At 62.3% G+C, this 53718-nt stretch carries 64 protein-coding genes and 1 pseudogene (2 of these 65 cut by a window edge); 52 read left to right on the top strand and 13 right to left on the bottom strand.

What is annotated here, in order from left to right:
* On the bottom strand, positions 1 to 492 hold the 5' portion of the coding sequence (locus tag HMPREF3009_RS05705) for an Asp23/Gls24 family envelope stress response protein (RefSeq protein ID WP_046648480.1). The gene continues 6 nt to the left of window position 1, outside the view; the window shows 492 of its 498 coding nt (coding positions 1-492); its start codon is at positions 490 to 492; its stop codon lies beyond the left edge, outside the window.
* Between the two features lie 648 nt (positions 493 to 1140).
* On the opposite strand from HMPREF3009_RS05705, the gene rpsJ reads away from it, so the two are divergent.
* From rpsJ to rpsQ, 11 genes are read left to right on the top strand one after another with little or no spacing between them, the layout of a single operon-like run.
* Positions 1141 to 1446 (top strand): 30S ribosomal protein S10, encoded by a 306-nt coding sequence (gene rpsJ, locus HMPREF3009_RS05700; RefSeq protein WP_003848085.1) that lies wholly within the window; start codon positions 1141 to 1143, stop codon positions 1444 to 1446.
* A 35-nt stretch (positions 1447 to 1481) separates the two neighbouring features.
* A complete protein-coding gene (gene rplC, locus HMPREF3009_RS05695) occupies positions 1482 to 2138 on the top strand; it encodes a 50S ribosomal protein L3 (RefSeq protein WP_010189651.1) in 657 nt (218 codons plus the stop codon).
* A complete protein-coding gene (rplD, locus tag HMPREF3009_RS05690; RefSeq protein ID WP_010189650.1) occupies positions 2135 to 2797 on the top strand; it encodes a 50S ribosomal protein L4 in 663 nt (220 codons plus the stop codon). The genes rplC and rplD overlap by 4 nt, the downstream gene beginning before the upstream one ends.
* Positions 2797 to 3102, top strand: a complete 306-nt coding sequence (gene rplW / locus HMPREF3009_RS05685) for a 50S ribosomal protein L23 (RefSeq protein WP_042529293.1) — start codon at positions 2797 to 2799, stop codon at positions 3100 to 3102. Before rplD ends, rplW begins: the two co-directional genes overlap by 1 nt.
* 39 nt (positions 3103 to 3141) lie before the next feature.
* Positions 3142 to 3978, top strand: coding sequence for a 50S ribosomal protein L2 (rplB, locus tag HMPREF3009_RS05680; protein ID WP_010189648.1), 837 nt, complete (start codon positions 3142 to 3144; stop codon positions 3976 to 3978).
* Positions 3979 to 3991: 13 nt separating this feature from the next.
* Entirely contained in the window at positions 3992 to 4270 is a 279-nt protein-coding gene (rpsS, locus tag HMPREF3009_RS05675; protein ID WP_010189646.1) for a 30S ribosomal protein S19, read from the top strand.
* A gap of 3 nt (positions 4271 to 4273) precedes the next feature.
* On the top strand, positions 4274 to 4636 hold the full coding sequence (rplV, locus tag HMPREF3009_RS05670) for a 50S ribosomal protein L22 (RefSeq protein ID WP_010189645.1): 363 nt from the start codon (positions 4274 to 4276) through the stop codon (positions 4634 to 4636).
* Positions 4636 to 5382 carry a 30S ribosomal protein S3 gene (gene rpsC, locus HMPREF3009_RS05665; RefSeq protein WP_070680598.1) on the top strand — a complete coding sequence of 249 codons (747 nt, stop codon included), beginning with the start codon at positions 4636 to 4638 and terminating at the stop codon, positions 5380 to 5382. The genes rplV and rpsC overlap by 1 nt, the downstream gene beginning before the upstream one ends.
* Before the next feature lie 3 nt (positions 5383 to 5385).
* Complete coding sequence (gene rplP, locus HMPREF3009_RS05660; protein ID WP_010189643.1) at positions 5386 to 5802, top strand: 50S ribosomal protein L16; 417 nt, start codon at positions 5386 to 5388, stop codon at positions 5800 to 5802.
* Positions 5802 to 6032, top strand: a complete 231-nt coding sequence (gene rpmC, locus HMPREF3009_RS05655) for a 50S ribosomal protein L29 (RefSeq protein WP_010189642.1) — start codon at positions 5802 to 5804, stop codon at positions 6030 to 6032. Before rplP ends, rpmC begins: the two co-directional genes overlap by 1 nt.
* Positions 6033 to 6034: 2 nt before the next feature.
* Complete coding sequence (rpsQ, locus tag HMPREF3009_RS05650) at positions 6035 to 6316, top strand: 30S ribosomal protein S17 (protein ID WP_010189641.1); 282 nt, start codon at positions 6035 to 6037, stop codon at positions 6314 to 6316.
* A 91-nt stretch (positions 6317 to 6407) separates the two neighbouring features.
* Here rpsQ and HMPREF3009_RS05645 read toward each other — a convergent pair whose 3' ends face one another.
* Positions 6408 to 6800, bottom strand: coding sequence for a hypothetical protein (locus HMPREF3009_RS05645; protein WP_070680595.1), 393 nt, complete (start codon positions 6798 to 6800; stop codon positions 6408 to 6410).
* Complete coding sequence (locus HMPREF3009_RS05640; RefSeq protein WP_070680622.1) at positions 6797 to 7672, bottom strand: carbohydrate kinase family protein; 876 nt, start codon at positions 7670 to 7672, stop codon at positions 6797 to 6799. The genes HMPREF3009_RS05645 and HMPREF3009_RS05640 overlap by 4 nt, the downstream gene beginning before the upstream one ends.
* 21 nt (positions 7673 to 7693) lie before the next feature.
* Here HMPREF3009_RS05640 and HMPREF3009_RS05635 point away from each other — a divergent pair, with 21 nt between their 5' ends.
* From HMPREF3009_RS05635 to HMPREF3009_RS05610, 6 genes are all read left to right on the top strand, one after another.
* Positions 7694 to 8992 carry a glycoside hydrolase family 32 protein gene (locus tag HMPREF3009_RS05635; RefSeq protein WP_070680592.1) on the top strand — a complete coding sequence of 433 codons (1299 nt, stop codon included), beginning with the start codon at positions 7694 to 7696 and terminating at the stop codon, positions 8990 to 8992.
* A gap of 109 nt (positions 8993 to 9101) precedes the next feature.
* Complete coding sequence (locus HMPREF3009_RS05630; RefSeq protein ID WP_070680590.1) at positions 9102 to 11105, top strand: sucrose-specific PTS transporter subunit IIBC; 2004 nt, start codon at positions 9102 to 9104, stop codon at positions 11103 to 11105.
* 411 nt (positions 11106 to 11516) lie between these two features.
* Complete coding sequence (gene rplN / locus HMPREF3009_RS05625) at positions 11517 to 11885, top strand: 50S ribosomal protein L14 (protein ID WP_046648472.1); 369 nt, start codon at positions 11517 to 11519, stop codon at positions 11883 to 11885.
* A gap of 4 nt (positions 11886 to 11889) precedes the next feature.
* Positions 11890 to 12204, top strand: a complete 315-nt coding sequence (rplX, locus tag HMPREF3009_RS05620; protein ID WP_005527724.1) for a 50S ribosomal protein L24 — start codon at positions 11890 to 11892, stop codon at positions 12202 to 12204.
* Between the two features lies 1 nt (position 12205).
* On the top strand, positions 12206 to 12757 hold the full coding sequence (gene rplE, locus HMPREF3009_RS05615; protein ID WP_046648471.1) for a 50S ribosomal protein L5: 552 nt from the start codon (positions 12206 to 12208) through the stop codon (positions 12755 to 12757).
* A 211-nt stretch (positions 12758 to 12968) separates the two neighbouring features.
* The gene (locus tag HMPREF3009_RS05610) at positions 12969 to 13754 is read left to right on the top strand and encodes a formate/nitrite transporter family protein (protein WP_070511317.1); all 786 of its coding nucleotides are present in this window, start codon (positions 12969 to 12971) and stop codon (positions 13752 to 13754) included.
* On the opposite strand, the gene fdhD is transcribed toward HMPREF3009_RS05610, so the two are convergent.
* Both fdhD and HMPREF3009_RS05600 read right to left on the bottom strand, forming a co-directional pair.
* Positions 13723 to 14574, bottom strand: a complete 852-nt coding sequence (fdhD, locus tag HMPREF3009_RS05605; protein ID WP_070680587.1) for a formate dehydrogenase accessory sulfurtransferase FdhD — start codon at positions 14572 to 14574, stop codon at positions 13723 to 13725. The genes HMPREF3009_RS05610 and fdhD overlap by 32 nt on opposite strands.
* Complete coding sequence (locus tag HMPREF3009_RS05600; protein ID WP_070680584.1) at positions 14571 to 14819, bottom strand: DUF6457 domain-containing protein; 249 nt, start codon at positions 14817 to 14819, stop codon at positions 14571 to 14573. The genes fdhD and HMPREF3009_RS05600 overlap by 4 nt, the downstream gene beginning before the upstream one ends.
* A 311-nt stretch (positions 14820 to 15130) precedes the next feature.
* Here HMPREF3009_RS05600 and rpsH point away from each other — a divergent pair, with 311 nt between their 5' ends.
* From rpsH to rplO, 6 genes are read left to right on the top strand one after another with little or no spacing between them, the layout of a single operon-like run.
* The gene (gene rpsH / locus HMPREF3009_RS05595) at positions 15131 to 15514 is read left to right on the top strand and encodes a 30S ribosomal protein S8 (protein WP_049157329.1); all 384 of its coding nucleotides are present in this window, start codon (positions 15131 to 15133) and stop codon (positions 15512 to 15514) included.
* 14 nt (positions 15515 to 15528) lie between these two features.
* On the top strand, positions 15529 to 16065 hold the full coding sequence (rplF, locus tag HMPREF3009_RS05590; protein ID WP_049157327.1) for a 50S ribosomal protein L6: 537 nt from the start codon (positions 15529 to 15531) through the stop codon (positions 16063 to 16065).
* 3 nt (positions 16066 to 16068) lie between these two features.
* The gene (rplR, locus tag HMPREF3009_RS05585; protein ID WP_046648465.1) at positions 16069 to 16470 is read left to right on the top strand and encodes a 50S ribosomal protein L18; all 402 of its coding nucleotides are present in this window, start codon (positions 16069 to 16071) and stop codon (positions 16468 to 16470) included.
* 40 nt (positions 16471 to 16510) lie between these two features.
* Positions 16511 to 17137, top strand: coding sequence for a 30S ribosomal protein S5 (gene rpsE / locus HMPREF3009_RS05580; RefSeq protein WP_046648464.1), 627 nt, complete (start codon positions 16511 to 16513; stop codon positions 17135 to 17137).
* 3 nt (positions 17138 to 17140) lie between these two features.
* Positions 17141 to 17326 carry a 50S ribosomal protein L30 gene (rpmD, locus tag HMPREF3009_RS05575; protein WP_010189565.1) on the top strand — a complete coding sequence of 62 codons (186 nt, stop codon included), beginning with the start codon at positions 17141 to 17143 and terminating at the stop codon, positions 17324 to 17326.
* Positions 17327 to 17329: 3 nt separating this feature from the next.
* On the top strand, positions 17330 to 17779 hold the full coding sequence (rplO, locus tag HMPREF3009_RS05570) for a 50S ribosomal protein L15 (RefSeq protein ID WP_049157326.1): 450 nt from the start codon (positions 17330 to 17332) through the stop codon (positions 17777 to 17779).
* 414 nt (positions 17780 to 18193) lie between these two features.
* On the opposite strand, the gene HMPREF3009_RS05565 is transcribed toward rplO, so the two are convergent.
* Both HMPREF3009_RS05565 and HMPREF3009_RS05560 read right to left on the bottom strand, forming a co-directional pair.
* A complete protein-coding gene (locus HMPREF3009_RS05565; protein WP_070680581.1) occupies positions 18194 to 19675 on the bottom strand; it encodes an FAD-binding oxidoreductase in 1482 nt (493 codons plus the stop codon).
* Positions 19676 to 19691: 16 nt separating this feature from the next.
* Positions 19692 to 20999, bottom strand: a complete 1308-nt coding sequence (locus HMPREF3009_RS05560; RefSeq protein ID WP_070680576.1) for a class I SAM-dependent methyltransferase — start codon at positions 20997 to 20999, stop codon at positions 19692 to 19694.
* A gap of 381 nt (positions 21000 to 21380) precedes the next feature.
* On the opposite strand from HMPREF3009_RS05560, the gene secY reads away from it, so the two are divergent.
* The 12 genes from secY to eccB all read left to right on the top strand — a co-directional run bounded on the left by secY (position 21381) and on the right by eccB (position 30981).
* Complete coding sequence (secY, locus tag HMPREF3009_RS05555) at positions 21381 to 22706, top strand: preprotein translocase subunit SecY (RefSeq protein WP_046648460.1); 1326 nt, start codon at positions 21381 to 21383, stop codon at positions 22704 to 22706.
* Positions 22706 to 23251 (top strand): adenylate kinase, encoded by a 546-nt coding sequence (locus HMPREF3009_RS05550; RefSeq protein ID WP_046648459.1) that lies wholly within the window; start codon positions 22706 to 22708, stop codon positions 23249 to 23251. Before secY ends, HMPREF3009_RS05550 begins: the two co-directional genes overlap by 1 nt.
* 15 nt (positions 23252 to 23266) lie before the next feature.
* On the top strand, positions 23267 to 24061 hold the full coding sequence (map, locus tag HMPREF3009_RS05545; RefSeq protein WP_049156995.1) for a type I methionyl aminopeptidase: 795 nt from the start codon (positions 23267 to 23269) through the stop codon (positions 24059 to 24061).
* A gap of 51 nt (positions 24062 to 24112) precedes the next feature.
* Entirely contained in the window at positions 24113 to 24904 is a 792-nt protein-coding gene (locus HMPREF3009_RS05540) for a L,D-transpeptidase (protein ID WP_070511331.1), read from the top strand.
* Between the two features lie 226 nt (positions 24905 to 25130).
* On the top strand, positions 25131 to 25349 hold the full coding sequence (gene infA, locus HMPREF3009_RS05535; protein WP_003854422.1) for a translation initiation factor IF-1: 219 nt from the start codon (positions 25131 to 25133) through the stop codon (positions 25347 to 25349).
* A 187-nt stretch (positions 25350 to 25536) separates the two neighbouring features.
* Positions 25537 to 25905: a 30S ribosomal protein S13 gene (gene rpsM, locus HMPREF3009_RS05530; RefSeq protein ID WP_039673764.1), complete on the top strand. Its 369-nt coding sequence runs from the start codon at positions 25537 to 25539 to the stop codon at positions 25903 to 25905.
* Positions 25906 to 25908: 3 nt separating this feature from the next.
* Positions 25909 to 26313, top strand: coding sequence for a 30S ribosomal protein S11 (gene rpsK, locus HMPREF3009_RS05525; RefSeq protein WP_010189540.1), 405 nt, complete (start codon positions 25909 to 25911; stop codon positions 26311 to 26313).
* Between the two features lie 21 nt (positions 26314 to 26334).
* A complete protein-coding gene (gene rpsD / locus HMPREF3009_RS05520; protein ID WP_010189536.1) occupies positions 26335 to 26940 on the top strand; it encodes a 30S ribosomal protein S4 in 606 nt (201 codons plus the stop codon).
* 69 nt (positions 26941 to 27009) lie between these two features.
* Positions 27010 to 28020, top strand: coding sequence for a DNA-directed RNA polymerase subunit alpha (locus HMPREF3009_RS05515; protein WP_010189530.1), 1011 nt, complete (start codon positions 27010 to 27012; stop codon positions 28018 to 28020).
* A gap of 79 nt (positions 28021 to 28099) precedes the next feature.
* Positions 28100 to 28588 (top strand): 50S ribosomal protein L17, encoded by a 489-nt coding sequence (rplQ, locus tag HMPREF3009_RS05510; protein ID WP_070680573.1) that lies wholly within the window; start codon positions 28100 to 28102, stop codon positions 28586 to 28588.
* Between the two features lie 219 nt (positions 28589 to 28807).
* Entirely contained in the window at positions 28808 to 29668 is an 861-nt protein-coding gene (gene truA, locus HMPREF3009_RS05505) for a tRNA pseudouridine(38-40) synthase TruA (protein WP_070680571.1), read from the top strand.
* Between the two features lie 53 nt (positions 29669 to 29721).
* Positions 29722 to 30981, top strand: a complete 1260-nt coding sequence (eccB, locus tag HMPREF3009_RS05500; RefSeq protein WP_070680569.1) for a type VII secretion protein EccB — start codon at positions 29722 to 29724, stop codon at positions 30979 to 30981.
* Positions 30982 to 31165: 184 nt separating this feature from the next.
* Here eccB and HMPREF3009_RS13040 read toward each other — a convergent pair.
* Both HMPREF3009_RS13040 and eccD read right to left on the bottom strand, forming a co-directional pair.
* A pseudogene (locus HMPREF3009_RS13040) lies at positions 31166 to 32134 on the bottom strand (S8 family serine peptidase); the annotation flags it as partial.
* Positions 32131 to 33462: a type VII secretion integral membrane protein EccD gene (gene eccD, locus HMPREF3009_RS05495; RefSeq protein ID WP_070680566.1), complete on the bottom strand. Its 1332-nt coding sequence runs from the start codon at positions 33460 to 33462 to the stop codon at positions 32131 to 32133. The pseudogene HMPREF3009_RS13040 and the gene eccD, both read right to left, overlap by 4 nt.
* Before the next feature lie 129 nt (positions 33463 to 33591).
* Here eccD and eccCa point away from each other — a divergent pair, with 129 nt between their 5' ends.
* From eccCa to HMPREF3009_RS05455, 8 genes are all read left to right on the top strand, one after another.
* Positions 33592 to 37314: a type VII secretion protein EccCa gene (eccCa, locus tag HMPREF3009_RS05490; RefSeq protein ID WP_232760980.1), complete on the top strand. Its 3723-nt coding sequence runs from the start codon at positions 33592 to 33594 to the stop codon at positions 37312 to 37314.
* On the top strand, positions 37311 to 38423 hold the full coding sequence (locus tag HMPREF3009_RS05485; RefSeq protein ID WP_070680560.1) for a type VII secretion-associated protein: 1113 nt from the start codon (positions 37311 to 37313) through the stop codon (positions 38421 to 38423). Before eccCa ends, HMPREF3009_RS05485 begins: the two co-directional genes overlap by 4 nt.
* 177 nt (positions 38424 to 38600) lie before the next feature.
* On the top strand, positions 38601 to 38918 hold the full coding sequence (locus tag HMPREF3009_RS05480) for a WXG100 family type VII secretion target (RefSeq protein WP_046648440.1): 318 nt from the start codon (positions 38601 to 38603) through the stop codon (positions 38916 to 38918).
* Positions 38919 to 38989: 71 nt separating this feature from the next.
* Complete coding sequence (locus HMPREF3009_RS05475) at positions 38990 to 39277, top strand: WXG100 family type VII secretion target (protein WP_046648439.1); 288 nt, start codon at positions 38990 to 38992, stop codon at positions 39275 to 39277.
* Between the two features lie 437 nt (positions 39278 to 39714).
* A complete protein-coding gene (gene rplM / locus HMPREF3009_RS05470; RefSeq protein ID WP_010189505.1) occupies positions 39715 to 40158 on the top strand; it encodes a 50S ribosomal protein L13 in 444 nt (147 codons plus the stop codon).
* Positions 40158 to 40694: a 30S ribosomal protein S9 gene (gene rpsI / locus HMPREF3009_RS05465; protein WP_046648438.1), complete on the top strand. Its 537-nt coding sequence runs from the start codon at positions 40158 to 40160 to the stop codon at positions 40692 to 40694. Before rplM ends, rpsI begins: the two co-directional genes overlap by 1 nt.
* A 108-nt stretch (positions 40695 to 40802) precedes the next feature.
* On the top strand, positions 40803 to 42221 hold the full coding sequence (locus tag HMPREF3009_RS05460; RefSeq protein ID WP_046648437.1) for a hypothetical protein: 1419 nt from the start codon (positions 40803 to 40805) through the stop codon (positions 42219 to 42221).
* A 9-nt stretch (positions 42222 to 42230) separates the two neighbouring features.
* Complete coding sequence (locus tag HMPREF3009_RS05455; protein WP_128081854.1) at positions 42231 to 42899, top strand: hypothetical protein; 669 nt, start codon at positions 42231 to 42233, stop codon at positions 42897 to 42899.
* Here the strand turns inward: HMPREF3009_RS05455 and HMPREF3009_RS05450 are convergent.
* The 3 genes from HMPREF3009_RS05450 to HMPREF3009_RS05440 are packed head-to-tail and all read right to left on the bottom strand — an operon-like array spanning position 42896 to position 44627.
* Positions 42896 to 43576, bottom strand: a complete 681-nt coding sequence (locus HMPREF3009_RS05450) for a hypothetical protein (RefSeq protein WP_046648435.1) — start codon at positions 43574 to 43576, stop codon at positions 42896 to 42898. The two genes, HMPREF3009_RS05455 and HMPREF3009_RS05450, sit on opposite strands and share 4 nt — an antisense overlap.
* On the bottom strand, positions 43573 to 44127 hold the full coding sequence (locus tag HMPREF3009_RS05445; RefSeq protein ID WP_070680556.1) for a hypothetical protein: 555 nt from the start codon (positions 44125 to 44127) through the stop codon (positions 43573 to 43575). Before HMPREF3009_RS05445 ends, HMPREF3009_RS05450 begins: the two co-directional genes overlap by 4 nt.
* Positions 44124 to 44627: a hypothetical protein gene (locus HMPREF3009_RS05440; protein ID WP_070680553.1), complete on the bottom strand. Its 504-nt coding sequence runs from the start codon at positions 44625 to 44627 to the stop codon at positions 44124 to 44126. Before HMPREF3009_RS05440 ends, HMPREF3009_RS05445 begins: the two co-directional genes overlap by 4 nt.
* Before the next feature lie 199 nt (positions 44628 to 44826).
* Between HMPREF3009_RS05440 and glmM the strand changes: the two genes are divergently transcribed.
* From glmM to HMPREF3009_RS05415, 5 genes are all read left to right on the top strand, one after another.
* Positions 44827 to 46170, top strand: a complete 1344-nt coding sequence (gene glmM / locus HMPREF3009_RS05435) for a phosphoglucosamine mutase (protein ID WP_049157018.1) — start codon at positions 44827 to 44829, stop codon at positions 46168 to 46170.
* A gap of 140 nt (positions 46171 to 46310) precedes the next feature.
* Complete coding sequence (locus tag HMPREF3009_RS05430) at positions 46311 to 46622, top strand: hypothetical protein (protein ID WP_053089098.1); 312 nt, start codon at positions 46311 to 46313, stop codon at positions 46620 to 46622.
* Positions 46622 to 48349 carry a zinc metalloprotease gene (locus HMPREF3009_RS05425; protein ID WP_070680551.1) on the top strand — a complete coding sequence of 576 codons (1728 nt, stop codon included), beginning with the start codon at positions 46622 to 46624 and terminating at the stop codon, positions 48347 to 48349. Before HMPREF3009_RS05430 ends, HMPREF3009_RS05425 begins: the two co-directional genes overlap by 1 nt.
* The gene (locus tag HMPREF3009_RS05420) at positions 48349 to 48621 is read left to right on the top strand and encodes a hypothetical protein (RefSeq protein ID WP_046648430.1); all 273 of its coding nucleotides are present in this window, start codon (positions 48349 to 48351) and stop codon (positions 48619 to 48621) included. The genes HMPREF3009_RS05425 and HMPREF3009_RS05420 overlap by 1 nt, the downstream gene beginning before the upstream one ends.
* A 98-nt stretch (positions 48622 to 48719) precedes the next feature.
* Entirely contained in the window at positions 48720 to 48944 is a 225-nt protein-coding gene (locus HMPREF3009_RS05415; protein WP_046648429.1) for a hypothetical protein, read from the top strand.
* Positions 48945 to 48999: 55 nt separating this feature from the next.
* On the opposite strand, the gene HMPREF3009_RS05410 is transcribed toward HMPREF3009_RS05415, so the two are convergent.
* Complete coding sequence (locus HMPREF3009_RS05410; protein WP_070511351.1) at positions 49000 to 49833, bottom strand: dienelactone hydrolase family protein; 834 nt, start codon at positions 49831 to 49833, stop codon at positions 49000 to 49002.
* A gap of 121 nt (positions 49834 to 49954) precedes the next feature.
* On the opposite strand from HMPREF3009_RS05410, the gene glmS reads away from it, so the two are divergent.
* The 4 genes in view from glmS to HMPREF3009_RS05390 are tightly spaced (at most 31 nt apart) and all read left to right on the top strand, a layout consistent with a single transcriptional unit that may run on beyond the window.
* Entirely contained in the window at positions 49955 to 51826 is a 1872-nt protein-coding gene (glmS, locus tag HMPREF3009_RS05405; protein WP_070680549.1) for a glutamine--fructose-6-phosphate transaminase (isomerizing), read from the top strand.
* A gap of 31 nt (positions 51827 to 51857) precedes the next feature.
* Positions 51858 to 52958: an alanine racemase gene (alr, locus tag HMPREF3009_RS05400; RefSeq protein WP_175973961.1), complete on the top strand. Its 1101-nt coding sequence runs from the start codon at positions 51858 to 51860 to the stop codon at positions 52956 to 52958.
* Positions 52948 to 53412: a tRNA (adenosine(37)-N6)-threonylcarbamoyltransferase complex ATPase subunit type 1 TsaE gene (gene tsaE / locus HMPREF3009_RS05395; RefSeq protein WP_046648424.1), complete on the top strand. Its 465-nt coding sequence runs from the start codon at positions 52948 to 52950 to the stop codon at positions 53410 to 53412. The genes alr and tsaE overlap by 11 nt, the downstream gene beginning before the upstream one ends.
* A 1-nt stretch (position 53413) precedes the next feature.
* A protein-coding gene (locus tag HMPREF3009_RS05390; protein ID WP_070511356.1) for an aspartate:alanine exchanger family transporter crosses the window boundary here: on the top strand, positions 53414 to 53718 show its beginning. It continues 1288 nt past the right edge of the window; only the first 305 of its 1593 coding nucleotides appear in the window; it begins with the start codon at positions 53414 to 53416; its stop codon lies off the right edge, out of view.

Here is a 53718-nt window from a genome sequence, read left to right as displayed (position 1 = left end):
CTGGCCCTGGGTAACTGCCGGGGCCGTTTCGGCGGACTCGTCTTCTTCGCGCGGCAGCTTGACGTCGTGGACGACGACGTCGACGCGATCGACGGACAGACCGGTCATGCGCTCGACCGCATTCATGATGTTGCGGCGAATAGCCTCGGCAAGCTCGTGGATGGCCACGCCGTACTCGGCGATGATAGCGATATCAATGGAGGCGGTGCCGTTGTTCACCTCGACGGAAACACCCTGGCGTACGTCCTCGGAAGCACCGAAGGATTCACGGATGGAGCCCATCATGCGGGCGCCACCGCCGCCGAGCGCGGCGACGCCGGAGACCTCGCGGGCAGCGATGCCGGCGATCTTGGACACAACGACATCATCGATGCGGGTGGTGCCGAAATCGGTCTCCAGGTTCTTGTTGCGCTCCGGGGCAGGGGCCGGGGTGGCGTCGTTAGCCGGGGCGGTCTGCTCGGCGACGTCCTTGGGGGTGGTGTTCTCAGCCATGGTGGATCCCTCTCACTGTGTAGTTGATGTAGGTCTGTATCTACGCCACGAGCTTAACCTCGAACGCGGTCCGCGGGGCGGCGGAGAGTCAATCCTTGGCCAAAACGTGATGTTACCCACTGTTTCCGCAGGAGTTTGGAAAACGCGAGGTTACGTGCTTAAATACAGGGGTTGCTTTAACACAGCGGCGTAGCCGCAGGCTTCAGCCTGTAGGGCGTCGTTGCTGGTAAGGCGAACATGACACCTTTGTTGTGGAGTTCTTCTGGAACTACACGCGAAGGTCATCCGATCGGGCTAGGTCCGCGCTTGAGCAGAGACAATCCCGAGAAGATGGACCGGAGAAGGGGCATGGCAAATAAACAGCGGCAGTATATGAATAAGACTTTGGTTGCGGATCATTGAGATCTAACGCCCCAGTCTTCTTCCTATTTACTTTGACTACGGGTCTTGTACCCCGTCACGAGCACTGCACTCTGGGCTTTTGCCTTAAGTCACTCTCGTGGTCGTCATGACAGTCAGACAACTGGCGTTGAGCCATGGCTTCCAGCCCGGACAACGTTATAGAGAAATCGAGAAGCAATTTCCCACCGCTTCACGCCCCGGATAGGCCGGGAATGTGAAAGTGGGGAAGCGAGGAAGAGGATAAGCGTGGCGGGACAAAAAATCCGCATTCGGCTGAAGGCCTACGACCACGAGGCCATCGACGCTTCTGCTAAGAAGATCGTCGAGACCGTTACCCGTACGGGTGCTCGTGTTGTCGGCCCGGTGCCGCTCCCAACCGAGAAGAACGTATACGCCGTTATTCGTTCTCCGCACAAGTACAAGGACTCTCGCGAGCACTTCGAGATGCGCACTCACAAGCGCCTCATCGACATTCTCGACCCGACCCCGAAGACCGTTGACGCCCTTATGCGCATCGACCTTCCGGCAAGCGTCGACGTGAATATCCAGTAAGCGATCGACACAACGTATTTGGTGGAGAACAAACAATGAGTGAAAACGAGATCAAGGGAATTCTGGGCACCAAGCTCGGCATGACCCAGGTCTTCGACGAGGAGAACCGCGTTGTGCCGGTGACCGTCGTCGAGGCTGGCCCGTGCGTGGTTACCCAGATCCGTACGAAAGAAACCGATGGCTACAACGCCATCCAGATTGCCTTCGGCGAGAAGGACCCGCGCAAGGTCAACAAGCCTGCAACCGGTCACTTCAAGAAGGCTGGCGTGACCCCGCGCCGTTACGTCGCTGAGATCCGCATGGACGATACCTCCGCATACGAGGTCGGCCAGGAGGTCAAGGTGGATATCTTCGAGGGCGTGTCCTTCGTCGACGTCACCGGCACCACCAAGGGTCACGGCTACGCTGGCGCCATGAAGCGCCACGGCTTCGCAGGCCAGGGCGCTGCCCACGGTAACCAGGCTGCTCACCGCCGCGTTGGTGGCATTGGTGGCGCTTCGTTCCCGGGCCGCGTCTTCAAGGGTAAGCGCATGGCTGGCCGCATGGGCCAGGACCGCGTGACCACCCAGAACCTGAAGATTCAGAAGATTGATGCCGAGTCCAACCTGCTGCTCATCAAGGGTGCTATCCCGGGTGCGCGCGGTGGCCTCGTCACCGTTAAGACCGCAGTGAAGGGCGGTGCACACGCATGAGCAACCTCAAGCTAGACGTCCAGACCGCTGACGGTAAGACCAACGGCACCGTTGAGTTGCCGGCCGAGCTCTTTGACACCGAGGCATCCATTGCTCTGATGCACCAGGTTGTCAACGCACAGCTCGCTGCCGCTCGTCAGGGTACCCACAAGACCAAGACTCGCGGCGAGGTCCGCGGCGGTGGTCGCAAGCCGTTCCGCCAGAAGGGCACCGGCCGCGCCCGTCAGGGCTCCATCCGTGCTCCGCACTACACCGGCGGTGGCACCGTGCATGGCCCGGTTCCGCGCGACTACTCCCAGCGCACCCCGAAGCGCATGATCAAGGCTGCTCTCTACGGCGCACTGTCCGACCGTGCACGTAACGAGCGCATCCACGTCATCGAGGAGCTCGTCCCGGGTCAGACCCCGTCCACCAAGCAGGCCAAGGCTTTCATCGAGCGCCTCACCGACCGCAAGAATGTTCTTCTGGTCATCGGCCGCGAGGACATCAATGCTCGCCGCAGCGCCAACAACCTGCCGAACGTCCAGATCTTGGACGCCGGCCAGCTGAACACCTACGACGTTCTCTACTCGGACGACGTTGTGTTCTCCGTTGAGGCTCTGCACACCTTCGTCGAGCGCGCTACCGGCGCCGCCGAGGAAGCTAAGGAGGAGAAGTAATGGCTAAGCTCGCTAACCCGCGCGACGTCATCATCGCACCGGTTGTGTCCGAGAAGTCCTACGGCCTGATGGAGCAGAACGTCTACACGTTCTACGTCTCCACGGACTCCAACAAGACCCAGATTAAAGATGCCGTCGAGCAGATCTTCGGCGTGAAGGTTGCTTCCGTGAACACCGTGAACCGTGCAGGTAAGCGCAAGCGCACCCGCACCGGCTTCGGTCAGCGTAAGTCCACCAAGCGCGCCTACGTGACGCTCCGTGAAGGCAGCGACTCCATCGACGTCTTCGGCGGTTCTGCTAGCTAGCAGAACGGCTTAAAGAGCCGATAAGGAAAAGGAAGAATTATGGCTATTCGTAAGTACAAGCCGACAACTCCGGGTCGCCGCGCATCCTCCGTGTCCGAGTTCGAGGAAATCACTCGCTCGACCCCGGAGAAGTCCCTGCTGCGCCCGCTGAGCAAGACTGGTGGTCGTAACAACTACGGCCGCATCACCACCCGCCACATCGGCGGTGGCCACAAGCGCCGTTACCGTCTCATCGACTTCCGTCGTACCGACAAGGACGGCATCCCTGCAAAGGTCGCTCACATCGAGTACGACCCGAACCGTACCGCTAACATCGCCCTCCTGCACTACGCAGACGGCGAGAAGCGCTACATCATCGCCCCGAAGGGCTTGAAGCAGGGCACCATCGTTGAGGCTGGTCCGAACGCAGATATCAAGGTTGGCAACAACCTGCCGCTGCGCAACATCCCGACCGGTACCACCATCCACGCTGTGGAGCTCAAGCCGGGCGCTGGCGCTAAGCTGGCTCGCTCCGCTGGTGCCTCCATCCAGCTGCTGGGTAAGGAAGGCAAGTACGCCATCCTGCGTATGCCGTCCTCCGAGATCCGTCGCGTCGACATCCGTTGCCGCGCCACCGTCGGTGAGGTTGGCAACGCCGACCAGATGAACATCCGTTGGGGCAAGGCCGGCCGTATGCGTTGGAAGGGCGTCCGCCCGACCGTCCGCGGTGTCGTTATGAACCCGGTCGACCACCCGCACGGTGGTGGTGAGGGTAAGACCTCGGGTGGTCGCCACCCGGTGTCGCCGTGGGGCCACAAGGAAGGCCGCACCCGCAACCCGAACCGTTACTCGAACAACATGATCGTGCGCCGTCGTCGCCCGAACAAGAAGCGCTAAGAGGAGGTAAACAATGCCACGCAGCCTTAAGAAGGGCCCGTTCGTCGATGAGCACCTCCTCAACAAGGTTGATGCTCAGAACGAGGCCGGCACCAAGCAGGTCATCAAGACCTGGTCTCGCCGCTCCACCATCCTGCCCGACTTCATCGGTCACACCTTCGCCGTCCACGACGGTCGTAAGCATGTCCCGGTGTTCGTCGAGGACTCCATGGTTGGTCACAAGCTCGGTGAGTTCGCACCCACCAAGACCTTTAAGGGTCACGTTAAGGACGACAAGAAGGGACGTCGATAAGCGATGAGTGACACCATCACCTCCGCATCCGCAACGGCTCGCTACGTCCGCGTTACCCCGATGAAGGCACGCCGCGTCATCGACCTGGTCCGCGGTAAGTCCGTAGCCGAGGCACTTGCAATCCTGAAGTACGCTCCGCAGGGCGCCGCTGAGCCGGTTGCCAAGGTTGTTGCATCCGCAGCTGCCAACGCTGAGAACAACTTCGGTCTGGATCCGCGCACCCTGGTCATCTCCGAGGCATACGCCAACGAGGGTCCGACCATGCGTCGTTTCCAGCCGCGCGCACAGGGCCGCGCATTCATGATTCGTAAGCGCACCAGCCACATCACCGTGGTTGTCGAGAGCCAGAAGGAAGGGGCCAAGTAATGGGCCAGAAGATCCATCCTCACGGCCTACGTTTGGGCATCACTTCCGACTGGAAGACCCACTGGTACGCCGATAAGGACTACGCAAATTACGTAGCCGAAGACATCAAGATCCGCGAGTACCTGGAGAAGGGCCTCGACCGCGCCGGCATCGCCGACGTCGTCATCGAGCGCACTCGCGACCGCGTCCGCGTGGACATCCACACCGCCCGCCCGGGCATCGTGATTGGCCGCCGCGGTGCTGAGGCTGACCGCATCCGCCGCGAGCTGGAGAAGCTCACCGGCAAGATGGTCGCCCTCAACATTCTCGAGGTCAAGCAGGTCGACGCCAACGCAACCCTGGTTGCGCAGTCCATCGCTGAGCAGCTGGTGAACCGCGTGGCTTTCCGCCGCGCAATGCGCAAGGCCATCCAGTCCGCTATGCGCCAGCCGCAGGTTAAGGGTATTAAGATCCTCCTGGCTGGTCGTCTGGGCGGCGCTGAGATGTCCCGCACCGAGCGCTACCACGAGGGTCGCGTTCCGCTGCACACCCTTCGCGCCGAGATCGACTACGGCACCGCAGAGGCCCACACCACCTTCGGCCGCATTGGCATCAAGGTGTGGATCTACAAGGGTGACGTTGTCGGTGGCGTCCGCGAGTCCGAACTGAACGCTCCGGCGCAGGGCCGTGGCCGCGGCGACCGCAACGGTCGTCCGCGTCGTGGTGGCCAGCGTCGCCAGCGCGCACAGCAGAAGCAGGAGGGCTAATCCATGCTGATTCCTAAGCGCGTCAAGTACCGTCGTCAGCACCGCCCGACCCGCTCGGGTGTGTCCAAGGGCGGTAACCGCATCAACTTCGGTGACTACGCCATCCAGGCTCTCGAGCCGGCGTACATCACCAACCGCCAGATTGAGGCCGCACGTATTGCCATCAACCGCCACGTCAAGCGTGGTGGCAAGGTGTGGATCAACATCTTCCCGGACCGTCCGTTGACCCAGAAGCCGCTCGGCGTGCGTATGGGTTCCGGTAAGGGTCCCGTCGAGAAGTGGGTTGCCAACGTTAAGCCGGGCCGCATCCTCTTCGAGATGACCTACCCGAACGAGGCTACTGCCATCGAGGCTCTGCGCCGCGCTGGCCAGAAGCTTCCGTGCAAGGTCCGCATCATCAAGAAGGAGGACCAGTTCTAATGGCTACCGGTACCCCCGCCCACGAGTTCCGTGAGCTCGACAACGCTGAGCTGGAGAACCGCCTGAAGGATGCGAAGGAAGAGCTCTTCAACCTTCGTTTCCAGAAGGCCACCGGCCAGCTGACCAACAACCGCCGCATCGGCACGGTTAAGCGCGACATTGCCCGCATCTACACCGTTCTGCGCGAGCGCGAGCTGGGCCTGTCCGTTGCTCCGGGAGCTGAGGCTTAATCATGAGTGAGGCAAACGTGAACACTAAGAAGGAAAAGGGCGCTCGCAAGACCCGCACCGGCATCGTTGTCTCCGACAAGATGAATAAGACCATCGTTGTCGAGCTCGAAGACCGCAAGCAGCACGCCCTCTACGGCAAGATCATGCGCACTAACAAGAAGGTTAAGGCGCACGACGAGAACGAGACCGCCGGCATCGGCGACCGCGTTCTCATCGCCGAGACTCGCCCGCTGTCCAAGGACAAGCACTTCCGTCTCGTCGAGATCGTGGAGAAGGCTAAGTAAAATCTAGCCCTCTTCTACGTGAATAGCCCCCACGGTTATCGTGGGGGCTATTTTTGATCCTGCACGGCGCTCTTCTCCGAGACCAGATCCTCTAGCGCTCGCCGCGGTGTGTGAGCGCAATGGCAAGGCAAAACGCACTGAGCACCGCGCCGACCGCGAGAAGGAACGTGCCGATGCGGTAGGGCGTAGTGCTGGTCACGTCGATGGTGTTAAAGATCTGAACCCAGACCAACCAGCCTGCGATGAGCGTGCCCGCCCCGAGGGCGGTGAGCGCGCGCAGGCCGCGGGTGGGGCGTTGGGTGGGGGAGAAGGCGTGGTAGGAGGCGTCGATAAGCGCTAGCACGGCAAGGATGACCGATGTCCAGGCCGCGACGGGCACCGGGAGCAGGGCCGAGGTGCCGAAGAATACCGGCAGGAGGAAACATATCGCGACGAGAACGAGGAGAACCGCGTTCAACACCGCCGCGCGCAGGGGATAGTTCACAGCCGCGCCTCTACTTCGGTGCGTGTGGGCGGCTGGGCGCCGGTGCGTGAGACCGTGATCGCAGCGGCAGCCGCCGCAAACTGCAGGATCTCGCGCCAGTCTTCGGCGCTGAGCTCGGCTGCAGTCCCGTCCCGTTCAGCCAGAAGCGTCAGGAGTGCAGCCATCACCGTGTCGCCCGCGCCGATGGTGTCCGCCACCTCGACGTTCACCGGCGGGACCTCCAATGACACCGACGCCGTGCGTACGCTCAGCCCGTCCGCCCCGCGCGTGGTGACCACCACCGGTACCTGCTCCAGTGCCCCAGCCCCAAGGAAATCAACCTCTTCTTCACTGAGCTTCAGCAGCGTGACGTGGGGAAGCAGACTCAGCAGGAACTCGCGGTGCTCCGCAGTGGCGAAGAAGGGCCGGATATTCGGGTCCAGCGCCACCTTCGTCCCGCGCGCAGCCAAGTCCTTGAGAAGCGCGGCATAGCGCGAGGCGCCCGGCTCCAGCGCTAGGGAGACGGTGCCGAAGCAGGCCCAGGGGACGTCGGCAAGCGCGGGCTCTACGAAGCGGTCGGCAGTACCCTCCGTGTAAAAGGAATAGGTGGCCGAGCCGTCGTCGGCGATGTTGCACACCGCCAGCGTGGTGGGTTCATCACCGCGCTGCACGAGGGAGGTGTCCACGCCCTCCTCGGTGAGACGTTCCACCAGCGCACAGCCGAATGCATCCTTCGATAGACGGGACTGAAAACCCACGTCAGCGCCCAAACGCCCGGCTGCCACCGCCACGTTGAAGGGGCCGCCACCCAACGCCGGTTGGAGATCAGCCAGCTGCCCGCGGCCACGCGGCACAAGATCAACGAGGCCTTCGCCACACACCATAATGTCCATAGAGCCCATACTATCGAGGGCATGAACTACCGTCCGCTTTTTCATCTCTCCCCGCCCTCCGGCCGCTTGAATGACCCGAACGGAATCTTCCTCGATGGCGATACGCTGCACGTCTACTACCAGCACGACCCGTGCTTCCCACACGCTAAGAAACAAACGGGGTGGGGGCACGCAGTAGCATCGCTGAGCGCCGCGCAACCGTGGCGGCACTACCCGGACGCGCTGTTTCCCATCCGTGAGCATGACGCCCACGGCTGCTACTCGGGCGGCGCAGTGGTCGACGGCCAAGATATTTGGCTGTTCTATACCGGCAACCTCAAGCGCGATGGCGTACGGATTCCCTCGCAGAACCGCGTGCGCGCGGTAGAGCCTTCAGGCCCGGCAGGTGGTTTCTACGAACACGACCCGGCCAACCCACTCATCAATGGGCCCGCGGAGGGGTTCACGGGACACTACCGGGATCCCCAGATCACCCGTGATGATGCGGGCTGGCGCATGGTGCTCGGCGCGCAAGCGGAGGATGAAACGGGGCACGTGGTGCTCTACCGCTCCACGGACTTGGCGCACTGGTCCTTTGAAGGCGCGCTCACGTTCGATACCAGCCAGGCCGAGCCGGGCCTGAGCCCTGACCTCGTGCCGGGCGGCTACATGTGGGAATGCCCCAACCTTCTGACGCTGCGTGACCGCGCTACGGGCGAGGACAAGGACGTCCTGGTCATCTGCCCGCAAGGTCTCGAGCCGGTGCTTGCCGACGGCTCCACGCACTACGCTTCCTCCGACCAGTGCGGCTACCTCGTGGGCCGACTCGATGGCACGGTCTTCCACGTGGAGCGTGGTTTCAGTGAGCTGGACTATGGCCACCAGTTCTACGCGCCACAGGTGGTGGAGAAGGACGGCGAAGCCATCATGCTGGGGTGGATGGGCTTGCCGGCGCAGGATGACACCCCGACTGTGAAAGAAGGGTGGGTCCACACGCTCACTCTGCCGCGGCGCGTGTGGTTGGAGGATGGCTGGCTGCGCCAGGCTCCGGTCTGGGAGCTGCCGGAAAGCGACTCGGTTGCAACGCTTCAGGCAGGCGAGGGCACGTACGCGCTTGTCGACGACTCCGGGGCCGAAGCCTTCCGCGTCACCTACGGCGGGGGAGAACTCTGCTTGGCTTGCGGCGGTGATGAGCGCGTCGTGCCGTGTCCGGCTGGTTCCCTGGAACTCATCGCGGATGGCTGCGCGGTGGAGGTCTTTGCGGGCGATGGGCGGATTGCGGGGGCGTCGGCGGTTTTTGGTGCCAGCGGCGCTCGCTGGAAGGGCTGGGAAGCCCGATAGGGTGTGAATCTTCCTATATTTGTGCCCGAATGCTTGGCTTTCTGTGGGGTGGCGTGTCTAATGGAAGGTGACACTACATAATTCATCTCACTCTAGGAGGCACGGCGGCATGGATCACTCACAAGTCGCGGAGCGAATCCTGAAAGCCATCGGCGGCGAAGACAACATCGTGGCGCTCGCGCACTGCGCCACCCGCCTGCGCATGGTGCTCAAAGACAGCAAGAAGGTCGACAAGGCTGCGCTGGAAAACGATCCGGACCTCAAGGGCATCTTTGAGGCCGGCGGTATGTTCCAGGTCATCGTTGGCCCGGGCGATGTCAACATCGTCTTCGACCAGCTCAACAAGATAACCACCCAGGACATCGCGGTCTCCACGGACAAGCTCAAGGACATTGCCGCCGATTCCGGCAACTGGTTCTCCCGCGCGGTGAAGGTCCTCGCGGATATCTTCGTGCCGCTCATCCCGATTCTGGTCGGTGGCGGTCTGCTCATGGCGCTCAATAACGTGCTCACCGTCAACGGCCTCTTCGGTGAGCAGTCCGTTATTGAGATGTTCCCGGCTATGGCCGATGTTGCCGGGCTTATCAACCTCTTGGCCTCCGCGCCGTTTGCGTTCTTGCCTATTTTGGTGGGCTTTACCGCCACCAAGCGTTTTGGCGGCAACGAGTTCCTCGGCGCCGGCATGGCTATGGCGATGGTGATGCCGGACTTGGTCAACGGTTACCAGGTAGCCGCGACCATCGAAGCAGGGGAGATGCCCTATTGGAACATCTTCGGCCTCGACGTGGCCCAAGCCGGCTACCAAGGTTCCATCCTGCCCATTCTGGTCATCGCCTGGATTCTTGCCACGATTGAGAAGTTCCTGCACAAGCACCTCAAGGGCACGGTGGACTTCCTGCTTACCCCGCTGCTGACGTTGCTGGTGACGGGCTTCATCACCTTTATTGCGGTGGGTCCGGTGCTGCGCACCGCTGGCGACATGCTCGGTGCTGGCCTGAATGACCTCTACACGTTCGCCGGCCCGGTGGGCGGCTTCATCTTTGGTCTGTTCTACTCGCCGATTGTCATCACGGGTCTGCACCAGTCCTTCCCGCCGATCGAGACCATGCTGTGGAACGAGGGCGGCTCCTTCATCTTTGCGGTGGCTTCCGTGGCCAACATTGCCCAGGGTGGCGTGGCCCTGGCGGTCTACTTCCTGACCCGCTCTGAGAAGCTCAAGGGCCTGTCTGGTGCCTCGGGCGTATCCGCACTCTTCGGCATTACCGAGCCCGCCATCTTCGGTGTGAACCTGCGACTGCGCTGGCCGTTCTACATCGGTATGGGCGCGTCCGCGATTGCTGCGACGCTCATTGCGCTTTTCGACGTCAAAGCCACCGCCCTCGGCGCCGCCGGCTTCATCGGCTTCGTGTCCATGCGCCCCGAGGACTACACGCAGTTCTTCATCTGCGCCTTTACCTCTTTGCTCCTTTCCTTCGGCGTGGCCTTTGCCTATGGCCGTTACCTGATTGCCAAGAACGGTTCCATCGACCCGGATGAGACCGGTGCTGCCACTGGTGCCGGCGGCGCTGTGCCTGCTGCCACCGCGGACCCGAACGCCTATCGCGTGGCCTCCCCGCTGGCTGGTACTGCTATCGCTTTGGAGTCGGTCTCGGATCCGATGTTCGCGGCGGGCAAGCTGGGCGCTGGCGCGGCCGTCGAACCCTCCGAGGGGCGCCTTGTCTCCCCGATCGACGGCAAGGTCACCGTCACCTTCCCCTCCAAACACGCGTATGCCGTGCGCGGCAAGGACGCCGACGGCAACAACGTGGACATCCTCATGCACATCGGCTTCGATACCGTGAACCTGAAGGGCGAACACTTCACCTCGCACGTCTCCAAGGGCGATGAGGTGAAGGCTGGTGACCTGCTGTGCGAGTTCGATATCGAGGCCATCAAGGCCGCCGACTACCCGGTGACCACGCCGGTCGTCGTGTCTAACTCGAAGAAGACGGGTCCGGTCCTCCCGGCCTATGCCACGGGCGAGGAGATCTCCTTCGGCGATGAGCTTCTGACGGTGGACCCGAAGCCGGAACCGGCTGATGCTGCAACTGCCGCATCAGCCTCCAAGGCCTAGGGGTGCTTCAGTGGACAAGGCCTAGGGGCCCGTCCGCCGCTTCCATAAGTGCAGACCTGGAAGTGCAGACACGCTGGTCGTCGCCAAGCACTGCGCGTGCGCTTCACGACGCCACGCAGCACCTCTGCACTTTGAGGTCTGCACATTTGGGTTTGAGGGGATGAGAAGTGTCGTAGGTCGGGTAAGTGGTGCAGCGCGCGATTTGGGGAAACGGCGGCGAGCATGCTTGAATGTATGGGTTGCATATGGCCGGTCGGTGCAGCGCGATGCGTTTCCGAATCGCCGCACCGAGACCCTTCGACCGCTGTGAACAGCGAGTTCGTCGCACAGCCTGTGCCACGTAAGCAAGTAGACCAGGTGTGTCAAGGACGGAAATCTTGACGCACGTTAATCCAGGTCAGGAGACCCATAGTGATTCAGCAAGAATCGCGTCTGCGCGTCGCCGACAACTCCGGTGCACGAGAGATCCTCGTCATCCGCGTTCTCGGCGGCTCCGTTCGACGTTTCGCTGGCATTGGTGACATTGTCGTCGCCACTGTCAAGGAAGCCATCCCGGGTGGCAACGTAAAGGAAGGCGATGTCGTCAAGGCCGTCATCGTCCGTGCCAAGAAGGAGACCCGTCGTCCGGACGGCTCCTACATCGCATTCGATGAAAACGCCGCAGTTATTCTCAAGGGTGACAACGAGCCGCGCGGTACCCGCATCTTCGGCCCGGTTGCTCGCGAACTTCGTGACAAGCGCTTCATGAAGATCGTTTCTCTCGCACCGGAGGTGATCTAATCTTATGAAGATTCATAAGGGCGATATGGTGATTGTTATTTCGGGCCCGGACAAGGGCGCGAAGGGCAAGGTCATCGAGGCATACCCGAAGCGCGACAAGGTCCTCGTTGAGGGCGTCAACCGCGTTAAGAAGCACGTTGCTAACTCCGCTACCGAGCGTGGCGCCGAGTCCGGCGGAATCGTTACCCAGGAAGCTCCGATCCACGTGTCCAACGTTGCGATCGTTGACTCCGAGGGCAACCCGACCCGCGTGGGCTACCGTTTCGACGAAAACGGCAAGAAGGTCCGCATCGCACGTAGCAACGGGAAGGACATCTAACATGAGCGAGAACTACACTCCGCGTCTGAAGACCCGCTACCGCGAGGAAATCAAGAAGGCTCTGAACGAAGAGTTCAAGTACGACAATGTGATGCAGATTCCGGGCGTCACCAAGGTCGTTGTCAACATGGGTGTGGGCGACGCTGCCCGCGACTCCAAGATGATCAACGGTGCTCTCGAGGACCTTACCGCTATCACCGGCCAGAAGCCGCAGGTACGCCGCGCTAAGAAGTCCATCGCTAACTTCAAGCTCCGTGAGGGCATGCCCATCGGTGCACGCGTTACCCTGCGCGGCGACCGTATGTGGGAGTTCCTGGACCGCCTGCTGACCATCGCGCTGCCGCGTATTCGCGACTTCCGCGGTCTCTCCGACCAGCAGTTCGACGGCCACGGCAACTACACCTTCGGCCTCACCGAGCAGACCATGTTCTACGAGATCGACATCGACAAGGTGGACCGCCCGCGTGGTATGGACATCACCGTCGTGACCTCCGCTACCAACGACGAGGAGGGCCGCAAGCTCCTGCGCGAGCTCGGCTTCCCGTTCAAGTAACGTAGCGAATTCTTCCGCCTAATACATAGGTGAAGAGCATCCCCGGTACTCCGTAAGGAGGCCGGGGATTTTTGCGCTTGCATGCCTTTTGGGTCAGGACGGAGATATTGCGTTCTAGGGGCAAGGCAGAGTCATCGCTTCCTATGAGGTTCGAACAAGCGGGGAGTAAACTACTGGCGTCTGCGAACTAACGATTCCCCTGAGGTGAATGATGTCCCTGAATGATGCTTCGGCAGCCGCGGTAAAGAAAAAGGTTGCGTTGCTCGACGAGTCCTTTGGCCGGTTCGCTGTGCGCTCCACCCTGGCGGGTGTGTACCTCGCCATCGGTACGGCGTTTGCTGCGGTGATGGGGATGGGAGTCGAGAAGCATGTGGAAGGCCTGGGCTCGCTGGTCTTTGCCTGCCTGTTCGGCTTGGGCCTTTTTGCCATCGTCCTTCTTGGCGCGGAGCTGGCTACCGGCAACATGATGTACATGGTCTATGGTGCCGTGACTAAGCAGGTGGGTTGGGGCAAGGGCCTGTGGCTGCTCGTGGTGACGACGCTGTTCAACCTGGTTGGTGCCGCCTTGTTCGCTGCGGCCATGGGAATGTCCGCCAAGCTGGGCGGAATCGATCCGAACCATCTCATTGCCAACCTCGCGATGGGCAAGCTCATCAAGGGCCCCGGCGGACTGCTGGTGGAGGCCATGCTGGCCAACTTCGTGGTCAACATGGCTATCGTCGGCGCGGTCTTTGCCAAGGATGTGGTGTCCAAGTTCTTCGTCATCGTGCCGATCATCGCCTGCTTTGTGGGCCTGGGCCTGGAGCACGTTATCGCCAACTTCTGCCTGATGACCTTGACCTTCTTCTGTGCGAGCCCGCTGCCTGAGGGGTTTACTCTCGGTGCGGTGCTGGCCAACTGGTCCATCGTGTGGGTGGGAAACCTTATTGGCGGCGGCTTCCTGATTGGCGGCGTGTATGCCTGGCTTAACTCTGGCCCGGAAGCGTACCGCGATTAAGTTCGCCCGAGTAGAGGTTGAAGCGGTCGCCGCGCGCGAAGCCAACCAGCGCCATGCCGGTCTCCCGGGCGGTTTCCACGGCTAGGGAGGAAGCGGCGGAGACCGCAACGAGCATGCCGAAGCCGGCCATGGCAGCTTTGTTGACCAGCTCGAAGCTCGCACGCGAGCTCATCACCAGGATGAGGTCGGAGGCGGGGAGCATGCCTTCCATGAGCAGGTGGCCAATGACCTTGTCGGCCGCGTTGTGGCGGCCCACGTCCTCGCGGACGACGACGGGCTCGCCGTCGAGAGTAAAGGCCCCAGCGGCGTGAATGCCGCCGGTCTTGCGGAACTGTTTCTGCTCCCGCTTGAGGGCCTCGGGCAGCTTGGCGACGATCCCCGGATCCACCGGCACCCGCGGAATCTCGTAGCGGCTCTGCTTCATCAGCGCCTCGATGGAGGAGGTGCCGCACACCCCGCAGGCGGATGTGGTGGTGGTCAGGCGCAGATCAGCCAGCGTGATGGCGTGCGGGTTAGCCAGCTCCACATCGAGCAGATTATAGGGGTTGCGCCCGTCCACCGAGGCGCCAGCGCAATAGCGGGCCTCCCGGACATCGCTGACCTTCTCGATGTGTCCTTCGGAATGAAGAAAACCATGCGCTAGCTCGACGTCGTGTCCCGGCGTGCGCATCGTCGTCGTCAGCGTCTGCCCGCCCACGCGGATCTCCAGCGGCTCTTCGCCGGCGACGGTATCGCCGCGGGTATCGATCTGGGTGACCTGCCCGTTCTCATCGAGGCGCACCTTGGTTACGGCAAAGGTGGCGTTGATGCGCCCGCTCATCGGTTAAGGGCCCCCTTCAATGTGGCGATGTGAGCGCGGGCCTCCTCTGTGTCCTTAGACGCTAGGCCCACCAGGTAGGCCGTTAGGGGAGCGGCTGGCCGGGATTGGGTATGCGCGACGTCCTTAGTCAGATCGAGGAGTTCTCTGACCAAGGCGGTGGCGTCGGCCGAGGAGACGTCGACAAGCTCGGCAGCCTCCTCAAGCCACTGGTGTGCCGTGCGGATGGGGTCTTGTTCTTCACTCATGACTTCCCATGCTAACGCGTTTTGGAAAACAGCATGTCAGCGGGTAGAGTAAGCCGACGGACTTGCATTTTCCCACTCCTGCGCCGCGAAAACAGCGCAGGAGGTGCGGAAACGTGCCAAGCCGGAAGAATTGAACATATCTACTTTGTTGTAGGCCCCTCGCCGTAGATAGCGGACCGTTGTCTGTATCAAAGGGTGGCGAGCGCCTCGCGGTATTGACCGCGGGGAGCGTGAGTAGCCCGAAATCACACGGAAAACGCTTTGGTGAGCTTTTACGGGAACCGCAACGAGAAAGGTTACAGGTCACTCATATGACTATGACTGATCCTATTGCCGACATGCTGTCGCGCGTGCGCAACGCATCTAATGCGCACCACGACGTCGTGTCGATGCCGACCTCCAAGATCAAGGCCAACATCGCTGAGATCTTGAAGCAGGAAGGCTACATCGCTGACTACTCCGTCGAGGGCCACGAGCTGACCCTCGAGCTTAAGTACAACAACCGTGAGCGTTCCCTCTCGGGTCTGCGTCGCGTGTCTAAGCCGGGTCTGCGTGTGTACGCAAAGTCCACCGAACTGCCGCAGGTTCTGGGCGGCCTGGGCGTGGCCATCATTTCCACGTCTCAGGGTCTGCTTACCGACCGTCAGGCTCAGGAGAAGGGTGTAGGCGGAGAAGTTCTCGCCTACGTCTGGTAAGGGAGGATTGACACATGTCTCGTATCGGTCTAGCACCTATCGCCGTCCCGAAGGGCGTCGAGATCACCATCAACGGCCAGGTTGTCAACGTTAAGGGTTCCAAGGGCACCCTCGAGGTTGAGCTGCCGGAGCCGATCACCGCAGCCGTCGAGGACGATGAGATCAAGGTCTCCCGTCCGGATGACGACCGCAAGAACCGCGCCCTGCACGGTCTATCCCGCTCCCTGGTCAACAACGCCGTTGTTGGCGTGACCGAGGGCTACACCAAGAAGATGGAAATCTTCGGTGTCGGTTACCGTGTCCAGCAGAAGGGCAAGGACCTGGAGTTTTCTCTGGGCTACTCCCACCCGATCCTCATCGAGGCTCCGGAGGGCATCACCTTCGCTGTGGATGGCGCAACCAAGCTCTCCGTATCTGGTATTGACAAGCAACTGGTTGGACAGGTCGCCGCGTACATCCGCCGCCTGCGTAAGGACGATCCTTACAAGGGCAAGGGTATTCGCTACGACGGCGAGCAGGTCCGCCGCAAGGTCGGAAAGACGGGTAAGTAAGCAATGGCTAACACTGAAAACGCAAAGCGCACCCCGGTTGGCAAGGACATTTCCTCGCGTCGTCGTGAAGCACGCGCGCGCCGCCACTTCCGCATCCGTAAGACCCTCCGCGGCACCCCTGAGGCACCGCGTCTGGTCGTTCACCGCTCCTCCCGCCACATGCACGTCCAGGTCATCGACGACCTGGCCGGCCACACCCTGGCTGCAGCTTCCTCCATGGAAGCCGACGTGCGTGCACTCGAGGGCGATAAGAAGGCCAAGGCTGCCAAGGTAGGCCAGCTCATCGCTGAGCGCGCCAAGGCTGCTGGCATCGAGCAGGTCGTCTTCGACCGTGCAGGCTACAAGTACCACGGCCGCGTTGCTGCGCTGGCCGACGCCGCTCGCGAAGGTGGTCTGCAGTTCTAATGATTAAGGCATACGGAAACATCAACGGAAGGAACGCCTAATGTCGGACCGTGAACAGCGTGACGGCGGACGCTCCGCCGAGAACAACAACGACCGCAAGGGTCGCAACAACGGCCGTCGTAACGACCGCCGCAACCAGCAGGACAACGAGCGCGATAAGTACATCGAGCGCGTTGTGACCATCAACCGCGTCGCTAAGACCGTTAAGGGTGGCCGCAACATGTCCTTCACCGCTCTCGTCGTCGTTGGCGACGGCCAGGGCATGGTGGGCGTCGGCTACGGCAAGGCCAAGGAAGTCCCGGCCGCAATCCAGAAGGGTGCAGAAGAGGCTCGCAAGAACTTCTTCCGCGTTCCGATGATTGCTGGCACCATTACCCACCCGGTTGAGGGTCGCGACGCAGCTGGCATCGTCATGATGAAGCCGGCCGCTCCGGGTACCGGTGTCATCGCCGGCGGTGCTGCTCGTCCGGTGCTTGAGTGCGCTGGCGTGCAGGACATTCTGTCGAAGTCCCTGGGCTCCGACAACGCTCTCAACGTCGTCCGCGCTACCGTGGACGGCCTCAAGCAGCTGGTTCGTCCGGAGGAAGTTGCCGCACGTCGTGGCAAGTCCCTCGAGGACGTCGCACCGGCCCAGATGCTGCGCAAGCGCGCAGGTCAGGAGGCATAAGCAATGGCTCTGAAGATTACTCAGGTAAAGGGCCTTGTGGGCACCAAGCCGAACCACCGCGCAAACATGGAGTCGCTTGGTCTCAAGCGCATCGGTCACTCTGTAGTTAAGCAGGACACCCCGATCATCCGCGGTATGGTTCACAAGGTGCGTCACCTGGTCACCGTCGAAGAAGTGGCAGGGGAGTAAACTATGGCTGATATCATCAAGCTCCACGACCTGCGCCCGGCCGCAGGATCCAACAAGCCCAAGACCCGCGTCGGCCGCGGTGAGGCATCCAAGGGTAAGACCGCTGGTCGCGGTACCAAGGGCACCGGAGCTCGTAAGCAGGTACCAGCTGCTTTCGAGGGTGGCCAGATGCCGATCCACATGCGTCTGCCGAAGCTCAAGGGCTTCAAGAACCCGAACCACGTTGAGTACCAGGTAGTCAACGTTGCAGACCTCGCAGAGGCTTTCGCTAACGGTGGCGACGTCACCGTTGCGGACATCGTCGCTGCTGGCCTGGTTCGCAAGAACCAGCCGGTCAAGGTTCTGGGCAACGGCGACATCAACGTTAAGTTGAACGTCACCGCTGACAAGTTCTCCAAGTCTGCTGTCGAGAAGATCGAGGCTGCTGGCGGCACCGCCACCGCAACCAAGTAATTCTCTTACAGGCTCTGTGAGAGCCACTGCCCTCCCGGGCGCCACCTTTCGGTGGCCTTCGGGAGGGCTTCTGGCGTTTTTGGTCCTGGCCTAGGACACAAAGGGTATTAGTACCATTTGAAAGGCACCTTATGGCTTCAGTGTTATGCGATGACCTGGGGATTTACCCAGCGAGCCCCGCAAAAGGCATTAGTACCTTTTGAGGGGAACCTTATGGTCCAGATGTTATGCGATGACCAGGGCTTTGGCTGCGGGAGGCCCGCAAAAGGCATCTCTCAAAAGGTATTAATGCCTTTTGAGAGGAACCTTATGGTGAGAAACTTATGCGGGCCTAGTTGGTTGCATAAGGCGCGGCGGTGATGCTGAGGCACAGTATGCCGTGGTGATGCTGAGGCACAGCGTGCGGTGGGGCCGTTAGGCGTCGTTGACCGTCTTCTCGTAGAGGCCCGGGAAGCGATCATCAGGGTCGGTCACGGCCTTGATGCGCTCCGGCAGGTCGCCGCCGTAGAGCTCGGCAAATTCTTCGGGGGAGTAGAAGGCCTCTGAGTACAGGGATTTATGTCCGCCGAGTTCGCTGACCTTGGCCTCGATGAGGCGGTTAAAGGCGCCATTGCCAGGGGCCGAGGGATCGACGTGATTGCCCTCCACGCCGGACCAAAAACCGACGTTGATCCAGGTCTGTCCTGGGCGCAGGGGGTATAACGGCCACGGGGCCGGGGAATCGGCGGCAAGCGAGCCGGTGCCGATGAGGTCCTCCACGCCCTCGCGCAGCCGAATCGGACAGAGCCACACCGGTTGGATATCGGAGGCTTGGAAGAACCAATCCAAGAATTTCGGCAGATTGTCCGGTGTGACCTCGATGTCCTGGACCACGCGCTCGCCGCGGGGCAGACCCTTCGGCTTCTTGATGAACTTGTATTCCAGCTCGTACTTGCGGTCTAGGCGCACGAGCTTCCAGTAGAAGGAACTACGACGCAGCTGTCGCGGCCACACCTTGCGCACGCGCGGATTCTGCGCGCCGAACGCGCGGGAGCACCAGAACCAATCCGTATCCCAGCGCCAGATGTAGTCGCGCACCGTGAGGCGGTCGCGGCGGATCCCGCTCTGGTGCTGGAGGCTGCGATAAAAGATTTTCTCCCGCGTGTAATCCGAGGTTGGCCCTTCCTCATCCGTAAAACGAGCCATGACGAGGTATGACTCCTCCGGTGAGAAGACCACGCCATCGAGGCCGTGGACCTCGACGTCGTCGTAGGTGCGGGTGCGGGAGACGTCGTCAAGCGCGTGCGTGAGTGAGTTGAGGTCGTTGAAGCGCACCTGACGCAGCTCCACGTAAGGCTTGACCGCGCGCAGCTCAATCTTGAGGCGCACCGCATAGCCTAGAGAGCCGTAGGAGTTGGGGAAGAGGCGGAAGAGATCGACGTTCTCCTCGCGCGAGCACGTCACAATATCCCCGGTGCCGGTCAGGATATCCATCTCCAGGACGGATTCGTGGGGAAGGCCGTCGCGGAAGCTCGTGGACTCGACTCCCATGCCCGTCACCGCACCGCCGAGCGTAATGGTCTTGAGCTGCGGCACCACGAAGGGCATGAGCCCGTGCGGCAAGGTGGCGTCGACAAGGTCCTCGTAGGTGCACATGCCCTGGACCTCGGCGGTCTGCACAATCGGATCGACCTCAATGCCCCCACCCAGGCCGGACACATCGAGGCCCGCCTGCTGCTCGCTGCGCCCGCGGAAGAGGTTCGAGGTCTTCTTCGCCAAACGTACGCGCTTATCCTTCGGCACCGCGTGGAAGCTACGCAGGAGCTTGTCGACGCCCTCCTCATGCGCCTTCCAGCCCACCGGCGGGACTTCGATTGCGTCGACGCTGCGATGATTGCGGATGAGATCGATCAACATAGAACTCCTTCAAGATTTAGAAGCGCGAATCTTCCCACCAGCGGCGCTCGGGCACGCCGGCGCGGGAGCCAGCATCGCCCAGTTTGACGCCCAAGAAGTGGTACAGGTTGATGATGTTGTGCTCAAAGCCCCACTCGGAGCCGGCCATGTAGATGGCCCACAGGCGGGCAGTGGGAAGGCCCACCAGCGAGCAGGCCTCCTCCCAAGTCTCCTTGAGGTTCTCGCACCAATCATGCAGCGTGCGCATGTAGTCGAAGCGAAGGGATTCCGTGTGGACAACTTCGAATCCGGCATCCTGCATGCACTTGGTGATGGTGCCGGAGCCGGAGAGCTCGCCGTCGGGGAAGATATAGCGGTCGATGAACCCACCCTTCGGCGTTTTATGGTTATCCGGGTAGGTGATGCAGTGGTTGAGCATCACACCACCTGGCTTGAGCTTTCCGTGGAGGAAGCTGAAGAAGCTGGGATAGTTCTTGACACCGATATGCTCGAGCAGCCCGATGGCGGAGATGGCGTCGAAGCCTTCCTCGGTGACGTCGCGGTAATCCAGGAAGCGGATCTCCGCGAGATCTTCTAGGCCCTCCTCCTTGATCTTGGCCTGGCCCCACTCTGCCTGTTCCTTGGAGAGGGTGACTCCCAAGGACTTCACGCCGCGCTTGGCCGCGTAGCGCACCATGCCGCCCCAGCCGCAGCCGACGTCCAAGTGGCGGTCGCCTTCCTTGAGCCGCAGCTTGTCGAAGATGAGGCGGTACTTGTTTTCCTGGGCCTCGTCGAGCGTGGCGTCAGGGGAGGGGTAGTAGGCGCAGGTGTACGTCATCGAGTCGCCGAGGAAGAGCTCGTAGAAGTCGTTGCCCACGTCATAGTGATCGGAGATGACTTCTGCGTCGCGCTCCTTGGAGTGTTTGGACAGCCCCTCATGGAGCTTGCGGCGCAGCCACGAGGCACGCTCGACATCCGGGACCGGCTGGATTTGAAAAGCGCCCATCGAAGCCAAGGAACGCGCGACGCGGGCAAGGGTTTTCGCGTCCGGGCGGGAGAACTTGTCATACATTGCGTGCAAGGCGTCGAAGATGCCGTAGGGGTGTGCCGGGTGTTCCCCCTCGACGGTGATTCCGTCGGTGACGTAGGCGCGGGCGAAGCCTACATCGCCCGGGTGTGTGGCGATGTAGGCCAGACCCTGCAGGTTATTAATTTTGACGGTGAACTGCGCGTCGGCTGGGCCGGTTGCGGAACCGTCGAAAGCTTGCCAGCGGAAGGGGTTGGGGCTGGGAACGAAGGTATCGATGATCTCAGCCACGGTCATTGGGGAGAATCGCTTACTCATAAAACTACATACTACTTTCGGATTAAGGTTAGGCAGATAGAAGACGGCCATACTCTGTGGCGCCCCGGGGCGCCGCTTGAGAGGTCGAAAAGACGTAGAAATGTTGTAAGGACATTGCCTTAGGGCAACGCGGTCCATGGTAGGCCTCATGCGTCGATGGCGCTAAGGGGGAAACTAATCCGAGAAGGATAAGCCTGGTTTTCGCGGGGCCAATGTGGCGAAAGGGGGCGGGGCTGGTAGGGTAATGGGGTCAAAACTGTCCAAGCGTTCCTATGAAGGACCTTAAGAAGGTTCTTAACTTTTGGGAACAGATGAGATCCACCCCCGTGCGCGGCGAATTCGAACCGCACAGCAAGCGCGGTAGGCCAGGAGGATTGAGTAGTGTCCGCCATTTTGCAGGCTTTCAAAGATGCCGACCTGCGGAAGAAAATCATCTTCACGCTCGTGATGATTATTCTCTACCGCGTTGGCGCGCAGATCCCGTCGCCGGGCGTTGATTACGCCACCATCGCCGGTCGCCTTCGTGACCTTACGGAGGAGTCCGGAAACCTGTACTCGGTGATCAACCTGTTCTCCGGTGGTGCGCTGCTGCAGCTGTCGATCTTCGCCATCGGCATCATGCCGTACATTACGGCGTCCATTATCGTGCAGCTGCTCACCGTGGTTATTCCGCACTTCGAGCAGTTGAAGAAGGAGGGTCAGTCCGGTCAGGCGAAGATGACGCAATACACGCGTTACCTCACCCTTGCGCTGGCCCTGCTGCAGTCCGCGGGCATCGTGGCCTTGGCGGACCGCGAGCAGCTCCTGGGCCAGGGCGTGCGCGTCTTGGCGGAGGACCGCAACTTCTTCACCCTCGTCGTGCTCGTTATCACCATGACTTCTGGTGCAATCCTGGTGATGTGGATGGGTGAGCTGATTACGGAGAAGGGAATCGGCAACGGCATGTCGCTGCTGATTTTCGCCGGTATTGCTACCCGCCTTCCTACCGACGGCGTCAACATCTTCCAGAACAATGGTGGTCTGGTCTTCGCCATGGTTCTCACGGGCCTCATCGTTCTCGTCGCGGGCATTACCTTCATCGAGCAGGGTCAGCGCCGTATCCCGGTGCAGTACGCAAAGCGCATGGTGGGCCGCCGCCAGTACGGTGGCTCTTCCACCTACCTGCCGCTCAAGGTCAACCAGGCCGGCGTTATCCCGGTCATCTTCGCCTCCTCGCTGATCTACATGCCGGTGCTCATCACCCAGATCGTCAACTCCGGCTCCCCGGGTGTCTCCGATAACTGGTGGCAGCGCAACGTCATTGCTCACCTGCAAGCACCGAGCTCCTGGCAGTACATCGTCCTCTACTTTGTGCTCACCATCTTCTTCTCCTACTTCTACGTATCGGTTCAGTACGACCCTGCGGAACAAGCCGACAACATGAAGAAGTATGGTGGATTCATCCCGGGTATCCGCCCGGGCCGACCGACCGCCGAGTACCTAGGCTTCGTGATGAACCGCCTGCTGTTCGTCGGTTCGATCTACCTGGCGCTCATCGCTGTTCTGCCGAATATCCTCTTGGACCTCGGCGTGGGCACTGCAGGTGCCAGCGGCACCTCCGCCTTCGGTGGTACCGCCATCCTCATTATGGTCTCGGTTGCCTTGACTACGGTCAAGCAAATCGAGTCCCAGCTTCTACAATCCAACTACGAAGGACTGCTTAAGTAATGCGTTACGTACTCCTTGGCCCTCCCGGTGCCGGCAAGGGCACCCAAGCCGCCCTCCTCAGCGAGAAGCTCGGCGTTCCGCACATCTCCACCGGTGACCTCTTCCGCGCCAACATTGGTGAGGGCACCCCGCTTGGTGTAGAAGCCAAGTCCTACATCGATGCCGGCAAGCTGGTGCCGACTGACGTCACCGCCCGCATGGTAGAGGACCGCCTTAACCAGGATGACGCCAAGGAAGGTTTCCTCCTTGACGGCTTCCCGCGCACCGTGGAGCAGGCCGACATCCTGGCGAAGCTCCTTGACGACAAGGGCCTCAAGCTGGATGGCGTGTTGAACTTTGAGGTGTCCGAGGACGTCGTCGTCGAGCGCATGCTCGCCCGCGGTCGTGCAGACGACACCGAGGAGACCATCCGCACCCGCCTGGGCGTGTACCGCGAGGAGACCTTCCCGCTTATTGAGCACTACGGCGATGCCATCATCTCCGTGAAGGCTGAGGGTTCCGTTGAGGAGATCAACGAGCGCACCCTGAAGGCCATGGGCAAGTAATCTGCCTTTTAAGCCATGGCTTTTCGACGACGCACTAAAACCATCCCCGCCCGCACCCCAGGCGAGCTCGATGCCATGCAGGCGGCCGGCGAGATCGTCGGCCGCGCCCTGCAGGCGGTACGCGCTGCCGCAGCGGTGGGCGTGAGCACTCTGGAACTCGATGAGGTGGCCGAGCAGACCATCCGCGATGCCGGTGCCGTGCCCACCTTCAAAGGCTACGGCGGGTTCCCGGGTTCCATCTGCGCTTCCGTCAACGACGTCATCGTCCACGGCATCCCCAGCAAGGAAATGCTGCTGGCTGAGGGGGACCTTGTTTCCATCGACTGCGGTGCCACTCTCGACGGCTGGGTGGGGGATAGTGCGTGGACGTTTGGCGTCGGTAAGCCCAGCGCCGAAGCGCAGGCGCTGAGCGACGCCACCGAATGGGTCCTCCACGAGGGCCTCAAGGCGATGGTTCCGGGCAACCGGCTGACCGACGTCTCCGCTGCCCTCGAGCAGGCGACTTACCGCGCCGAGGATAAATTCGGCGTCGAGCTCTTTATCGTCGATGGCTACGGCGGCCACGGCATCGGCCGAGAGATGCACGAGGAGCCCTACCTGGCCAACGAAGGCAAGGCAGGGCGCGGTCCCCTCATCCAGGAAGGTTCCGTGTTGGCCATCGAGCCGATGCTGACCCTGGGTACTGAGGACAGCGAGGTCTTAGAGGATGACTGGACCGTGGTAACCCTCGATGGCTCGTGGTCGGCGCACTGGGAGCACACCGTCGCGGCGACGGAGAATGGTCCCCGAATCCTGACCCCGCGCTACTAAAACACGTCTTTCGGGTAGGAAATCATGGTCGGAAGGTTTATACTTCTTGCCATGTCTAAAATTCGCTCCCGCGCTGGTGCTCGCTCCCTACGCCGAGCCACCGCAATCGGCCTTCTGACCGCTACTCTCTCGGTCGCCCCGGCCGCACATGCACAGACGGTCCCCTCTATTGATTCCCTGTCCTCCAACGTCCAGTCCCAGCTTGATGAGTTCGCTGGCCAGACCCGTGAGAACGCGTGGGCTAGCCGCAACCAAATGCTGGAAGCGCTGCAGAATGTTAACCCGCAGGCAGTCGATGCTCTTCGCCCAGTAATCGATGGCGCTATTGAGCTCGTCTTCCCGGGCCTCATCGAGCAGAAGAACGCGGAGATTCGCGCTGCTCGTGAAGCTGAGGAGCGCGCCCACGCTGAGCAGATTGCTCGCGAGAAGGCCGCCGCTGAGGAAGCCGCGCGCAAGGCTGAGGCTGAGCGTCAGGCGCAGCGCTTCGATGTTGGCCCGTGCCCGGCAGATGCGCGTATCTGCGTGGACCGCGATGGCCGCCGTACCTGGCTGCAGGACGGCAACGGCAACGTCACCTACGTTGCGCAGGGCATGTCCACCGGTAAGCCGGGTGAGGAAACCCCGGCCGGCACGTACTACATCAACCGTAAGGTGAAGGACGAGATCTCGTGGGAATTCGGTAACGCACCGATGCCTTACGCAATGTACTTCACGAACAACGGCCACGCCTTCCACGAGGGCTCCCCGGCCTACCAGTCCAATGGCTGCGTGCGCCTGACCCACCAGGATGCCGTGCGCTACTGGAATGATGTGCCGATGGGCTCCAAGGTCTTCATCTACTAGGACGTAGCGGTGGGCAAGCCACCGCTAGACACCATTTGCCTCCCGCGCTTTAGTGCGACGGGAGGTTTCTGTATTTGGAAAACCCGTTCTCGCAGCGTATGCTTTAGTGCTGGTGTCTGTACGCAGCCGGATTGGCTGCTGAGGACACCAGGCAGTAGACACCAAACATGCAGGTGGAGGCGTCGCCAAGCGTGGCGAAAAGAACTCCATCAGAAAAGTAGAGGTTATGGCTAAGGAAGGCGCAATCGAGGTTGAGGGTCGCATCGTCGAACCCCTGCCCAACGCAATGTTCCGCGTCGAGCTCGACAACGGGCACAAGGTTCTTGCCCACATCTCGGGCAAGATGCGTCAGCACTACATCCGCATCCTCCCAGAGGATCGCGTTGTTGTGGAGCTGTCTCCTTATGACCTGACCCGCGGACGCATCGTCTACCGCTACAAGTAAAGACTGTAAGCCTCCTCACCCACGGGACGCGCCCTTCGTGCGTCCTTTTTACCTCAGGCTGCGATGGCCTGAGCCCACGCTGCTAAGCATGCCCACAGTTTCCCCGGCACGGCCCGGGTCGAAGCGTATGCGTGGCGGGGGACGGATGAGGAGAAAACCATCGTAACAACCCGAAAGGACTAGCCATATGGCACGTCTAGCTGGTGTTGACCTCCCGCGCAACAAGCGCATGGAGGTTGCTCTCACCTACATCTACGGCATCGGGCCTTCCCGTGCCAAGGAACTGCTGGAAAAGACCGGCATTTCTCCCGACCTGCGCACCGACAACCTCGACGACGATCAGCTGTCGGCGCTGCGTGACGTCATTGAAGCTACCTGGAAGGTCGAGGGTGACCTCCGCCGCCAGGTTCAGGCTGACATTCGTCGCAAGATTGAAATCGGTTGCTACCAGGGCATCCGCCACCGCCGTGGTCTGCCCGTTCGTGGTCAGCGCACCAAGACCAACGCTCGTACGCGCAAGGGTCCGAAGAAGACGATCGCAGGAAAGAAGAAGTAAAACATGCCACCCAAGACTCGTTCCGGCGCGCGCCGTGGTGGTCGTCGCGTCGTAAAGAAGAACGTGGCCGCTGGCCACGCATACATCAAGTCCACCTTCAACAACACCATCGTGTCCATCACGGACCCGCACGGTGCTGTCATCTCCTGGGCATCCTCCGGCCACGTCGGCTTCAAGGGTTCCCGTAAGTCCACCCCGTTCGCAGCGCAGATGGCTGCTGAGAACGCGGCCCGCAAGGCCATGGACCACGGTATGAAGAAGGTTGACGTTTTCGTCAAGGGTCCGGGCTCCGGCCGCGAGACCGCCATCCGTTCCCTGCAGGCTGCAGGCCTCGAGGTTTCCTCGATCACGGATGCCACCCCACAGCCGCACAACGGCTGCCGTCCGACCAAGCGCCGCAAGGTTTAAGGGAAAGGAAGAGGTAAGAAAATGGCTCGTTATACTGGCCCCGCTACCCGCGTATCCCGCCGTCTGCGCGTCGACCTGGTCGGCGGCGACATGGCATTTGAGCGTCGCCCGTACCCTCCGGGACAGGCTGGCCGCAACCGCATCAAGGAATCTGAGTACCTGCTGCAGCTCCAGGAGAAGCAGAAGGCCAAGTACACCTACGGTGTGCTGGAGCGTCAGTTCCGCCGCTACTACGCCGAGGCTAACCGCCTTCCGGGCAAGACCGGTGACAACCTCGTCGTTTTGCTCGAGTCCCGTCTCGACAACGTGATCTACCGCGCAGGTCTGGCCAACACCCGCCGCCAGGCTCGCCAGCTTGTCTCCCACGGTCACTTCACCGTGAACGGCAAGAAGATCAACGTTCCTTCCTTCCGCGTTACGCAGTACGACATCATCGATGTTCGTGAGCGTTCCCAGAAGATGGAATGGTTCGAAGAGGCTCAGGACCGCCTGGTTGACGCCAACGTTCCGGCGTGGCTGCAGGTCGTTCCGGACACCCTGCGCATCCTCGTGCACCAGCTGCCCGAGCGCGCTCAGATCGACGTTCCGCTGCAGGAGCAGCTCATCGTCGAGCTTTACTCGAAGTAATCCTTCGACACTTTCATCTTTACCCCTTCTACCGGCGTCAAATAGCGGGCGCCGACAAGGAGAAACTCCATGCTTATTTCCCAGCGTCCTCAGCTCACCGAGGAATTCATCGACTCGTCTCGCTCCAAGTTCGTTATCGAGCCGCTCGAGCCGGGCTTCGGTTACACCCTCGGTAACTCGCTTCGTCGCACGCTGCTTTCGTCCATCCCGGGCGCGGCAGTAACCTCCATCAAGATTGACGGTGTGCTCCACGAGTTCACCACCATCAATGGTGTGAAGGAAGACGTTTCCGAAATCATCCTTAACGTCAAGGGTCTGGTTCTGTCTTCCGACTCCGACGAGCCGGTGGTCATGTACCTGAGCAAGGAAGGCCCGGGTGAGGTCACTGCAGGCGATATCCAGCCGCCGGCCGGCGTGGAGATCCACAACTCGGATCTGCACATCGCATCGCTGAATGAGTCCGCCAAGCTGGAGATGGAACTCGTCGTCGAGCGCGGCCGTGGCTACGTCCCGGCTGCCGCCACCTCGGGAGAAATCGGCCGCATTCCGGTCGACCAGATTTACTCCCCGGTGCTGAAGGTCTCTTACAAGGTCGAAGCTACTCGTGTTGAGCAGCGCACAGACTTTGACAAGCTGATCATCGACGTCGAGACTAAGAACTCGATTTCCGCACGCGACGCCCTGGCTTCCGCCGGCGGCACCCTGGTCGAGCTCTTCGGCCTGGCTCGCGAGCTGAACACCGCTGCTGAGGGCATTGAGATTGGCCCGTCCCCGCAGGAGACGGAGTACATCGCCGCCTACAGCATGCCGATCGAGGATCTGAACTTCTCCGTCCGCTCCTACAACTGCCTGAAGCGTCAGGAGATCCACACCGTCGGTGAGCTCGCTGAGTGCACCGAATCGGACCTGCTGGATATCCGCAACTTCGGTCAGAAGTCGATCAACGAGGTAAAGATCAAGCTGGCTAACTTGGGCTTGGCCCTCAAGGACACCCCTGAGGACTTCGACCCGACCCAGCTCGAAGGCTACGACGCAGAGACCGGCGACTTCAAGGACCCGGCTTCCGACGATTCCGAGTAAAGAATTCCACTGAATCGTGACGGCGCGGCTTTTTGCGCCCCGTCGCGCGCTCAATTAATCCGCACACGAGGAGTACATAATGCCTACCCCCAAGAAGGGTCCGCGTCTCGGCGGCTCCGCCAGCCAGCAGAAGCACCTGCTGAGCAACATGGCAGCGAGCCTGTTCGAGCACGGCGCAATCAAGACCACCGACGCTAAGGCGAAGCTGCTTCGTCCTTACGCCGAGAAGATCATCACCAAGGCGAAGGCCGGCACCGTTGCTGACCGTCGCGCAGTTCTCAAGCTCATCCCGCACAAGGATGTTGTTGCCTACCTCTTCGACGAGCTGGCACCGAAGTTTGAGAACCGTGAGGGTGGCTACACCCGCATCATCAAGCTGGACAACCGCTCCGGCGACAACGCCCCGATGTCCCAGATCTCCCTCGTTCTCGAGGAGACCGTGACCTCTGAGGCTAACCGCGCTACCCGCGCTGCTGCTTCCAAGCAGGCCGAGGAAGCTAAGGCTGAAGAGGCTGAGGTTGAGTCCGCTGAGGCTACCGAGGCTGAGGAGACCACCGAGGAGAAGTAATTCTTCTGAGGTCTAGGCAAGGCCCGCGCTCACCACTGTGGTGGGGTGCGGGCCTTTGTCGTTTTCTACGGGCCACGCGCAGAGAGGGGAGCCGTGTTGGGGGTGTACCGTTTTAACAAATAAGGGTCCAAAAATTCCACTTTTCAGGCCACTATTTGTTAAAACGGACCACGGACGCAGTCCCCACGGCACGTCGAGCGCACGGTATCATCAACCCCCATGAGTGAAAGCGTTCGTCTGCGATTGGACTTGGCCTATGACGGCACTGACTTCCACGGGTGGGCCCGGCAGAAGGACGGCCTTCGCACGGTGCAGCAGACCATCGAGGAGAAGCTGGCTATGGTCTTGCGCCACCCGGTGGAGCTCACGGTGGCTGGGCGCACCGACGCGGGCGTGCATGCCAGCGGTCAGGTGGCGCACTTTGACACCACCCACGCCGCACTAAGTCAGCGCAGCATCGATGGCGATCCCGCCAAACTGGTCCGGCGCTTGGCCAAGCTGCTGCCGGTCGACGTCCGCGTGCACGCCTGCACCGAGGTGTCGCACGATTTCGACGCACGTTTTTCCGCCCTGCGCCGCCATTACGTCTACCGCATCACCACTCATCCGCGCGGCGCGCTGCCGACCCGCGCTCGGGACACCGCAACGTGGCTCAAGCCGGTGGACCTGGACCTAATGCAGGCCGCCGCCGATCAGTTGGTGGGTCTCAACGATTTCGTGGCCTTCTGCAAGGCCAAGCCACACGCCACGACCATCCGCGAGTTGCTCGCCTTCGAGTGGAAGGACGTCTCAACGCCCGCAGAACCGAAGCTTTATGAGGCACACGTTAGCGCCGATGCCTTCTGTTGGTCCATGGTGCGCTGCCTCGTGGGATGCTGCCTGCGAGTGGGCGAAGGTTCCCGCGATGTGGAGTTCGCGGCCCAGATGCTTCAGGAAACCAGCAGGTCCTCCCAGATTCCCCTCGCCCCGGCCGCGGGGCTGAGCCTGGTTGGCGTGGACTATCCCGACGCAGACCAATTGGCTGCACGCGCGAAGATGACTCGCAGCCGTCGCGCTGCGGAAAACACGGAGTTGGGTTAATCTAGACCCCACTGCACCAGGGAGGGGGGTGCACTGATTCGGGGAGGATTCTCATGGCACGCGCGTTGCCTACTACCAAGGCCCAGGTATCGGGCCACAAGTTCTTGTTGCGCCGGCTCGAGCATGGCCTCGTTTTCGGCGATATCAGGATGATCCATGATCCGCTGAAACGGCGCCGGCGCGCTCTGCTCGGTGGAGTAGCCGCAGTCGCATTCCTTAGCCTCGGTTCGGGGCTCATTGCGTGGATGCAACCGGATCCGCAACCCGGGGATGCGCCCGTGGTCCGCTCTGCGGAGGGACAGCTTTTAGCTCTGGTCAATGGCACCTACCACCCGGTGGCTAACCTGGCGTCGGCCCGGCTCATTGCCAACGAAGCGGTGGAGCCACATGCGGCCGGGGATAGCTTTCTAGACCAGATAAGCTTAGGCACCCCGCTGGGGATTGCGGATGCCCCGAACCTCCTTGCCGCTGCGACAGGGGAGGAGCCAAGCTGGTCAGCCTGCTTGGAGGAATCCACCGAAGGGGAGAACTGGCAGTCCAGCAGTCGCGTCGGCACCGTGACCGTGGTGGCGCACCACGCCGTTCCCGGGTTCGACGAAGAGCATGCCGCCGTGGCGGAATCCGAGGGCACGCAGTGGTTGCTCACCGGCCAAGGGCGCGTCGTGTTGCCCGAGGCCACGAGCACGCAAGGCAGGGTACTGCGCCGCGCCTTGGGGATGACCGCGGAGACGGCGGTGTGGAGCGTGCCCGCGGAGTTACTCAATGCCTTCGCCGAACTGGAGCCGCTGAGTTTCCCAGCCGCGCCACCAGAGATTCTGGATACCGGCGAACAGCTGTGGGCGCGAACGGAGCAGGGCGTTTTCGCCATCACTCCCACCCAGGCGGAGATGCTCGTCGGCATGGGCGCGCAGCGTTTGCCGGCACAGTCGCAGGAGGTAGCCGCGCTTGGCGACGTCCCACCGACCTTCAACCTCCCGGCTACCCGCATGGACTTCCTGTCTCCTGAGCAGGGCTGGTTGTGCGCGACGCACCAGCATGGAGCCGGTATGACGCGCCCGGTGTCAGCCACCGTGGACTTGCCGGGTGATTCGGCGGCGCAGCGTTTCGCCGGTCTGCGGGCGGGCGTGGGCGTAGACAGCGGGCATGGTTATCACGTGGTCTCTGCCACCGGCAGGCGCCACGAGCTGGCTAGCGCCGGGGAGCTAAACGCGCTGGGCCTGGGGGAACCGGAGCAGGTGCCGTGGGAGATTCTGCGTCTGCTGCCGGAAGGTTCTGCCTTGAGCCGCGCGGAGGCCTTAAAGAATGAGCACTGATAACAGCCACGAGGACGAGGAACCCCAGGGCCCCGAGGAGTAGGCGCACCATAGGCCAGCCTTGGGCGGCCGGTGCTGTCAGTGGTGTCACCGCAAAGGAACGCTCCTCGCGGGTTTCGGCCGCAGGACGAAAGGTCACCGCGGTGAGGGGATCGACCACCCCGTGGCCGGGCTCGGCGGAATCGATGACGCGTTGGCGCAGCTGCGCCGGGGACTCGTCGGGGTAGCGCTGCACCAGCAGAGCGAGCGTTCCGCTGACCAGGGGCGCGGCGAAAGACGTGCCTTGAAAGAGGGTATCCCCCTTGGCACTGGCCCAGCCGCCGCCGGGTTCCAAGGCGAGTGGTACGTTGCCCTCTGCGCTGAGAGGTGCAGCGATGGAGTAATCCGCAAGGTCGTACGGGGTGGCTAGGGCGCCAACCGCGAGGACAGTATCCGCCACGGCGGGGAAGACCACATCACCTTGTTCACAGCCACCGGATGTCGCGTTTCCCGACGCCGCCACCACCACCGCCCCAGCGTCCTCCGCGCGCTGCAGCGCTGCGTCCAAGCCCGATCGATCCACCCGTGAGGCGGCATCCGGCGGGACGCAGGACACGACGGAGACGTTGATGACCTGAGCTCCCGCGTTCACGGCATCCTCGATGGCAGCAGCCAGGCTGGCCAGCGTTCCGGAACCGTGGTCTTCCTCCGCTGAACCATCGGCCCCTGCCGAGTTATCCGGCGCCGGTTGCCTGAAATGCGAACTGGTTTGCCGGATGGCGTAGATTTCCGCATCCGGGGCCACGCCGAGCTCTCTTCCTGCGATGACCCCGGCCACCACCGTGCCGTGCAGGTCACAGTCTCGCAGCGGGTCGGGCTCGTCTGGGGTTACGAAGTCCGCTCCCGGTGTCACGCGCAGCTGGGGGTGCGCGGCCACTCCGGTGTCGATGACCGCGACCTTCACCCCGGCACCCGTGGCAAAAGAATGCAGCCGCGCGCGATAGTCCGAGTATTGCGCGGAAGGCTGCGGCCCTGCCGCGGCGAGGGTAGCCTCCGCGCACGCGGTGTCTGGCTCGCGGGCAGCAGCTACCGGCCCGGGCAACACACAGGACCCCCACGCCAGACCAGCGCCAAGAGCAGCGCTGGCGGCGCCGATTCTAATTAGAGCTATCATGAGCCCAGCCCCCTAATGAACTCGAAGAGCCCAGCCAGGTGTGCGGCGAGCGGCAAACACGCGGCCAGTGCGAGGGCTTCGGCGCGCTCGAACCACACGATGGTGGTCGGCTCAATCTGCCGTAGTTTGCCTGCCCACACCGGTACTGACAGCATGGCCACAACGATGAGCACCGCGATGACGCTGAGCACCCATGTTTCCGTGGTTGGCGCAGAAAGCCGCTGCCACTCGCGCAGCGGCACAGCCACCGCGGAACACGCAGCGGCGAGGCCATAGATTCCCAGTGCCCACGCAGCAATGGGCCGGGCATGGCGTGCTGCATGCACGATGACCCCGCCAGCGATACTTACACACAGCGCTTGGGAGGCCCCCTGGGTTGCCGCCGCGTTGGCGTTTAATGCGATGAGGAGCAGGGCAGGGATGCCCGCCACCGCGCAGCCCACCGCGATGCCCTCGTAGGCCTGCCCGGCGCGCCGGGCAGCGAGCGCGTTATCGGTGGGTACCTCGTCCGAGATGCTTAAGTCTTGCCCGGCGGTGGGAAGCTGCGGCACGCGCAAACCCGCCAGCCGCGTGGTCAGCAGGGGAGCGCCCGCCAACAGGCCCACGGTGGCTGCGAGGAGCGGGGCGGGGCCGAGGAGACCGACGAGCACGAGCAGGCACCACGTCGCGGCAGTAGCCCGGTCCCGCAGCCCGCCGATGCGTACCAGGTGGGAGAGCACCGCCGTCGCACCGACGGCGGTCGCGGCCCCCACGACGGGTGCCGCCGACACCGCGGTACCTGCAGGTCCAGCGACAAATGCTGCGCCAGTGGCTAACCCGCCCGCCAGCCCCGCGGCGACGTGCGCGGTGGCGAGCAGAGATCCTCGCCGCGTCCATACCGCAAGAACGAGGGCGAGGAGTGCAGTGGCGGCGCAGCCGACCGTGGGGGACAGTGTTGCGGCAAGGAGCCCACCGCCGGCGATAAGGCCCGCCACACCCCACAGCCCAGCCAGGCCAGAAAGCTGCGTGGCGGAGACATCGGCGGCTAATGCTTCCGCGGCGTCGCGCACGATGGGTGCCGGCGCCGGTGCATCCGGGCTAAGCACCAGCACGGAGCCTTCTTCTACGCTGGTGCGATCCAGTGGCGTGGTCATCGATATGGTCTTGCCCGCCGCGGTAGTGGCGCGCCACAGGATGGGTGCTGGGGGAACGTCGACAAGCACGAGCAGCTCCCCCAGCACCTCCCCGAGGCTGGAAGAAAGCGGCAGTGAGATATCCGCTTCTTTGCGGGTCTGGCCTGCGTGGATACGGACGGTGACGCGGACAGAATGCGCGAGTGCGCGAGTCATGGAAAATACCTCCCCCGAGAAAAATTTCTGGGCAACCCCTTGCCCATTGCCTCACATTGTGGCTTACTGGTGGCACGCTGTCCACCGCTTAAGGAGGCGGTGGAGTACTTCGGGGGGAAGGACTTTGACATGCGCGTACCTACACGCGTCGTTGACACCGGGCTGTCGTCATATCGGGAACCAGCGCCACCACTGCCGCAAGGCAGCATTGATGCCGAGGCCGTGCCGGAGGCGGCCCGTGCCCAGCCCGTTCCGTTGGTTCGCCTGCTTATGCCGCTGGTCATGATCGCGGCCATGGTGGGCATGGTGGCGCTCATGGTTCTCGGCGCGGGTGATGCGCGCCGGATAAGCCCCATGAGCCTCATGTTCCCGCTCATGATGCTGGCCAGCATGGCCATGATGTTCAACCCGCAGGGAGGCGGGCAGGATCCGGACGAAACTCGCCGGACGTACCTGCGTCACCTCAAGGCGCTGCGGGAGGAAGCGCTAGAGCGCGGGGCGGCGCAACGTGCGCACGAGGAACACCGCAACCCTGACCCCGAACAGCTTGGCGCGCTGATTCCCACCCCGCGGCTGTGGGAGCGGACGGCAGATGCCCCGGATGCCCTGGAAGTGCGGGTGGGGACGGGGCCGATGGCACTGTGCACGCCGATCAATGTTCCAGATTCGGGTGCCGCAGAAGACCTCGACCCAGTGTGTGCGGTGAGCCTGCGCCAGACCGTGCGCGCGGTGGGAACGCTGGCGGATATGCCGGTGGTCATCCAGCTCCAAGCCTTCCCTATCGTGGGGCTGGCCGGTGCGGATGCGCACGGTATGGCCCGCGCGCTGCTGTTGCACCTGGCGGTACTGCATGGCCCGGAAACCGTGGGCATTGAGTACCACGGGGAGAGCTGGGAGTGGCTGAAGTGGCTGCCGCACTCGAGGGATCCGGAGAGCGCTCAGTTTCGTATCCGCGTCGTGGAGGAGGACCACCGGCATAGTGGTGTACTCGACAAAGAGGGAGCGTCGGAAGACGCCCCGACGACCACCATCGCCGTGGGTGTCACACCTCATTCGCCGCTGGGCCGCCGTGCGGAGGACGAAGGCATTTACCTGCGGGCGGAAGGCGCGCTGTCCGTGGTCACCGCCGCGGGGGAGGAGAAGCTGGGTAGCTGCGCGCTTGTCGACGTTTCCACGGCCCTCCTCCACGCCCGCACGCTTGCGCCCTATCACCGCCCCTTCGGCGGCGATGCTACGGCAACGCCACGGCACGGTCGCGATGCGGACCTCCCTGTGCTGCTGGGCTACCGGGACGTGGATGCGCTGCAGGCCTCCGGCATGTGGCAAGGCCGCAGCCCGGTCGAACGCCTGCGCGTGCCCATCGGTGTGGACGAGTCCGGGCAGGCGGTGGTGCTCGACCTGAAGGAGTCGGCGCAGGGCGGCATGGGCCCGCATGGGCTGTGCATCGGTGCTACGGGCAGCGGAAAATCGGAGCTGCTCAGGACACTCGTCGTGGCCTTAGCCGCCACGCATAGCCCGGAGGAGCTCAACCTCGTGCTCGTGGACTTCAAAGGTGGGGCGACCTTTCTCGGCTGCGAGGAGCTGCCGCACACCTCCGCCGTGATTACCAACCTGGAGGAGGAATCTACCCTGGTGGAGCGCATGTACGATGCCATCTCCGGGGAGATGAACCGCCGCCAGGAGCTGCTGCGCAAGGCCGGCAACTTTGCCAATGTGGGCGAGTTCAATGCTTCCGCTGCCGCGGTGGCGGAGCACGGGCCGCTGCCGGCGCTGGTCATCGTGGTGGACGAGTTCTCGGAACTGTTGGGCCAGCACCCGGACTTCGCGGAGCTCTTCGTCGCAGTAGGAAGGCTCGGCCGCTCACTGCACGTGCACCTGCTGCTGGCATCCCAGCGCCTGGAAGAAGGGCGCCTACGGGGATTGGATTCGCACCTGTCCTACCGCATTGGCCTGAAGACATTCTCCGCCGGGGAGTCCCGCCAGGTCCTCGGTGTGCCCGACGCCTACCACCTCCCCGCCCAGCCGGGAGCCGGCTACCTCAAGACGGATGCCGATGCCCCCACACGTTTCCAGGCCTCCTATGTGTCCGGCCCGGTGACGCGCCGGGTAGCGCTAGAAGATGATGCTTCCGCACAGCACACGGCGCGCCTAGAGCTTTTCACCGGGCACCGCGTGGTGGAGGAGAACCTAGACTTCGCAGTACTCGTGGACTCCTCGAGCACCCTCCTTGACACCGTGGTGGGGGCTGCCCGGGACGAAGCCGCCGGGCGCGGTCAATCAGCGCGGCGAATCTGGCTGCCGCCCTTGCCCGCCGTGGTGGAGCTGTCCAGTGTCGCCGCTGTGCAGGCAGAACCGCCCGGCGCGGGCGGCGGGCTGTGCGCCGAGGTGGGGCTTATCGACCGCCCCTACCACCAGCGCCAAGACCCACTCACCGTGGACTTCACGACGGGTGGCGGGCACCTGGCCCTGTGCGGTGGGCCGCAGTCGGGCAAGTCAATGGCGCTGCGCAGTATCGCCTCCGGAATGGCACTGCGGCACTCGCCGGACCAGGTGCGCTTTTATGTCATCGACTTGGGCGGCGGGCAACTGCAGGTCCTGGAGCGGCTGCCCCACGTGGCCGGGGTGGCCGGCCGCGAGGAACCGGAGAAGGTACGGCGCATCGTCGACGAAGTCGCTGGCCTCGTGCGTCGCCCGGAATCCCGCCACACCTTCCTGATTGTGGATGGCTGGCACCACATTGGCACCTCTGGGGCGGATTTTGAAGATCTCGCCGAGCCGATTACCCAGCTGGTCGCAGATGGTGCGTCTTCCCACGTTCACGTCCTGATCGCGGCGGCGCGGTGGACCAGCCTGCGGCCGTCAATCCGGGACCTTATCGCGGCGCGCCTCGAGCTGCGTCTGGGTGAAGCCATGGATTCCCTCATTGACCGCAAAGCACAACAAAAACTCCCGGCAGCGCCCGGTCGGGGCATCACGCTGGCGGGGGAGAACCTGCTCTTCGCTGCGACGTCCCCGCAGGATATCGCTCATATCTGCGGAGTGCATGCGGACGCCCAGCCGGTCCCGCCGTTGAAGATGCTGCCCGCCCTGCTCACCGAGCTTCCACAACCGGCCGGCAGCCCACCGGCCGGGGTGGCTTGGGGAATTGGCGGGCCGGACCTGGACCTTCTGACGTGGGATCCGACCACGCAGCCCCACCTCGTGTGCATTGGTTCTCAAGGTTCCGGTAAGTCGCAGTTCCTCAGCGTGATTCTCGCCGGTATCAGCCAACTGAACCGGGAGGAAGCCCGCCTCGTGGTTATCGATGAGCGCCGGGCACATTTGGGGACGCTGGATGAGGAGATGGTGGCGGTCTACGGGGCGTCGGCAAGCGCGGCCACCCAGGCCATCCTCGATACCGTCCGCACCTTAGAGCAGCGCCTCCCCGGCCCCGAGGTCACTCCCGCGCAGTTGGCCGCGCGGAGCTGGTGGGAGGGGCCGGATATTTACCTTGTCATCGATGATCTCGACTTGGTCAGCGACATTGCCCTGGCACCACTTGTGGAGATTCTCCCGCACGCCCGCGATGTGGGCCTGCACCTAGTGCTCGCGCGCAAATCAGGAGGAATCGGGCGCGCGCTGTTTGGGCAGTTCCTCTCGGCAGTGCGCGACCTGCAGCCAGCACTGCTGCTTCTCGACGCCGACCGCGACGAAGGCGCCATCTTCGGCATCAAACCAGTAGCGCTGCCGCCCGGCCGCGGCCAATGGGTCGTGCGTGGGGCACCCCAAGGCCTGGCACAGGTGTATGTGCCGGACACCGACACACCAGAAGAACCACCACACACCACATCCAGCAAGGGAGATAACCAATGACCGCGACTCATGCACTGCGCACACCGTCGACTACGCCAGAGACCACACTCGTTATCACGGTGCTCGACGCCGCCACGATCTATGAGGGGCCGGAGACGATCTACCGCTACGACTTACCCGGCACTGGTATCGCCGAAGGCTGGGCGCTCGACGCCGTCCTTGACCAGGCAGAAAAGGTCTGCGGGGCGGAGTGGCCGGAGGTAAGCGCCGAGGTGGTAGCGGATCCATCCGGTACGGACATCACTGACGAGGCAGTGAGCATCCTGCGCCGCCAACTGACCGGCGCGGGCGCGACGGTAGTGGAAACAGAACCATCGCCGCCCGTGGTGGAACAAACACCGACTCTTACAAGGGCGGTTGTGGACGGGCACGACGAGGGCCATGCAGACACCGTGACAGCTGAGCGGCCGCGAGCCACGCGCGCGCGACGCTCCCATCGCGCGACACCACACCGCCTTTCTGCGCTCGTGGGGGGCATCGACCCCTTCTATATCGCCATTGCGGTCATGGTGCTCGTCGTGGCCGGGGTGTCCTGGTGGGCCGTGGGACGCAAAGACGCAGCCTTAGCAGCCGCGACACCACACCAGACGGCGGTAAGTACTTCCAGTGCTGCCCATTCGCCGGGTACGGCCCCGACCCAGAGCTCGGACGCGCCGACTGAGGAGGGCGGGACGCAAGGCTCGCCCGGGGATACCGGCAGTGCGCGGCTGCGTCCGGGCCAACAAGCCATCGACGTGGAAGGGATGTCCTTGGTCTTGCCACAGGGTTTTCGTACCAGCGTGGAAGATGGGCTCGTTACCGCGGCCGGTGAGGATCCCAACCTGCGGATCCTTGTCGCTGCAGATCCGCTTTTCAACGTGCCCGTTGACGTCCTTTTTGCGGAGATCAAGGAGCAGATCGAATCCGATCCCGCCCTCCGTGATCCGGTAGAGGAGTCCGGGCGGCTGACCTATACCGAAGACCCCGGCGATGGCTCGCGGGTGACCTGGATGATGTGGGAGGACAAAGGCCACCAGATGTCCGTGGGCTGCCACACCAAGTTCGAGCCCAACGTGGTGCAGAAGGCAGCGTGCCGAATGGCGGCGGAATCGCTGGTTAAGAAGGACTAAGCAGCGGCAAGCCAGAAAAATTAAAAACTTTGAAACCGGTGGGAACCGATGCGCCACTAACTCAGTCCAATAAGGGTGAGAAGGACACAGGGGGCTTCTCGGGGGGAAAGAAACACACATCAGGCCCCGTAGTAAAAGGGCATGCCCCAGGTAGGGAACAAAGAAAGGGAGAGAACAATGACTCAAACGTTCCGCACAGAAGCCGACGTAATGGTGGCCACCGCCGGCCGCGTCGACTCCACCAATGACGAGGTACAGGGTGAGCTCACCCGTCTGCAGGGAGTTGTGGACTCCGTCCGCGCCAGCTGGGCAGGCCGCGCGCAGGTTTCCTTTGACAACCTGATGCAGCGCTACAACTCCTCCGCACAGCAGCTGCGTGAGGCACTGACCGCCATCAGCGACAACATCAGGGACAATGCCCGAAACTTTGATTCGGTTGAGGCAGATAACGCCCAGTCCTTCGACAACGTCGGCGGCGCGGGCCTGGCCCTTTAAACAGAGCCGCAGCCTCCTATAGCCGTACGCACTGAACCACACACGAGCACACAGAAGATAAGGAACACGCAATGTCTGGAATTAAGTATCAGTTTGGCGCCATCGCTGGTGCCGCCGCCGACATCAACTCCACCTCCGGCCGCATCAACGGGCTCCTCGGTGACCTTAAGGCCACCCTGCAGCCGATGGTATCGACATGGGAGGGAGAAAGCGCCGCCGCATATAACGCGGCGCAGGCCAAGTGGGATAAAGCTGCCGCCGAGCTCAACACGGTGCTAGCGACCATCTCCACCACGGTGTCCCAGGGCAATGACAATATGAGTGACGTCAACCGCCGCGCCGCCGCTAGCTGGGGCTAAACCGTCTCGACTGCGGGTCTTTCGCTAGGAGTATGGGCGCAGTCTTCCATCACCATTCACAACCATGAGCGGTGGGTGGCGTGGAGGAAGGCGTGAAGGGCTAGGAGAGGGGGTGCAGTCAATGGAAGGGCTGGACGCACCACCTCACAGTCAGCACTTTCTGCCCACCTAGTGAAAGGCGCCGGTATCGCTTCTCATCAACGTTTCTGTCTCTACCCCCACCCCGAAGTATCTGGGGATGGAGGCGTTGGTGAGGGGCGATATCGGCGTTTTGGGTTTTCAAACAGCCTCATACTAAAGTGAAACACCTATGTGTCCGCACCCGCGTCTACGTGGGTGCGCGCGTGCTGCAGGTCTCCACCGGCCGCTGTATGTACCGCGTAGGGGCTTACATAGCGTTGGCCGGCAGTTCCGAGACAGACTTTCAAGGAGTCATTTTGTCTACTTTCCACCCGAAGAGCGGTGACATCACCCGCAAGTGGTACGTCATCGACGCTACCGACGTGGTTCTGGGCAAGCTTGCTTCCACCGTGGCTGACATGCTGCGCGGTAAGCACAAGCCCCAGTACGCACCGAACGTTGATTGCGGCGACCACATCATCATCCTGAATGCGGACAAGATCCACATTTCTTCCAACAAGCGCGAGCGCGAGATGCGCTACCGCCACTCCGGTTACCCGGGCGGCCTGAAGTCCATGACCCTTGGTCAGTCCCTGGACGCCAACCCGGTCCGCGTTATCGAGGAAGCTGTGAAGGGCATGATGCCGCACAACAAGCTTTCCAACGCCTCCATCAAGAAGCTGCACGTTTTCGTGGGCGAGGAGCACCCGTACGCCGGCCAGAAGCCGGAAACCTTTGAGTTTAAGCAGGTGGCACAGTAATGACCGAGCAGAACATCGACAACAATGTAGCCGACGCTGCCGACATCGCTGCAGCAACCGCCGCTACCGAGGAGTTCACCAACACCATCGGTGATTCCCTGGCAACCGACACCGAGGCTGAGGTTGAGACCGCTGCCCCGGCTATCCACGAGGGCCCGATTCAGACCGTTGGCCGCCGTAAGCGCGCCATCGCTCGTGTCCGCCTCGTCGCTGGTTCCGGCAACATCTCTGTCAACGGCCGTGCCTTTGACGAGTACTTCCCGAACAAGCTGCACCAGCAGGACATCCTGCAGCCGCTGACCATCCTCGAGCGCGAGGGCCAGTTTGACCTCAAGGTCACCGTCACCGGTGGTGGCCCGACCGGCCAGGCCGGCGCCCTGCGTCTGGCTATCGCCCGCGCACTGAACATCTACAACCCGGCTGACCGCCAGGCCCTGAAGAAGGCTGGCCTGCTCACCCGTGATGCTCGTGCCGTGGAGCGTAAGAAGGCTGGTCTGCACAAGGCACGTCGTGCCCCGCAGTACTCCAAGCGTTAATCTTCGCGCATACTGCATTTTCGAAAGCCGCTGCTTCCCTTTCGTGGGAGGGGGCGGCTTTCCCCGTTCGGCCAGCGCACTGGTGTGATTCTCCTTATACTAAGCGGCGTGAAAGTCATTCTTGAGAGCGCGCGGGACGCACTATCGGTCCCCTTGGACGCAGCAAAGTTGCTGTGGCGGTACCTGCCGCAGCTGATCACGGTGATTTGCCTGTCGCTGGCAGTGCGCGCGGCGGTGCTGTGGTTGGCGGTGGTCATTTCTGAGTATTCGCCGTTGGCCGCCACGCTCATCTTCCCCTTTGCGCCGCTTTCTGTGATGACCGGCGTCATCGTGTGCTTTTGGATCATGCAGCCGTCCATGGAGTTCTTTGGCGGCGAGACCCGCTTTAGCAAACTGGATAAGACCACGCTGCTGACCGTCGGTGGCCTCCTCATCCCGTTCCTCACCGTGTATTCCTCCCACGGCCTGTTGCGGGATGACGCGCGGACCTTTGTCTACGACTCCGTGACCATCGAGGTGGCCACCAGCTTTCTCGATTATGATTTCGGGCGCTCGTTCATAAACTCCGGATGGCTATTTGCAGGGTTTCTCATTTCTATCGTGGTGCTGCGCAAACTCATTGGTGCGCTGCAGTTGGGGGAGCGCGCCTTTGGCGTGGCCACTGCGGCCGCGTACCTGGAGGTGCTGTGGATGGCCACGGCGTCGCTAAGCATCACCAGCAATTTTGAGAAGGTCCGTGTGTGGATTCTTAGCCGGCAAGGCATTGGCCCCGTATGGGACTCTATTGTCACGGCGAAGGATTGGATTGTCGCCCACACCTGGGTCATTGGTGCGGTGATTGGGTGGCTGTGGAATAACGCGGCGCAAATCGGCAACTTTATCGTCGTGCCCTTCGCATGGCTGACCCTCGGCGCGGTGGTCTACAACACGAGCCTGACCAGAGAGAAGGACAGTTCTGAGCCGGACACGTCAGGCGAGGAGGACGCGGTACCGCCCCTGCAGACGGTAGCCGATGCCCCCATCGAAGGTCCCGCCGAACGAGGAAAGCTCTCCCCGCATGCCGAGCAGAAGATGTGGGCCGATTATGGGCGTCGCTATTCGGAAGCAGCCTTCCGAACGACGCGAGACATGCTGGACAACGCCGCGCAGCCACTCGTCGGCCCCTTCCGTAATGCGTGGCGCAATTTCAAGACGCTGGCAGTCGCCGGTGCGGTCCCCATGCTGACCTTCTGCCTCGTCTTCGTCTTGGCTTCGGGCGCTGAGCTGGGCGTAGTCTATGCCCTGCGTGCCATCATCAAACCGCTGGCGCTGGGGACCATCACCATTGGGCTTGAGCCTTATGCGCTGGTTTTTGCCCGAGCCGTGTACTTCCTCGTTGCGCTCCCGCTGGTGGTAGCCGCGCTGGACCGCTTCCTCAACGCTGAGTACGCCGAGGCGGAGGACGCAGATGAGAGCACCGACGAAAACCAAGGCGAAGAGCCGGACGCTGAATCTGCCGTCCCAGCGAGCCAGGCGGGAGAGAAGTAGGTGGAATCGGTGACACAGACTACTGAGCACACTCAAGCCGGTGACGTGGATCGCGCAGAAGCCACGACCGATCCTGATACCCACATCAGCGCGCGCAAGCTCAACATTCTCACCCTGGTTGTCGCGGTGGTGTTGATTGCTGGCGGGATTATGGTTGAGCAGATCAACAGGCGCGGGTCCAGCGAGGAGCTGGCGCGTCCGGACCTGCGGGAGGACCACATCGTGAACCTGCGCCCTGAGACCGCGGACGTCTTGCCGGAGGCCTTCATTGAGAAGATCGCCCTGTGTACCGAAGCACCGCTGCAATCCGAGAATGCTCTGCTAGAAGGAGCCCACGGCTATTCCTGCAAGCCGTGGCTTACCAAGGAGCAGGACGCTGAGGGGCTCATGACATTCCATAGTCCGCGGGACATTGTCATTGGGGAGGAGGCCGAAGAGATGTACAGAGCCTTGCCCGATTATCACGATGATGCCTTCCAGACGTCGACCCGTACTGTTCGCGAGGCGAATGGTTCCGCCCCGGAAGTCCTCGTCAACGAATGGGGCAAGGATGGATTCGGCGGTGGCGACATTTTCGTCTACTACCCAGAAGAGAAGGTAATGGTGTCGTGGCCGTGGAACAAGACCGATCCGGGCGCGGAGGACGTTGAGGCGGTTGTCCGCGCAGAAGGCTTCTAAGCGCCTGTGCGCAGGCGCACCTCATAAGGGGCGCCCCAGGTGACGAATAATTCGGAAGGCTCGAAATCGGCGTTGGTGACGAAGTAGTACGTCATCTCCCATTCAGCCGGCCGCGCGCTGGGCTCGGGGAGGATATTGGCATCTAGTTCGAAAGGATTGATGGCCATCGGCCCCGCAGCCCCTTCGGGTTCACAGAGGTTGGGGAAGGCGGCGGGCATATCGGTCGGCACGTCCTGCGGGGACAACACGAGGCGGACAGGTTGCTCGATCCCTTGGCCGTCACGGAGCCCGACCTCGCATCCTTCAAGTGGGCTTTCCGGATCCGCATGCCAGTCCACGGTGGCCTTGTAGAGTGCGGTGTCCCCGGGGAGCGCAGGGGGATCCATGAGGTTCTTGTCGGCATAAAGGGAGCCGAATTCGGAGGGGTCTGCCTTGTCGATGGCGGCCAGGGTGACCGTCGCCGAGCGCTGGGCGGTGTCCTGGTCTAGCTGATAATCAAAGCTGAACTCGGCGGGCTCTTGCTTGGTGGCCTCGACGGTCGAATGGACCGACAGCGGGCGGTAGCCGTGCACCATGACGGAGGAGGAGGCCGCCACCATGATCGCGAGCGCCGGAAGAGTTGCTGCCCACCACCACGCCTTCGAGGCCTTCTTCGATGCTGTGTCTTGGGACGTCATGCTTTAACCTCCACGGCTGTGTGAAGTTCCTTGCCCATGGGGACCGGTTGTTGGTGGAAGTCGCCGAGGAGATTCTCCACCTCTAGCGCCAGCGTGGCGGGGCCCAGCGAATCCTCTGGGAGTACAAAGAGACTGGTACATGTCATGGGGAGGGAGACGACCTCGGCGTCGCATTGCGGTGTGGTCGTGCGGAAAACACGGCCCTCGGAGTCTTCTAATTTCAGGCTCAGGGGGTAGGAGTGAGTGCGCTCCAGCGTGAAATCGACGGCTACTTCATACAGCTCATTGAGCTCCTCGCCCTCGGGCAGAGTGCCGGTGAATTCCGCGTAGTCGCCGGACGCCAGTGGGCGAGTGTGGACGTCTACCTGGCTAATGCGGGTGTGCCCGGGTACTTCGTCGGTGTACTCAAAGTGGGAGAATTCCACCTCGCGCGGATCGGGCAGCTGGTCACTAATGAAGATGCCCAGGGAGGTGATCGCTGCGGCCACGGCGATCATGGGGACCTTCTTGCGGTTGAGCAGGGGCAGGGAGGAAGATTTGCGGTGGGTCATGCCAACTCCATCTCTGCTACGGGGGTGGGGTCAAACCATCGGTAGGACATGTCCAGGCTGGATTTGCGCACCGTCAGATCGTTGAGAACAAGCGCTGTTCCGGGGGCATCGTCGACGGGGATGTCGACGGCGAAGGGAACCCCGGGGTTGGGCCTGGTCACCGCCCCGTTCTCCAGTGAGGGCGCGATGGAGAACTGCTCAAAGGGGATAGGCTCACCATTGCGGGTAAGGCTAAACATCTGTTGGTAGTCCGTGAAGGCGATGTCTTGGGTGTTGAGGAACGTGGCGGTGACGTGGACTTGGCCGGCCTCGACGCGGGGCTTATCGACGACCACCTGGGCCTGCTGCAACTCCACCGTTTCGCCTGGAGCGATGACTGCAGGTTCTTCCGTTTCCGCGGGCTCGGTGTTTCCGAGCACCAGAAATAGTGCTGCGACAGCGAGTATCGCCATGTTGAACTTGGTGAGCACACCATCGGTGAGGGTTTTGAAGAGTTTCACTCCCTTCGACTCCCTCACGCGCGTCAAGCCTTTCGCATAGGACATGGTGATTATTCAAGCAGAGGACGGCCCAGCGCGCGCGTTAACTGGGGAAACTCCCCACCGGCCCTGCTCACAGGGCAGAAGGTGGGAAGAAGTCTACACAACAAGAACGAGCCGACCTGCGCCAGGCAAGGGGGAGCGGGCATAATGAACAACTATGACTCGACTTTTTGGAACCGATGGAGTTCGCGGCCTCGCGAACAAGAAGCTCACTCCCATTCTGGCTTTGCGCCTAGGGCAGGCAGCGGCGGAGGTGCTGACCTCGGACCGGGAGTCCTACGAGCGCCGCCCGCTGGCGATTATTGGGCGCGACCCGCGTGTGTCGGGCGAGATGTTGGATGCGGCGATTGCCTCGGGCTTGGCCTCACGCGGCGTCGACGTCGTGCGCGTCGGCGTGCTGCCGACCCCGGCCATCGCATTCCTCACCGATGATTTTGGGGCGGACCTCGGCGTGATGATTTCCGCCTCCCACAACCCGATGCCGGACAATGGCATCAAGTTCTTTTCCGCGGGCGGCAAGAAGCTGCCGGATGAGGTGGAAGACCGCATCCAGGCTGCCATGGACAACCTCACCGACGGTGGGCCCACGGGGACCAAGATTGGCCGCATTATTTCGGAGGCCCCCGACGGCCGGGAGCGCTACCTCAAGCACCTAGCAGAGGTCGTCACCACGGATCTGAGCGGTATCAAGGTTGTTGTCGACACCGCAAACGGTGCTGCCTCCAAGGTTGCTCCGCAGGCCTATGAGGCAGCGGGCGCTGAGGTCATCGCTATTCACAACAAGCCCAATGCCTTCAACATCAACGAGGACTGCGGTTCGACCCACATTGAGAAGACTCAGGAGGCCGTCGTCGAGCACGGCGCTGATCTGGGCTTGGCCCACGACGGTGACGCTGACCGTTGCCTAGCCGTCGATGCTGAGGGCAACGTCGTTGACGGTGACCAGATCATGGCGATCCTCGCGGTGGGCATGAAGGAAGAGAACGACCTCCGCTTCAACACCCTGGTGGCCACCGTGATGTCGAACCTGGGGCTGAAGCTGGCGATGCAGGAGCAGGGCATTGAGGTCAAGGAAACCGCCGTGGGGGATCGCTACGTGCTGGAGGAGCTCAACCGCGGTGATTTCTCCCTGGGCGGCGAGCAGTCCGGTCACGTCGTGCTGCCGGATGATTGCACCACTGGCGATGGCACACTGACGGGACTGTCTATCATGGCGCGCATGGCTAAGTCCGGCAAGACTCTCAAGGAGCTGGCCTCCGTGATGACGGTATTGCCGCAGGTGCTCATCAACGTGCCGGTGTCCGATAAGGCGGTCATCCTCAACGCCCCCGAAGTCAAGGAAGCTATTGCCGCCGCCGAGGCAGAGCTTGGTGATACGGGCCGCGTCCTGCTGCGCCCCTCCGGCACGGAGGAGCTCTTCCGCGTCATGGTGGAAGCAGCTGAAAAGGAGCAGGCACGCAAGGTAGCGGGCAAGCTTGCTGCCGTCGTTGCCGCTGTCTAGTTCTACCCGCATAATCGCAACCCTGGGCCTTTGGCCTGGGGTTTCTTCTTTTTCTGCGCGGTGGGGGAACCGGCGGGTGGCTTTCTCAGTCCAATAAGAGCAGGAATCACTGTTTGTTGTGGACAAGAAGGAGGGCGCACATGCCCGACGTATTTTTTGATGAGGAGGAAGCCACGCGGCTTCTCGACGACGTCATGGACCAAGCCCGCGCCCAAAGTGACGCACACCGCGGGGACAGACCGAGCTTTGCCCCGTCTTCTGCGGGGCGGGATTTTAGCGGGCATGGGGCGCAGATTCAGGCGTTGTTGAGTCGGCTACACGAGCGCGGTGCGTGGCGCTTGGAGAACATATCGGCCACCGCGGGCGCCGCGCGTGAGCAGGTGCGGGCGTTTGGCGACGTCGACCGTGGCCTCGCTGGCCAATTCGGCAGCCAGGAAACGGGGGCGAACTGATGTCCACGATGATCAAGTCGCTCTTGGGCGATTATTCACAGGTAGTCTCCCAGTTTCAGGCTGCGAGCCTTGGCGGCTACTCCGGTCCCAGCACACCGATTGATTTGTTGGGGGACATGGTGGGTTCCGTCGACGGGATCAACCCAGGAGAGCTCGTGACGCATACCGCGTCGGCGATGGGCGCGCGACGTCCACTGCGCGGCGGCAATGGTCTGCGGGATTTCCTCCTTGGCACGGTGCTGTCGCTGGCTGGGGGAGCGATCATGGATCACCTGCGCGGCGTGCAGGATGACTTTGAGAAGGAAAGAGACGAAGCCGATGATCTGGTGGAGTCCGCGCAGCAGTGCTCCGAGGCCATCGAAGACGTGGTCAGTGTTTCCGAATCTGCAGTAGCGGAGTTGATTTCTGCAGTAATTCCGCTGCTGAATATCTTGACCATGTTGCTGCAGCGGCACCCGTTGGGCAAGGCCATCGTCCCGGTTATTTCGCGCATTGGCGGTGACCTGATTGACCAGACGAATGACACCATTTCGCAAACCTGCCGGGACCGCGACACCGCCATTGAGAATTGCTACGGCGAGTTTGAAAAGCGCTGCGCCGAGGTATGCGAGCGGGAGCTGCCGGAAACCCCGCCTGAGCCTGAATGCGGTGGCGAGGAGAAGCCGAAGGAGTGCCCACAACCGGATCCTGAGCCCTGTGCACCGACGAAACCTGTGAGCCCCGCAGAACCAACGGCACCGGCGCAAGCCCAGCCAACGCCACCGGCGCCGACAGCGCAGCCCGCTCCACCGCAGCAACCAGTTGGGCCGGAACCATCTAAACCGGTGGCACCGCCAGAAAAACCTGCGCCAACCCAGCCCGCGGCGGTGACGGAAGAAGAATGCCCGCCGGCTGAAGACAAGCCTCAGCCAGCGAAACCGAACACGCCGCATACCGTGCCGACTGAGCCCGCAGCGCAAGCGCAGCCCACACCCGATTCCACCGCAACAGAAGAAGCGCACAAGCCGTGCGGGTGCCACGCGGAGAAGGAGAAGCAGCAGTCTTGTACCTGCACTGAGCAGCCGCGCGACGTGGGAACCACCACGCCGGCCGACGCCGGGATTGAGGTGCCCAGCGAGGTTGACGTGCCGACCGCACCCGTGCAGGCGGAGGTGACTGAATGCCCGGAGGAGGCGGTGCAGGTAGTCGAAGAGGTCGAGGAGCCTGACGAGCCTGTAGAAGCTGAAGACTGTGAGGAAGAAAGCGGCGAGAGTCCTAACGCGGAATCCTGTGAGTGTAAGCCGGAGGAATCCTGCTGCGGAAGTCTGGGCATCCTAGGCGTAGGAGTTGCCATTCTGGGGCTTGGGCTGCTGGCTGAAGCCGCCGTGGATTTCATTGAGAATCTGCCGGAGCCTGAGCTGGAACCTGCGCCTGAGCCAGAACCAGAGCCGAAGCCGGAACCAGAGCCGGGACCACCACCGGCGCCAGAACCAGCCCCGGACAACGGAGTCACGCCACCACCGCCAGAGCTCACTAACGTTCCGGAGCCAGAAGCTCCACCAGAGAAGCTGGCGCACATGCAGGCAGCGGAAGCGCCGGCACCGGTGCCAGCCCCTGAACCGCCCCCTGAGCCAGCTCCTGGGCCGGCTCCCGGCGCGGGAGCCGCACCAGAAATGAAGCCGGAAACGGCACCGGAAGAAAGCTCAGATTCCCCATCCGTACAGGCGCGAAAGGCAGGGCAGTGGTAATGCCGCACAATGATTTCGATGAGTTCGCACGCGGATTCCGTGAGCGCACAGCCGCACGGCTGTTGGAGTTTGAGAAAGCGATGGCCAAGGCACAGGACGAGCTCGAGAAGTCCGCTCAGCGCGCGGCCCAAGCCCAAGCGCACACACATGCGCCGCACACACATACGCCGGGGCGAAACCCAGAGTCCAGGGGCGTGCCGCATAGTCAAGCGCAGGGGCAGGGCCGGGGCCGTCCGCGCGGTCAGGTGCAGTCGGTGCTCAGGCGCAGCTGAAGCAGCAGCGAGAAACAAGTCTGGTTCCTCGCAGCCACAGGTGATACCGTGAGGTGACTGCCTACTGCACGTATCAACCAGGGTGAGGAGAATGCCGCATGACAACAGTGCCTTGGCTTCATGACGTCCTGTGGGGCGTTCTTCCCATGCTGTACCTCTTGGTGGCTTTTGTTGTGCTTGGCATTGAGATTAAATTCGACAGAGAAATGTCCCACATAAAGCTGTGGACGGCCGCTCAGTTGCTTCTGCCGGGCATTGCACTTATTGCCTGGTATTTTCTTGAAGTCCCTAAGCTAAAACAACTACAGCAGGACGACAACTGATCGTCCTGCTGTAGTTAGGAAAAGCCGCGCTGTGAAGCGCTATTTCGTTGGAGCTTTATTTGCTGTACTCAAAGCCGGCGCGTTGAGCCAGGTCCTCGCCGGTGAAGCTCTCAACGCCCTTCGCGGAGGCGTCGGCATCCGCAAAGCCGTCATACTTGGATTCGCCAGCCAGGGTGGAAAGGAAGAAGCCGGTCACAAGGCCGCGGGCGGTCTCGACTGCGGAGCCCTGGAAGAAGCCGGAACCGAGCGCCAACTTGAAAAACTTATCCTCGCTGAAACCGGACTGCGTGCCCTTGGCAATCTCCCGGTAGGCCACCGGTCCGCCCCACGCGTTGGCCAGCTTTGCGGGGTTGCCGGCGCGGAAGATGTCATCCTGGCCCGCGCCGATAACGAGGCCGCGTGCCTTGACGGAGCGGGCAGCTTGAACGGCGGATGGTGAGGTATCAGCAGGGTAGAGGGCTGCGACGGCGCGGACCTTCGGGTTATCCACGGCAGCCAAGGTGGCTACGCCGCCTCCCATGCCGTGGCCGAAAACGCCCAGCTTGGAAGCGGACACCGAAATCTTGCCAGCGCCCAGCCTAACGCCCGCGGCAATCTGCAGGGCCGATTCGAGGTCGGCAGCCAGGTTACGGTGCTTGGCAAACACACCAGTCTCCGTATCGGGAGCAACCACCACGATGCCCCAGCTGGCTAGGTGGCGCAGAGTGGCGTGGTAGTCCTTGACGTTCTTCGTCCAGTCGTGAGCAAACGCCACGGCGGGCAGGCCCTTGCCTTCAGCAGGGGTGTAGACCTTGCCTTCTAGCCCTGCATAAGACAGGTCCCCAACGAGGACGCGGTGCGGGCCGCGCTTGGACAACGTACCGAGATGCTTCTTCAAATTCGCAGACACGCTTTACAGAATAGAGGAAAGCGTAGACAAAGAGGTGGACATGTACCAGATAGGTGGGGGAAGGTTTTAAGCACGATCCTTGCGGTTCGGCACGATAAATCATGCTGTAAAATTCCGTTCCATGTGTGGAATCGTTGGATACATTGGCCATAACACCGATGGTCGTGAGTACTTTGCCCTCGACGTTGTGCTGGAGGGCCTGCGCCGATTGGAGTATCGCGGCTATGACTCAGCAGGCGTCGCAATGTACGCCGATGGGGAGATCTCCTGGCGCAAAAAGGCTGGAAAGGTCGCTGCGCTGGAAGCTGAAATCGCTGCGCGCCCGCTGAAGGATTCCGTCTTGGGCATTGGGCACACCCGCTGGGCAACCCACGGTGGTCCAACCGATCTGAACGCCCACCCGCACGTCGTGGACGGCGGCAAGCTCGCCGTCGTGCACAACGGCATCATCGAGAACTTCGCCGAGCTTAAGAGCGAGCTGGAGGCCAAGGGCCATAACTTCGTGTCCGAGACCGATACTGAGGTTGCCGCCACCCTTCTAGCAGATGTTTTCCACAACGAGGCCCACGGCGACCTCACCAAGGCCATGCAGTTGACCGGCAAGCGCCTGGAAGGTGCGTTCACCCTCTTGGCTATTCATGCCGAGCAGGCAGACCGCATCGTGGCTGCGCGCCGCGATTCGCCGCTGGTCATCGGTTTGGGCGAGGGTGAGAACTTCCTCGGCTCGGATGTCTCCGGCTTCATCGACTACACCAAGTCCGCCGTGGAGATGGACAACGACCAGGTCGTGACCATCACCGCGGATGACATCGAGATCACCGACTACGACGGCAACCCCGCCCAGGGCAAGCCCTTCGAGATCAAATGGGACGCCGCTGCTGCCGAAAAGGGCGGCTTCAACTCCTTCATGGAGAAGGAAATCCACGACCAGCCAGCAGCCGTGCGCGATACGCTGCTCGGCCGCCTCGATGAGACCGGCAACCTGGTCCTCGATGAGATTCGCATCGAGGAGTCGGTGCTCAAGTCCATCGACAAGATCATCGTCATCGCCTGCGGCACCGCCGCTTATGCCGGCCACGTCGCGCGCTACGCCATCGAGCACTGGTGCCGCATCCCGTGTGAGGTGGAGCTGGCCCACGAGTTCCGCTACCGCGATCCCATTGTCAACGAGAAGACCCTGGTCGTGGCCCTGTCACAGTCGGGCGAGACCATGGATCCCCTCATGGCAGTGCGCCACGCCCGCCAGCAGGGCGCCAAGGTGATTGCTATTTGCAACACCCAGGGTTCCTCCATTCCGCGCGAGTCCGACGCCGCCCTCTACACCCACGCCGGCCCGGAGATCGCCGTGGCCTCCACCAAGGCCTTCCTGGCACAGATCACCGCGACCTACCTGCTGGGCCTCTACCTAGCACGCCTGCGCGGCAACATGTTCTCCGATGAGGTCAATTCCGTCCTGGATGACCTGCGTGCGATGCCGGATAAGGTCCAGGCAGTCATCGACAACGAAAAGCAGGTCTACGATCTGGCCACTGCCATGGAGAACGCTAAGTCGGTGCTCTTCTTGGGCCGCCACGTCGGTTTCCCGGTCGCACTGGAGGGCGCGCTCAAGCTCAAGGAGATTGCCTACCTGCACGCGGAGGGCTTCGCCGCCGGCGAGCTCAAGCACGGCCCGATCGCGCTCATCGAGGAGGGCCAGCCGGTCTTCGTCATCGTGCCTTCCCCGCGCGGCCGCGATTCCCTGCACGCCAAGGTTGTCTCCAACATCCAGGAGATCCGCGCCCGCGGCGCTATCACCATCGTCATCGCGGAAGAGGGCGACGAGGCGGTCGAGGCCTACGCCAACCACATCATCCGCATCCCGCAGGCGCCGACGCTGATGCAGCCGCTGCTGGCTACCGTTCCGCTGCAGATTTTCGCCTGCGGTGTGGCCACCGCCAAGGGCTATGACGTGGACCAGCCGCGTAACCTTGCGAAGTCGGTGACCGTCGAATAGCGCTGAGCCCTCAAGTGGCACAATGGTGGGTATGTTAAAAACCACCGTTGACCTCAACGCTATTGCCCACAATGTTGCTCGCGTGAAGGAGGCGGTGGCCCCGGCCCGCCTCATGTGCGTGGTCAAGGCGGACGCGTACGGGCACGGTGCGCAGCGCTGCGCACCGGTCATGGCGAAGGCGGGGGCAGACGCCTTCGGGGTGGCCACGCTCGTCGAGGCCGTGGAGTTGCGAGGCGTCATCGAGGACCTTCCCATCGCCGCGTGGCTGTGGGAGCCAACGGAGGACCTCGCCCCAGCCCTTGCCGCTGGTATTCAGATCGGCATCCCATCTTTGATGCACGCACGAGCCCTCATCGAGGCTGCCGAAGCGCCCACCGAAGCCTTCGTGATGGTGGAAACGGGGATGCACCGGTCGGGCGTCGACAAGCATGCGTGGCAGGAGACCTTCCGCCTGCTTGCCGACGCCCCCCACATCACCGTCCTAGGCCTCATGTCCCACTTTGCCTGTGCGGACGAGCCGGAGCACCCGCACAATGATCATCAGGAGGCGGAATTCCGCCAGGCCCTAGCGCTTGCACGCGAGGTGGGGCTGGAGTGCCCGCTGAACCACCTGGCCAATTCGCCGGCGGCATTGACTCGCCCCTCAGCACGTTTTGAACAAGTGCGCGCCGGTGTGGCCCTGTACGGGCTTGAACCGGTGGCCGGGCTCGACCATGGGCTGGAACCAGCCATGACGTGGGAGGCTTCCGTTGTTGCTGTGAAGCCGATTTCGGCGGGGGAGTCCACATGCTATGGCCTGACCTGGACCGCGGATAGTGACCGCGAGCTCGCCACCGTCAGCGTGGGTTATGCCGACGGGCTGCCGCGCGCCTTTCAGGGGGCGCTGCAGGTAGGCATTGGTGGCGAGTTGTACCAGCAGGTGGGGCGGGTCTGCATGGACCAGATCGTCGTCGACCTCGGCGCGAACCCTCATGGCGTGCGCGCCGGGGACACTGCCGTTATCTTTGGGCGCGGCGGTATGAGCGCTACAGAATTGGCCGCGGCCGCTGGCACCATCAACTATGAAGTGGTGTGCCGCCCCACCGGGCGCACCACGCGCACCTATTGTGAAGGAGCTAACGATGCGCAGTGATTTTCCGCACGAAGGGCGCCGTGTGGCTGCCACCCCGGAGGATGCCCAGGCCTTCGGCGAAGAGCTGGGCGCGACGCTGGAAGCAGGGGACTTGGTGATCCTCGACGGCCCCTTAGGTGCCGGGAAAACCACCTTTACGCAGGGCATTGCCCGCGGGATGCAGGTGAAGGGGCGGGTGACGTCGCCGACCTTCGTCATCGCGCGCGAGCACCCTTCCCGCGTGGGCGGGCCGACGTTGGTGCACGTGGATGCCTACCGCTTGCTCGATCATTCGGATGATCCGTTGGGGGAGCTGGACAGTCTAGACTTGGACACCGAAATCGAGGACGCCGTGGTCGTTGCCGAGTGGGGTGGGGGCTTCATGGAGCGCCTGTCCGATGCGTACCTCGCCATCACAATCAACCGCGACTCGGACGATGACGTCCGCGTCTTTACATGGAAATGGGTGAACTAACGTGCTGGCTTTTCTTGCCGAACAGCCCCTGCTAACGCTCTTTCTGATCATGGCGGTGGGACTGGCCGTGGGCAAGATCAATGTCTTCGGCATTTCGCTCGGCGCCGCCGCGGCGATGTTCGTGGCCTTGGGCTTGTCCGCGGCGAACCCGGACATCGTGGTCCCCGCCTTTGTTTATCAGTTTGGCCTGGCCATCTTCGTCTACGTTATCGGCCTGAATTTTGGCCGCAGCTTCTTCGAAGATTTCCGCCGGCGCGGTTGGAAGATGTCCATGGTGGTCATCGTCTTCTTCTTCCTGCTCGCGGG

The sequence above is a fragment of the Corynebacterium sp. HMSC034H07 genome (genome assembly GCF_001815175.1).
Taxonomy (GTDB): domain Bacteria; phylum Actinomycetota; class Actinomycetes; order Mycobacteriales; family Mycobacteriaceae; genus Corynebacterium; species Corynebacterium hiratae.
The sequence above is the reverse complement of the archived record's forward strand: the minus strand, read 5'-3'. Positions and strand labels throughout refer to the sequence as shown.

Coding starts and splice junctions, on each gene's coding strand:
- rplC (WP_010189651.1), top strand. CDS start 1,482: ATGAGTGAAAACGAGATCAAGGGAATTCTGGGCACCAAGCTCGGCATG.
- rplD (WP_010189650.1), top strand. CDS start 2,135: ATGAGCAACCTCAAGCTAGACGTCCAGACCGCTGACGGTAAGACCAAC.
- rplW (WP_042529293.1), top strand. CDS start 2,797: ATGGCTAAGCTCGCTAACCCGCGCGACGTCATCATCGCACCGGTTGTG.
- rplB (WP_010189648.1), top strand. CDS start 3,142: ATGGCTATTCGTAAGTACAAGCCGACAACTCCGGGTCGCCGCGCATCC.
- rpsS (WP_010189646.1), top strand. CDS start 3,992: ATGCCACGCAGCCTTAAGAAGGGCCCGTTCGTCGATGAGCACCTCCTC.
- rplV (WP_010189645.1), top strand. CDS start 4,274: ATGAGTGACACCATCACCTCCGCATCCGCAACGGCTCGCTACGTCCGC.
- rpsC (WP_070680598.1), top strand. CDS start 4,636: ATGGGCCAGAAGATCCATCCTCACGGCCTACGTTTGGGCATCACTTCC.
- rplP (WP_010189643.1), top strand. CDS start 5,386: ATGCTGATTCCTAAGCGCGTCAAGTACCGTCGTCAGCACCGCCCGACC.
- rpmC (WP_010189642.1), top strand. CDS start 5,802: ATGGCTACCGGTACCCCCGCCCACGAGTTCCGTGAGCTCGACAACGCT.
- rpsQ (WP_010189641.1), top strand. CDS start 6,035: ATGAGTGAGGCAAACGTGAACACTAAGAAGGAAAAGGGCGCTCGCAAG.
- HMPREF3009_RS05640 (WP_070680622.1), bottom strand. CDS start 7,672: ATGGACATTATGGTGTGTGGCGAAGGCCTCGTTGATCTTGTGCCGCGT.
- HMPREF3009_RS05635 (WP_070680592.1), top strand. CDS start 7,694: ATGAACTACCGTCCGCTTTTTCATCTCTCCCCGCCCTCCGGCCGCTTG.
- HMPREF3009_RS05630 (WP_070680590.1), top strand. CDS start 9,102: ATGGATCACTCACAAGTCGCGGAGCGAATCCTGAAAGCCATCGGCGGC.
- rplX (WP_005527724.1), top strand. CDS start 11,890: ATGAAGATTCATAAGGGCGATATGGTGATTGTTATTTCGGGCCCGGAC.
- rplE (WP_046648471.1), top strand. CDS start 12,206: ATGAGCGAGAACTACACTCCGCGTCTGAAGACCCGCTACCGCGAGGAA.
- HMPREF3009_RS05610 (WP_070511317.1), top strand. CDS start 12,969: ATGTCCCTGAATGATGCTTCGGCAGCCGCGGTAAAGAAAAAGGTTGCG.
- fdhD (WP_070680587.1), bottom strand. CDS start 14,574: ATGAGCGGGCGCATCAACGCCACCTTTGCCGTAACCAAGGTGCGCCTC.
- HMPREF3009_RS05600 (WP_070680584.1), bottom strand. CDS start 14,819: ATGAGTGAAGAACAAGACCCCATCCGCACGGCACACCAGTGGCTTGAG.
- rpsH (WP_049157329.1), top strand. CDS start 15,131: ATGACTATGACTGATCCTATTGCCGACATGCTGTCGCGCGTGCGCAAC.
- rplF (WP_049157327.1), top strand. CDS start 15,529: ATGTCTCGTATCGGTCTAGCACCTATCGCCGTCCCGAAGGGCGTCGAG.
- rplR (WP_046648465.1), top strand. CDS start 16,069: ATGGCTAACACTGAAAACGCAAAGCGCACCCCGGTTGGCAAGGACATT.
- rpsE (WP_046648464.1), top strand. CDS start 16,511: ATGTCGGACCGTGAACAGCGTGACGGCGGACGCTCCGCCGAGAACAAC.
- rpmD (WP_010189565.1), top strand. CDS start 17,141: ATGGCTCTGAAGATTACTCAGGTAAAGGGCCTTGTGGGCACCAAGCCG.
- rplO (WP_049157326.1), top strand. CDS start 17,330: ATGGCTGATATCATCAAGCTCCACGACCTGCGCCCGGCCGCAGGATCC.
- HMPREF3009_RS05565 (WP_070680581.1), bottom strand. CDS start 19,675: ATGTTGATCGATCTCATCCGCAATCATCGCAGCGTCGACGCAATCGAA.
- HMPREF3009_RS05560 (WP_070680576.1), bottom strand. CDS start 20,999: ATGAGTAAGCGATTCTCCCCAATGACCGTGGCTGAGATCATCGATACC.
- HMPREF3009_RS05550 (WP_046648459.1), top strand. CDS start 22,706: ATGCGTTACGTACTCCTTGGCCCTCCCGGTGCCGGCAAGGGCACCCAA.
- map (WP_049156995.1), top strand. CDS start 23,267: ATGGCTTTTCGACGACGCACTAAAACCATCCCCGCCCGCACCCCAGGC.
- HMPREF3009_RS05540 (WP_070511331.1), top strand. CDS start 24,113: ATGTCTAAAATTCGCTCCCGCGCTGGTGCTCGCTCCCTACGCCGAGCC.
- infA (WP_003854422.1), top strand. CDS start 25,131: ATGGCTAAGGAAGGCGCAATCGAGGTTGAGGGTCGCATCGTCGAACCC.
- rpsM (WP_039673764.1), top strand. CDS start 25,537: ATGGCACGTCTAGCTGGTGTTGACCTCCCGCGCAACAAGCGCATGGAG.
- rpsK (WP_010189540.1), top strand. CDS start 25,909: ATGCCACCCAAGACTCGTTCCGGCGCGCGCCGTGGTGGTCGTCGCGTC.
- rpsD (WP_010189536.1), top strand. CDS start 26,335: ATGGCTCGTTATACTGGCCCCGCTACCCGCGTATCCCGCCGTCTGCGC.
- HMPREF3009_RS05515 (WP_010189530.1), top strand. CDS start 27,010: ATGCTTATTTCCCAGCGTCCTCAGCTCACCGAGGAATTCATCGACTCG.
- rplQ (WP_070680573.1), top strand. CDS start 28,100: ATGCCTACCCCCAAGAAGGGTCCGCGTCTCGGCGGCTCCGCCAGCCAG.
- truA (WP_070680571.1), top strand. CDS start 28,808: ATGAGTGAAAGCGTTCGTCTGCGATTGGACTTGGCCTATGACGGCACT.
- eccB (WP_070680569.1), top strand. CDS start 29,722: ATGGCACGCGCGTTGCCTACTACCAAGGCCCAGGTATCGGGCCACAAG.
- eccD (WP_070680566.1), bottom strand. CDS start 33,462: ATGACTCGCGCACTCGCGCATTCTGTCCGCGTCACCGTCCGTATCCAC.
- eccCa (WP_232760980.1), top strand. CDS start 33,592: ATGCGCGTACCTACACGCGTCGTTGACACCGGGCTGTCGTCATATCGG.
- HMPREF3009_RS05485 (WP_070680560.1), top strand. CDS start 37,311: ATGACCGCGACTCATGCACTGCGCACACCGTCGACTACGCCAGAGACC.
- HMPREF3009_RS05480 (WP_046648440.1), top strand. CDS start 38,601: ATGACTCAAACGTTCCGCACAGAAGCCGACGTAATGGTGGCCACCGCC.
- HMPREF3009_RS05475 (WP_046648439.1), top strand. CDS start 38,990: ATGTCTGGAATTAAGTATCAGTTTGGCGCCATCGCTGGTGCCGCCGCC.
- rpsI (WP_046648438.1), top strand. CDS start 40,158: ATGACCGAGCAGAACATCGACAACAATGTAGCCGACGCTGCCGACATC.
- HMPREF3009_RS05450 (WP_046648435.1), bottom strand. CDS start 43,576: ATGACGTCCCAAGACACAGCATCGAAGAAGGCCTCGAAGGCGTGGTGG.
- HMPREF3009_RS05445 (WP_070680556.1), bottom strand. CDS start 44,127: ATGACCCACCGCAAATCTTCCTCCCTGCCCCTGCTCAACCGCAAGAAG.
- glmM (WP_049157018.1), top strand. CDS start 44,827: ATGACTCGACTTTTTGGAACCGATGGAGTTCGCGGCCTCGCGAACAAG.
- HMPREF3009_RS05430 (WP_053089098.1), top strand. CDS start 46,311: ATGCCCGACGTATTTTTTGATGAGGAGGAAGCCACGCGGCTTCTCGAC.
- HMPREF3009_RS05425 (WP_070680551.1), top strand. CDS start 46,622: ATGTCCACGATGATCAAGTCGCTCTTGGGCGATTATTCACAGGTAGTC.
- HMPREF3009_RS05420 (WP_046648430.1), top strand. CDS start 48,349: ATGCCGCACAATGATTTCGATGAGTTCGCACGCGGATTCCGTGAGCGC.
- HMPREF3009_RS05415 (WP_046648429.1), top strand. CDS start 48,720: ATGACAACAGTGCCTTGGCTTCATGACGTCCTGTGGGGCGTTCTTCCC.
- glmS (WP_070680549.1), top strand. CDS start 49,955: ATGTGTGGAATCGTTGGATACATTGGCCATAACACCGATGGTCGTGAG.
- alr (WP_175973961.1), top strand. CDS start 51,858: ATGTTAAAAACCACCGTTGACCTCAACGCTATTGCCCACAATGTTGCT.
- tsaE (WP_046648424.1), top strand. CDS start 52,948: ATGCGCAGTGATTTTCCGCACGAAGGGCGCCGTGTGGCTGCCACCCCG.